This is a genomic window from Streptococcus sp. HMSC10E12 (genome assembly GCF_001807855.1).
GTDB lineage: Bacteria > Bacillota > Bacilli > Lactobacillales > Streptococcaceae > Streptococcus > Streptococcus salivarius.
The window spans coordinates 1-57,671 of sequence record NZ_KV791121.1 but is presented as its reverse complement, the minus strand read 5'-3'; the positions used below and the strand labels follow the sequence as shown (position 1 = coordinate 57,671).

General features: G+C 37.1%; 56 protein-coding genes, 3 tRNA genes and 1 other annotated feature (1 of these 60 running past the window's edge). Of the genes, 31 read left to right on the top strand and 28 right to left on the bottom strand.

Annotated features, from left to right (window positions below; genetic code table 11):
- Positions 1-74, top strand: the end of a protein-coding gene (locus tag HMPREF3112_RS10200) for a hypothetical protein (protein WP_048676480.1). Its footprint begins 1,867 nt before the window's first position; the window shows 74 of its 1,941 coding nt (coding positions 1,868-1,941); its start codon lies off the left edge, out of view; the stop codon is at positions 72-74.
- A gap of 303 nt (positions 75-377) precedes the next feature.
- On the opposite strand, the gene HMPREF3112_RS11815 is transcribed toward HMPREF3112_RS10200, so the two are convergent.
- Positions 378-500: a hypothetical protein gene (locus HMPREF3112_RS11815; protein WP_256262698.1), complete on the bottom strand. Its 123-nt coding sequence runs from the start codon at positions 498-500 to the stop codon at positions 378-380.
- A 206-nt stretch (positions 501-706) separates the two neighbouring features.
- Between HMPREF3112_RS11815 and HMPREF3112_RS10195 the strand changes: the two genes are divergently transcribed.
- Genes HMPREF3112_RS10195 through HMPREF3112_RS10185 form a run of 4 tightly spaced genes read left to right on the top strand, consistent with a single transcriptional unit; the run spans position 707 to position 2,843 of the window.
- On the top strand, positions 707-1,327 hold the full coding sequence (locus HMPREF3112_RS10195; protein WP_223896469.1) for a hypothetical protein: 621 nt from the start codon (positions 707-709) through the stop codon (positions 1,325-1,327).
- 32 nt (positions 1,328-1,359) lie between these two features.
- Positions 1,360-1,638: a hypothetical protein gene (locus HMPREF3112_RS11810; protein WP_223896471.1), complete on the top strand. Its 279-nt coding sequence runs from the start codon at positions 1,360-1,362 to the stop codon at positions 1,636-1,638.
- Between the two features lies 1 nt (position 1,639).
- Positions 1,640-2,431, top strand: coding sequence for a hypothetical protein (locus tag HMPREF3112_RS10190; protein ID WP_038676904.1), 792 nt, complete (start codon positions 1,640-1,642; stop codon positions 2,429-2,431).
- Positions 2,406-2,843: a hypothetical protein gene (locus tag HMPREF3112_RS10185; RefSeq protein WP_239682190.1), complete on the top strand. Its 438-nt coding sequence runs from the start codon at positions 2,406-2,408 to the stop codon at positions 2,841-2,843. Before HMPREF3112_RS10190 ends, HMPREF3112_RS10185 begins: the two co-directional genes overlap by 26 nt.
- Before the next feature lie 297 nt (positions 2,844-3,140).
- On the opposite strand, the gene HMPREF3112_RS10180 is transcribed toward HMPREF3112_RS10185, so the two are convergent.
- On the bottom strand, positions 3,141-3,749 hold the full coding sequence (locus HMPREF3112_RS10180; protein WP_014635184.1) for an NUDIX hydrolase: 609 nt from the start codon (positions 3,747-3,749) through the stop codon (positions 3,141-3,143).
- Positions 3,750-3,911: 162 nt separating this feature from the next.
- Here HMPREF3112_RS10180 and HMPREF3112_RS10175 point away from each other — a divergent pair, with 162 nt between their 5' ends.
- Genes HMPREF3112_RS10175 through HMPREF3112_RS10165 form a run of 3 tightly spaced genes read left to right on the top strand, consistent with a single transcriptional unit; the run spans position 3,912 to position 5,651 of the window.
- Positions 3,912-4,238, top strand: a complete 327-nt coding sequence (locus tag HMPREF3112_RS10175; RefSeq protein ID WP_014632494.1) for a PadR family transcriptional regulator — start codon at positions 3,912-3,914, stop codon at positions 4,236-4,238.
- Entirely contained in the window at positions 4,225-4,809 is a 585-nt protein-coding gene (locus HMPREF3112_RS10170; RefSeq protein WP_014635185.1) for a DUF1700 domain-containing protein, read from the top strand. Before HMPREF3112_RS10175 ends, HMPREF3112_RS10170 begins: the two co-directional genes overlap by 14 nt.
- Positions 4,806-5,651, top strand: coding sequence for a DUF4097 family beta strand repeat-containing protein (locus HMPREF3112_RS10165; protein ID WP_080730939.1), 846 nt, complete (start codon positions 4,806-4,808; stop codon positions 5,649-5,651). The genes HMPREF3112_RS10170 and HMPREF3112_RS10165 overlap by 4 nt, the downstream gene beginning before the upstream one ends.
- A 37-nt stretch (positions 5,652-5,688) precedes the next feature.
- Here HMPREF3112_RS10165 and HMPREF3112_RS10160 read toward each other — a convergent pair whose 3' ends face one another.
- Positions 5,689-8,058, bottom strand: a complete 2,370-nt coding sequence (locus tag HMPREF3112_RS10160; protein ID WP_038676910.1) for a YhgE/Pip domain-containing protein — start codon at positions 8,056-8,058, stop codon at positions 5,689-5,691.
- A gap of 128 nt (positions 8,059-8,186) precedes the next feature.
- Here HMPREF3112_RS10160 and HMPREF3112_RS10155 point away from each other — a divergent pair, with 128 nt between their 5' ends.
- Positions 8,187-8,726 (top strand): TetR/AcrR family transcriptional regulator, encoded by a 540-nt coding sequence (locus tag HMPREF3112_RS10155; protein ID WP_038676912.1) that lies wholly within the window; start codon positions 8,187-8,189, stop codon positions 8,724-8,726.
- 74 nt (positions 8,727-8,800) lie between these two features.
- Here HMPREF3112_RS10155 and HMPREF3112_RS10150 read toward each other — a convergent pair whose 3' ends face one another.
- Entirely contained in the window at positions 8,801-9,163 is a 363-nt protein-coding gene (locus tag HMPREF3112_RS10150; RefSeq protein WP_038676914.1) for a DUF1304 domain-containing protein, read from the bottom strand.
- 115 nt (positions 9,164-9,278) lie between these two features.
- On the opposite strand from HMPREF3112_RS10150, the gene HMPREF3112_RS10145 reads away from it, so the two are divergent.
- The gene (locus HMPREF3112_RS10145) at positions 9,279-9,467 is read left to right on the top strand and encodes a hypothetical protein (RefSeq protein WP_003095232.1); all 189 of its coding nucleotides are present in this window, start codon (positions 9,279-9,281) and stop codon (positions 9,465-9,467) included.
- 223 nt (positions 9,468-9,690) lie between these two features.
- On the opposite strand, the gene rpsD is transcribed toward HMPREF3112_RS10145, so the two are convergent.
- From rpsD to yfmF, 18 genes are all read right to left on the bottom strand, one after another.
- On the bottom strand, positions 9,691-10,302 hold the full coding sequence (rpsD, locus tag HMPREF3112_RS10140; RefSeq protein ID WP_002885833.1) for a 30S ribosomal protein S4: 612 nt from the start codon (positions 10,300-10,302) through the stop codon (positions 9,691-9,693).
- 197 nt (positions 10,303-10,499) lie between these two features.
- Positions 10,500-10,802 carry a Veg family protein gene (locus tag HMPREF3112_RS10135; RefSeq protein ID WP_002885699.1) on the bottom strand — a complete coding sequence of 101 codons (303 nt, stop codon included), beginning with the start codon at positions 10,800-10,802 and terminating at the stop codon, positions 10,500-10,502.
- A 25-nt stretch (positions 10,803-10,827) separates the two neighbouring features.
- Positions 10,828-12,189 (bottom strand): replicative DNA helicase, encoded by a 1,362-nt coding sequence (gene dnaB, locus HMPREF3112_RS10130; RefSeq protein WP_002885809.1) that lies wholly within the window; start codon positions 12,187-12,189, stop codon positions 10,828-10,830.
- Positions 12,190-12,232: 43 nt separating this feature from the next.
- On the bottom strand, positions 12,233-12,691 hold the full coding sequence (gene rplI / locus HMPREF3112_RS10125) for a 50S ribosomal protein L9 (protein ID WP_002885729.1): 459 nt from the start codon (positions 12,689-12,691) through the stop codon (positions 12,233-12,235).
- 1 nt (position 12,692) lies between these two features.
- Positions 12,693-14,657 (bottom strand): DHH family phosphoesterase, encoded by a 1,965-nt coding sequence (locus HMPREF3112_RS10120; protein WP_013991330.1) that lies wholly within the window; start codon positions 14,655-14,657, stop codon positions 12,693-12,695.
- A 73-nt stretch (positions 14,658-14,730) separates the two neighbouring features.
- A complete protein-coding gene (mnmG, locus tag HMPREF3112_RS10115) occupies positions 14,731-16,632 on the bottom strand; it encodes a tRNA uridine-5-carboxymethylaminomethyl(34) synthesis enzyme MnmG (protein ID WP_002885840.1) in 1,902 nt (633 codons plus the stop codon).
- A gap of 180 nt (positions 16,633-16,812) precedes the next feature.
- Positions 16,813-17,424 carry a MarC family protein gene (locus tag HMPREF3112_RS10110; RefSeq protein ID WP_021144748.1) on the bottom strand — a complete coding sequence of 204 codons (612 nt, stop codon included), beginning with the start codon at positions 17,422-17,424 and terminating at the stop codon, positions 16,813-16,815.
- A gap of 27 nt (positions 17,425-17,451) precedes the next feature.
- Entirely contained in the window at positions 17,452-18,573 is a 1,122-nt protein-coding gene (gene mnmA / locus HMPREF3112_RS10105) for a tRNA 2-thiouridine(34) synthase MnmA (protein WP_037611163.1), read from the bottom strand.
- 144 nt (positions 18,574-18,717) lie between these two features.
- On the bottom strand, positions 18,718-20,427 hold the full coding sequence (locus tag HMPREF3112_RS10100) for a glycosyltransferase family protein (protein WP_070439659.1): 1,710 nt from the start codon (positions 20,425-20,427) through the stop codon (positions 18,718-18,720).
- A 107-nt stretch (positions 20,428-20,534) separates the two neighbouring features.
- On the bottom strand, positions 20,535-21,230 hold the full coding sequence (locus HMPREF3112_RS10095) for a transglycosylase SLT domain-containing protein (RefSeq protein ID WP_048676465.1): 696 nt from the start codon (positions 21,228-21,230) through the stop codon (positions 20,535-20,537).
- A gap of 183 nt (positions 21,231-21,413) precedes the next feature.
- Positions 21,414-21,995 (bottom strand): aggregation-promoting factor, encoded by a 582-nt coding sequence (locus tag HMPREF3112_RS10090; RefSeq protein ID WP_002885621.1) that lies wholly within the window; start codon positions 21,993-21,995, stop codon positions 21,414-21,416.
- A 300-nt stretch (positions 21,996-22,295) separates the two neighbouring features.
- Positions 22,296-23,090: an energy-coupling factor transporter transmembrane component T family protein gene (locus HMPREF3112_RS10085; protein WP_022496149.1), complete on the bottom strand. Its 795-nt coding sequence runs from the start codon at positions 23,088-23,090 to the stop codon at positions 22,296-22,298.
- Positions 23,083-23,925, bottom strand: a complete 843-nt coding sequence (locus HMPREF3112_RS10080; protein WP_048676461.1) for an energy-coupling factor transporter ATPase — start codon at positions 23,923-23,925, stop codon at positions 23,083-23,085. Before HMPREF3112_RS10080 ends, HMPREF3112_RS10085 begins: the two co-directional genes overlap by 8 nt.
- Complete coding sequence (locus HMPREF3112_RS10075) at positions 23,901-24,731, bottom strand: energy-coupling factor ABC transporter ATP-binding protein (RefSeq protein WP_002885731.1); 831 nt, start codon at positions 24,729-24,731, stop codon at positions 23,901-23,903. The genes HMPREF3112_RS10080 and HMPREF3112_RS10075 overlap by 25 nt, the downstream gene beginning before the upstream one ends.
- Positions 24,732-24,743: 12 nt before the next feature.
- Entirely contained in the window at positions 24,744-25,286 is a 543-nt protein-coding gene (pgsA, locus tag HMPREF3112_RS10070) for a CDP-diacylglycerol--glycerol-3-phosphate 3-phosphatidyltransferase (RefSeq protein ID WP_048676458.1), read from the bottom strand.
- Positions 25,287-25,298: 12 nt separating this feature from the next.
- Positions 25,299-26,156, bottom strand: a complete 858-nt coding sequence (locus HMPREF3112_RS10065) for a helix-turn-helix domain-containing protein (protein ID WP_048676456.1) — start codon at positions 26,154-26,156, stop codon at positions 25,299-25,301.
- Between the two features lie 58 nt (positions 26,157-26,214).
- Positions 26,215-27,492 (bottom strand): EF-P 5-aminopentanol modification-associated protein YfmH, encoded by a 1,278-nt coding sequence (gene yfmH, locus HMPREF3112_RS10060; RefSeq protein ID WP_048676454.1) that lies wholly within the window; start codon positions 27,490-27,492, stop codon positions 26,215-26,217.
- Position 27,493: 1 nt separating this feature from the next.
- On the bottom strand, positions 27,494-28,744 hold the full coding sequence (yfmF, locus tag HMPREF3112_RS10055) for an EF-P 5-aminopentanol modification-associated protein YfmF (RefSeq protein ID WP_070439657.1): 1,251 nt from the start codon (positions 28,742-28,744) through the stop codon (positions 27,494-27,496).
- A gap of 77 nt (positions 28,745-28,821) precedes the next feature.
- On the opposite strand from yfmF, the gene yaaA reads away from it, so the two are divergent.
- Entirely contained in the window at positions 28,822-29,199 is a 378-nt protein-coding gene (gene yaaA, locus HMPREF3112_RS10050; RefSeq protein WP_038676929.1) for a S4 domain-containing protein YaaA, read from the top strand.
- Between the two features lie 2 nt (positions 29,200-29,201).
- Complete coding sequence (recF, locus tag HMPREF3112_RS10045) at positions 29,202-30,302, top strand: DNA replication/repair protein RecF (RefSeq protein ID WP_048676448.1); 1,101 nt, start codon at positions 29,202-29,204, stop codon at positions 30,300-30,302.
- A gap of 179 nt (positions 30,303-30,481) precedes the next feature.
- Here recF and guaB read toward each other — a convergent pair whose 3' ends face one another.
- Together guaB and trpS are read right to left on the bottom strand one after the other, a co-directional pair.
- Complete coding sequence (guaB, locus tag HMPREF3112_RS10040) at positions 30,482-31,963, bottom strand: IMP dehydrogenase (RefSeq protein WP_048676445.1); 1,482 nt, start codon at positions 31,961-31,963, stop codon at positions 30,482-30,484.
- 178 nt (positions 31,964-32,141) lie between these two features.
- Positions 32,142-33,164 (bottom strand): tryptophan--tRNA ligase, encoded by a 1,023-nt coding sequence (trpS, locus tag HMPREF3112_RS10035; RefSeq protein ID WP_048676442.1) that lies wholly within the window; start codon positions 33,162-33,164, stop codon positions 32,142-32,144.
- Between the two features lie 44 nt (positions 33,165-33,208).
- Positions 33,209-33,448 (bottom strand) — a binding site (T-box leader).
- A gap of 144 nt (positions 33,449-33,592) precedes the next feature.
- On the opposite strand from trpS, the gene HMPREF3112_RS10030 reads away from it, so the two are divergent.
- The 3 genes from HMPREF3112_RS10030 to HMPREF3112_RS10020 all read left to right on the top strand — a co-directional run bounded on the left by HMPREF3112_RS10030 (position 33,593) and on the right by HMPREF3112_RS10020 (position 38,797).
- Complete coding sequence (locus tag HMPREF3112_RS10030) at positions 33,593-34,465, top strand: YitT family protein (RefSeq protein WP_002883963.1); 873 nt, start codon at positions 33,593-33,595, stop codon at positions 34,463-34,465.
- A 66-nt stretch (positions 34,466-34,531) separates the two neighbouring features.
- Positions 34,532-36,154, top strand: a complete 1,623-nt coding sequence (locus tag HMPREF3112_RS10025; protein WP_070439656.1) for an ABC-F family ATP-binding cassette domain-containing protein — start codon at positions 34,532-34,534, stop codon at positions 36,152-36,154.
- Between the two features lie 48 nt (positions 36,155-36,202).
- Positions 36,203-38,797: a YfhO family protein gene (locus HMPREF3112_RS10020; protein ID WP_070439654.1), complete on the top strand. Its 2,595-nt coding sequence runs from the start codon at positions 36,203-36,205 to the stop codon at positions 38,795-38,797.
- Positions 38,798-38,898: 101 nt separating this feature from the next.
- On the opposite strand, the gene HMPREF3112_RS10015 is transcribed toward HMPREF3112_RS10020, so the two are convergent.
- Positions 38,899-38,972, bottom strand: a tRNA-Asn gene (locus HMPREF3112_RS10015).
- Between the two features lie 22 nt (positions 38,973-38,994).
- Positions 38,995-39,066 (bottom strand) — tRNA-Glu (locus HMPREF3112_RS10010).
- Between the two features lie 186 nt (positions 39,067-39,252).
- Here HMPREF3112_RS10010 and HMPREF3112_RS10005 point away from each other — a divergent pair.
- Positions 39,253-39,326, top strand: a tRNA-Arg gene (locus HMPREF3112_RS10005).
- 24 nt (positions 39,327-39,350) lie between these two features.
- Here HMPREF3112_RS10005 and HMPREF3112_RS10000 read toward each other — a convergent pair.
- Together HMPREF3112_RS10000 and rlmH are read right to left on the bottom strand one after the other, a co-directional pair.
- The gene (locus HMPREF3112_RS10000) at positions 39,351-40,034 is read right to left on the bottom strand and encodes a YoaK family protein (protein WP_002883977.1); all 684 of its coding nucleotides are present in this window, start codon (positions 40,032-40,034) and stop codon (positions 39,351-39,353) included.
- Between the two features lie 15 nt (positions 40,035-40,049).
- Complete coding sequence (rlmH, locus tag HMPREF3112_RS09995) at positions 40,050-40,529, bottom strand: 23S rRNA (pseudouridine(1915)-N(3))-methyltransferase RlmH (protein ID WP_014632473.1); 480 nt, start codon at positions 40,527-40,529, stop codon at positions 40,050-40,052.
- Positions 40,530-40,734: 205 nt separating this feature from the next.
- Here rlmH and HMPREF3112_RS09990 point away from each other — a divergent pair, with 205 nt between their 5' ends.
- The 15 genes from HMPREF3112_RS09990 to ftsH all read left to right on the top strand — a co-directional run bounded on the left by HMPREF3112_RS09990 (position 40,735) and on the right by ftsH (position 57,530).
- Positions 40,735-41,970: a S1C family serine protease gene (locus HMPREF3112_RS09990; RefSeq protein WP_070439652.1), complete on the top strand. Its 1,236-nt coding sequence runs from the start codon at positions 40,735-40,737 to the stop codon at positions 41,968-41,970.
- Between the two features lie 65 nt (positions 41,971-42,035).
- Positions 42,036-42,803 carry a ParB/RepB/Spo0J family partition protein gene (locus HMPREF3112_RS09985; protein ID WP_014635206.1) on the top strand — a complete coding sequence of 256 codons (768 nt, stop codon included), beginning with the start codon at positions 42,036-42,038 and terminating at the stop codon, positions 42,801-42,803.
- Between the two features lie 238 nt (positions 42,804-43,041).
- Positions 43,042-44,406 carry a chromosomal replication initiator protein DnaA gene (gene dnaA, locus HMPREF3112_RS09975; RefSeq protein WP_049553505.1) on the top strand — a complete coding sequence of 455 codons (1,365 nt, stop codon included), beginning with the start codon at positions 43,042-43,044 and terminating at the stop codon, positions 44,404-44,406.
- Between the two features lie 154 nt (positions 44,407-44,560).
- On the top strand, positions 44,561-45,697 hold the full coding sequence (gene dnaN, locus HMPREF3112_RS09970) for a DNA polymerase III subunit beta (RefSeq protein WP_002883965.1): 1,137 nt from the start codon (positions 44,561-44,563) through the stop codon (positions 45,695-45,697).
- Between the two features lie 51 nt (positions 45,698-45,748).
- On the top strand, positions 45,749-45,940 hold the full coding sequence (locus tag HMPREF3112_RS09965) for a DUF951 domain-containing protein (RefSeq protein ID WP_002883961.1): 192 nt from the start codon (positions 45,749-45,751) through the stop codon (positions 45,938-45,940).
- 209 nt (positions 45,941-46,149) lie between these two features.
- Complete coding sequence (gene ychF, locus HMPREF3112_RS09960) at positions 46,150-47,265, top strand: redox-regulated ATPase YchF (RefSeq protein WP_002883967.1); 1,116 nt, start codon at positions 46,150-46,152, stop codon at positions 47,263-47,265.
- Positions 47,266-47,337: 72 nt separating this feature from the next.
- Entirely contained in the window at positions 47,338-47,907 is a 570-nt protein-coding gene (gene pth, locus HMPREF3112_RS09955; RefSeq protein WP_002883957.1) for an aminoacyl-tRNA hydrolase, read from the top strand.
- Positions 47,900-51,406, top strand: a complete 3,507-nt coding sequence (gene mfd / locus HMPREF3112_RS09950; RefSeq protein WP_070439650.1) for a transcription-repair coupling factor — start codon at positions 47,900-47,902, stop codon at positions 51,404-51,406. The genes pth and mfd overlap by 8 nt, the downstream gene beginning before the upstream one ends.
- Before the next feature lie 185 nt (positions 51,407-51,591).
- Positions 51,592-51,867, top strand: a complete 276-nt coding sequence (locus tag HMPREF3112_RS09945; RefSeq protein ID WP_002883975.1) for an RNA-binding S4 domain-containing protein — start codon at positions 51,592-51,594, stop codon at positions 51,865-51,867.
- A complete protein-coding gene (locus tag HMPREF3112_RS09940) occupies positions 51,851-52,222 on the top strand; it encodes an FtsB family cell division protein (protein WP_002886276.1) in 372 nt (123 codons plus the stop codon). Before HMPREF3112_RS09945 ends, HMPREF3112_RS09940 begins: the two co-directional genes overlap by 17 nt.
- A complete protein-coding gene (locus tag HMPREF3112_RS09935) occupies positions 52,222-52,353 on the top strand; it encodes an SP_0009 family protein (protein ID WP_002883955.1) in 132 nt (43 codons plus the stop codon). Before HMPREF3112_RS09940 ends, HMPREF3112_RS09935 begins: the two co-directional genes overlap by 1 nt.
- Positions 52,350-53,642 (top strand): serine hydrolase, encoded by a 1,293-nt coding sequence (locus tag HMPREF3112_RS09930; protein WP_048676420.1) that lies wholly within the window; start codon positions 52,350-52,352, stop codon positions 53,640-53,642. Before HMPREF3112_RS09935 ends, HMPREF3112_RS09930 begins: the two co-directional genes overlap by 4 nt.
- On the top strand, positions 53,642-54,907 hold the full coding sequence (tilS, locus tag HMPREF3112_RS09925) for a tRNA lysidine(34) synthetase TilS (protein WP_048676418.1): 1,266 nt from the start codon (positions 53,642-53,644) through the stop codon (positions 54,905-54,907). Before HMPREF3112_RS09930 ends, tilS begins: the two co-directional genes overlap by 1 nt.
- Before the next feature lie 81 nt (positions 54,908-54,988).
- On the top strand, positions 54,989-55,531 hold the full coding sequence (gene hpt, locus HMPREF3112_RS09920; protein WP_002883962.1) for a hypoxanthine phosphoribosyltransferase: 543 nt from the start codon (positions 54,989-54,991) through the stop codon (positions 55,529-55,531).
- Positions 55,532-55,550: 19 nt separating this feature from the next.
- Positions 55,551-57,530: an ATP-dependent zinc metalloprotease FtsH gene (gene ftsH, locus HMPREF3112_RS09915; protein WP_048676416.1), complete on the top strand. Its 1,980-nt coding sequence runs from the start codon at positions 55,551-55,553 to the stop codon at positions 57,528-57,530.
- Positions 57,531-57,671 lie beyond the last annotated feature (141 nt).

Sequence of the window (57,671 nt, the reverse complement as noted above, 5' to 3'; positions counted from 1 at the left end):
CGAAAAAACTATTTGGTCGGACATATTCCCCAGGATTGTATAAAGTATCAGATATTCTTGCTGGAAAAGGGTAAGTTTTCTAGCTTTATCAAGCATAAGTCTTGATATTTCAAATAAAATATTCTATTATAACAAAAAATATGTAGAAGGAGGCGGAGTTTGTGACTTCGCCTCTTGTGGTGCTCAAAAGACTTTCTTGAACATTGGAGAGGAAGCTAAGATAAGTCCGTTTGAATTATCTGCTCTACTCATCACACAAAGCGAGGTCCTTAAAAGATACAATCCACGTTCCACACACTCAACACTAGCATAGAAAAATCTCATATCTACAAAAGCAATATCAGATTTTGGTTCTCGTGAACAATCAAAATAGCCCTTTATCTATCTCTTTTATAGTTGTTTTCCCAATATTCCCTTTCACCTTTTCCTATGCCTTCTGGTAGTTGCTTCAAACATTGTCCCATACTTTGATATTTAACAATTTCAGTTATTTCAGCCAAAGAAAGTCTATGGGATGCTCTGCTAAAGTCCGTATCGAAGTAATCAACCTCTTCTATTTCAACTAAAATCTCATAATTTTGACCAAGATAATATTTAATTTCAGACGGTACTAACTTCTCTGATTCTTACTGAGGTAAAATAATTGAATTAAAAACCATGAAAATCTTATTTTCATGGTTTTTCTATTACTCAAAGAGGATCTCCTATGACAAAAATAGAAACATTTAGATGGCGTATGTGGCATGTTTATCTCCTTATTTTTATAACCATTCTACTTACAGGTACATTCGTTCGCTATGGTTATAGAATTCAGGCCGCTTATTCCTTAGACGATAGACTTTACGACTATACTAACAAAAAAGTTACTGTAACATCCTTTCAAAACGTCAAAATTGGAAACTTTAACGTTTTAGGTGTTAAGTTTGGAAATGAAAAAGCACTTGAGAGAAGTCAATTAGCCGTCGGTCGCTCCTATCTAGCCTTCCAAGAATCTAGGTATAAAGCATCTAAACACAAGAAGTACCCTAAAAATTATGATATTATCCACTATTATCAGCTTGGTAAAGATACTGGAAAAGGACACACTATTGATGTACTAGACCTTGCTAAGAAACTAGGATACGATGATCCCGGTTCTATGGATAATACCATGTACTCCGATGGTAGGGATGAGTTTGTGAAATTTTCATCCTATGACAACGAAAAAGTATTCTATGTCAATTTACGCACCCATAAGGCAACAAAACCAAACCAGCAAAAGTCAGTCAATACTACGAATTTGCTAAACCTTACCGCTATCTCCTTTCAAAGGATAATTTTTCTATAGGTCATAAAGATGATCCCCTCACTATCAACTCCATGCCCCTTATCTGGACCAAAGAAAGAAATTTTGCTGATTACAAAGATCAAGACGATAACGAATACAGTGACCAATCGCTCAAAAAAAGAGTCAGCCTAATTATCGTAACAACTGATTCACTTAATTTGGATGATGCCATTAAACTCCAAAAAGAGTTAACACCAGATAAGGAGGATATCTATTGGTATTTTACAAGTACTGATACAACGACTGGACACCTCGAGGAAGTTAAAAGTCAAAAAGATTACAACCTACTAGTTAAGGAGAGTCATAACTAATATGGTAAAAAATAACTTAAAATACCTTAAAATTACTATGCCCTTGATTTTATTATTGACCATGATTGCTATCTTTTTCTATTACAATGCTCAAGAAAATATTAAAGGGTTTTATAAAACTCGTGGATTTCAAGGAAAGGTGCAAATAACTGGTATCGGATGGGCAGATAAAATTACTTATTGTATGAATAAAGAAGATGAGGTTAAACATTACTTGATTTTCCATATTGATTATCAAGAAACCATTAATAACAAAAAAGAACATGTAAAGACTCAACTGCCTCTCCATATTCAAGATTTACTCTATCCTTACATTGCCAGTCCAACGGAAAGCGACTCAGATTTTAATCGCCAAAATAGTGAATATAAGATTTTACCTGATGAAAGAGAATATGGGGACGACTTTGTTAAAAAGTCTATTAAAATCAACCCTAGAAATCAAAAATTTATCAATGATATCTCTAAAGCTCTAAGATCCGAGAAAGATTTAAAAAATATTATTGTTCAGATAGAACCTGTACCATACACGACACTCTATACTTATGAGAGGGGACATTCTAAAGCGCTAGGTGGCTATTATGATTTTTCACTTAAAGATGCTCTACGAAACAAACAACTTACTGTCCAATTGAGTTTTCCTTCTGGTTCCACGACTAAAGAAATTGACTTACATTCTCAATTAGAACAGATACTTAAAAACTCTGAACTACCAGATGGATGGTATATCTTAAATCAAAATAACGACTTTCCAAAAGAGGTACATATTGATGACAATCAAATTAGAATTAACTGAAGAAAGAACTCAGAGAGAATTATCTAAGGAAGAATGGGCTTTTCCTATTTGGAGATGGGCGGCTTTCTCACTATTTGACACCCTAATCCTAGTTAGTCCCCTGACAAGAGAATTGATTTATCCTGGGGGGAGTGATTCTCGTTTTTACCTAGGTAAATCATTGGGTAACTTGATGCTAGATGATACACAACGCTTCATCTTTATTATTATCATTCTAACTCTGTTGCTACCTGCTTTTGCCTTAATCGTAGAAAGCCTATTATTTTCAAAAGGACATCCTCTACTTTCAATGATATGTAGCTGTCTAATTTTGTTAGTGCAACGGTCCTATTTGTCTATAGTCTCAGTATTGTCCCAGATTTTTGGAGCTTTACAATTTATAGTTATATGCTTTACCTTCTCTTCAACATAGGTAACTCCCTCAGAAAAATCAATAGAATCATCAATCTTAGGCAGAATAACACCAAAGCATAACAGCCTCTATCTACATAATACTCCCCTTTTAGTATAGGAATGACACAAATGAAACAAAAAAATCTTGTCTACTCTGAAGTTGACCACCTAGCTAAAAGCTTCCATATTAATTTTGAAAATCATTTTAGGAATACTCTAGACCCCTGTCTCAGAAATAAATTTCACTCCTTTTGTAGCAAATAAACAATTTAATTAATAGTAAAAAAATCAACATATTACCGTTGATCTTTTATTTTTACTCTAAATCTTTCAGAATATCTGTAAATCTGTGTGTAAACATAGCTGTCATCCCCCATATATTTTCTGTCAAGTTTCTGTAAAAAGGAATATGACGTTCACTATACCCAAAATTGTATTTTTCTCTGTTTTTTACCAAGAAAAATGGGAAATCTTTCGCATCACTCAAGGTAGAAATCACTTTATAATAAATCGGATTCTCTGTCAACAACGTGTCAACATAGATTGTAAACAACCGTTTCACCTCTTCATTTGGATGAATATCCTCCCAATTTTCTATATTTATCTTTCCAACAAAGCAATGGATGGTTCTCCCCTGATGAATCAGATAATCAATCTCTCCCCAAATGTCAATTTGATCAGGAAATAAGTTTAATTCCTCACAAGTTTCTCGTATAGCAGCTTCTTGAAAAGTCTCACCTTCTTCGACACGGCCACCAGGAAAAGAAACCTCACCTGGTTGAGAAATATGCTCACTTCGTACTTGGTAAAGGATTTGATACTTATCAGTTTTTACATCATATATCAAGGGTAAAAGCACTGCATAGCGTCCTTTCTCCCCTAGTGGCTTTGGCTCGTAATGAGCTAGTTTATCTTTAATAGTCATAAGAACTCCTTGACTTCATATTATCATAAAAAAGAAGTTATCCCTATTATATAAATTTTTTATATATAAAATATTGACATATCTTTCTAAAAGAGATACACTCAATGTGTAAAATAATTATATATAATTTTTATACATATCCTAAAAGCAAAGGAGCACATTATGTATTTTCCAACATCGTCAATCCTGATAGAGTTCCTAATACTAGCTATTATAGATAGAGAAGACTCTTATGGCTATGAAATTAGTCAAACCATTAAGCTTGTGGCTAATATCAAGGAGTCAACACTTTATCCTATTCTAAAAAAGCTTGAAAAAGCAGGCTATATGACCACTTATAGCCAAGCATATCAAGGGCGTAAACGTAAATATTACAGTATTACCCAAGAGGGAAAAAATCATCTTCAATTTCTTAATGAAGAATGGTTAACCTATAAAGAAACCCTCGATGGTATTGTAGAAGGGAGATTAAGACATGACAAGGACTGAATATATAGCCAAATTAACAAAATATCTACGAAAATTACCACAAAAGGACTATGAAGAGGCTCTCGAATATTTCATGGAATATTTTGAAGAGGCTGGACCTGAAAATGAAGCTCAGGTTATTGCAGAATTGGGTACACCTAAGGAAGCAGCACATGAAGTCATTAGTCGTCTTCTAGACGAAAAGATTATTGAGGAAAAGAGTAGCTTACGTAATAAAACAACTATCCTCTGGATTGCGATTCTAGCTGTTTTAGCCAGTCCAGTCGCCTTACCAATTCTACTATTCTTCCTAGCTATGCTATTGACACTTCTTGTGGTTATTTTTGCAGTTATAGTGACTGCCTTAGCTCTTACTTTTGCCTTACTCATTAGTGGTATTTACACTTTCTTTACAAGCTTCTCTCTCTTAAATGTTTCACTAGCTTCAACACTGTTTGGAGTGGGTCTAGGTCTATTGATGTTTGGAGGAGCACTCTTACTGCTTTTGATTTCATTTGAAATCTGTAAACTTATTGTAAAGCTAATTACCCTATTGATTAAATGGCTCATCAAGAAAGGAAGAAAATCATGAAAACTTGGAAAAAGATTGTCCTCGGAGTGTCTCTTATCTCTCTATTTTTAGGAGGAGGATTAGTAGCTTGGGGTTATAGCCAAGGTGGCTTAACAGATTTACAAAATAAAACTATAAGTGAGCAAGATTATGTCAAGAAAGAAGTTAAGGACTTCAATAAAATTGATATTAAAAGTAGTAGCTACAATGTGCTTATAAAAAATGGTGAAGTTGACAAAGCAACGCTTTCTTACTACCAAAAAACAAAAAATCCAATTGACACATCTGTAAAGGATGGTCAATTGACTATCAATGATAACAACTCTGAATTAGATTCGACTTCTAACAAACATATTAACTTTTTCGGATTAAAAGATTTAGTAAGGCTTTCTACTCTCAACAAGGAAGTCAGAAATAAAACCATTGTCATTACACTCCCTAAAAAACAAACGATTGATTTTTTAAAGGTTGATTTAGCAACTGGAAATCTAGATTTAAGTAATAGCACCATCAAACAAGCAGACATCAATCTAAATGTAGGGGACCTAACTTTTACTAAAATGATTGTCAGCAACCTAAAAGCTAATCTTGATGTTGGTAGTGTTGATAGTGATCATACACTTTTTACTAACTCAGATTTATCTATTGCAATGGGAGATTACTCTGGAGATAACCTGATTTTCAATGGTCACAATAAACTTGATGTTACATCCGGTGATATTGAAATAGCTCTTAAAGATTACACGCTCAATGTTCAAGCCGATAGTCATTCAGGAGAGGTGTACATCACAAATAACCTTAAGATTTCAAAGGATAACACACTAACTATTACCTCAGACCTTGGTGATATAACTGTTGAATAACATAAAAAGCCAGCTCACATTAGAGCTGGCCTTTAGTTTATTCATTTTCAGACTTTGGTCTATAAATAATAATACCTACAACTACAAAAATAAGTAAGAAAATGAATAACATACGTACTTGATCTGAGATCTGTCCTGTCATTGAAATAGTTTGACGAAGACCTGATACGGAGTAGGACATTGGTAAGAATGGTTGGACGACCTTAAAGAACTTAGGACTAAGTTCAATTGGATAAGTCCCTGCACTAGAACCTAGCTGCAAAAGGAGCATAATCATAGAAGCAAATGCACCATATCTATCATCCCAACCCACAAGGGCTGTAACGAGCGCCATTAAAGTCCATGCTGCAAGGAGAATCATACCAAATGTAGCTAATGGATGATTTGGTTCAACTCCCACAAATCGAATGGCAATATAAAGGGCAATTGCAGACATAGTCGTAATGATACCATTGATAAAGAACTTATTCTTAGCCCAATCAAAACGGCTCGTAAAGTTTCTTCCCGTCAAGCTCTTAGCAAAGATAACATTAGTTGAAAGAGCGACAACCATAAGAGAAACAGAAATCATATATGGAGCCATCCCCACACCATTAGTGTCAACCTTATCCTTATCAGTTTTCTTCTCTTTAAGCGGAGCACTAACCATTTTTGCATTGTCTGAGTTTACAGAAACAAGAGATAATTGCTGATTAGCCTTATTTAATGAATCAGACAATGTAGAAAGGTTAGTTGACAAACTTGTCAATCCATTTGTTAAGGTATTTCCGCCCGTTGCTAATTGTTGAGCACCTGTATTGAGAGCACTTGTACCACTCTGAAGAGTAGCAAAACCAGTCATTAAACTACTACTGTTAGCATCTAGAGTTTGAGCACCACTGGCAATCGTTGACACTGCACCAGTATAAGTTGACAAACCAGTTGAAAGTGCACTTGCACCTGTTGCTAGAGTATTTTGAGCGGTTGATACACCTGAAGCCACTTGAGTTGCTCCTGGTGATAATTGATTGACAAGTACTGAATTGACATTAGCAATATTAGCTTGCATTGATGATACCGTTGATGAAGCTACAGGGAGAAGAGCATTCGCCGAACTTGCAATGCCTGAAATAGACGTTTGTAGAGAAGCCAAACTACCTGAATCTCCGCTACTAGTTGTTGTCGTACCTGTCAAGCTAGATAAAGCAGTTGACATACTTGACACATCAGATGCAATAGTTGAAGCATAACTACTAGCTGTAGAGCCTGCATTACTAATTGCCGATGTAATCTCCGCTTGTTGATCTGCCGTCAAGCTTTGATAAGCAGCTGTTCCTTGTACCGCAGCCAAATCATTTGCTTTATCAGTTGCACTAGCTGTAGCTATAGAGCTAGCTGCAGAAGAAATATTTGAAAGATAAGTCGCTATTGAACTTGTATCTACTGATGTTGTTGATGTTCCACTTGGTAATGATGTGTTACTTACCGCTGTATTAAGATTTTGAATTGCTGTATTTAAATCAGTTAAATTAGTTGACAGGGTTGACAACTGTGCTTGCTGTTCTTCAGATAAACTTGTTGCTGTAGCCATTTGACTGAGCGCTGTTGACAACGAATCTGCACCTGTAACTAAGGTATTCATGGCCTCTGCTCCTGATACAAATTGACCTGCAGCAGAATTAACAGCCTCAGAGTTCGCATTTAACTGTGACAAAGCGCCTGACAAAGTTGCCACACCTGAAGTATAGGCAGACGCGCCTGAACTCAAGGTATCAACACCTGTAGCCAATGTTTGTGTAGATCCAGCAAGAGTTCCTAAGCCATTTGATAAGGTCTGACTCCCAGACTGAAGTGCGCCTGCACCTGCATATAATTGACTAGCCCCATTCGCTGCAGTTCCCATACCACCCTGAAGTTGAGACATACTCCTAAAGACAGCTCCAACATAAGTTGACGTAATATTTTTAGAAACGGTATCCTTTAACTTAGACATGGCAGAATCGCTCATTTTTGAAGAAACGAAGCTATGCCCTGCTGTTGTCTGATAAGAAATTTCAAGTTTCTTAGGATCATTTGTCAAAAGACTTGCTGCATTACTTGAGAGATTTTCTGGAAAAGTGATTACCATATAGTAGTCACCATCATCAATTCCTTTTTTGGCTTCATTTTCAGTCACAAAATGATAGTCTAGATTTTTATTTTTAGACATATTGTCTACCATATCATGACCAATATTTAGAGTTTTATTCTGGAAACTAGCACTCTTATCTTTGTTCACTACGGCTACTGGCAGATGCTTTACATTTCCATAAGGATCCCACATAGAAGATAAAAAGATTAGATTATATAAAGCGGGTATCAATGAGACACCAATAATAGTTATCCAGAGCTTTGGACTTTTAAGAAGCGCCTTTAATTCTGCTAACATATTTCTCCTTTTTAGACATTGTGTTTATTTTTATGATATAATCAATTATAAACTCATTTACATGAAAATCAATGTTAAATAATTAGTTTTTGGACACATAGTCTAAAAGTGTATAAAAGGAGATTTGTATGTCAAAAGATCAAAGGCGAGCTCAAACTAAAAAAGCTCTTTTAGATGCTTTAGTAATATGCTTAAAAGACCAAGATTTCAATGATATTACTACCATTCGTCTGGTTCAAACAGCTGGGATTAGCCGTTCGAGTTTTTATACCCACTACAAAGATAAGTATGAAATGATTGATAGTTATCAGAAAGAGCTTTTCCATAAACTAGAGTATATCTTCGATAAATACGAAGGAAAGAAAGAGGGAGCCTTCCTCGAAATCTTTGAATTTCTTACTCGTGAAAAACTCCTATCAGCTCTATTGTCTACCAATGGATCAAAAGAAATTCAAGATTTTCTGATACATAAACTTCAGCGTATGATAGCTGAGGACTTCATTGTCCCTACTGCTGAAGAAAAATCTCTAAAAGGATTTGAGAAAGACTATGCCAGTATTTATTTTGCACACGCTATTTTTGGTGCTTGTCAAGCCTGGATAAATAAAGGAAAAAAAGAATCCCCCCGAGAAATGACAGATTTTCTTCTACGATTTATTCCACAATAAAACAACTTCAAAAGCATAAAAAGCTGCAAACCATTTCAACAGTTAAAGCAGCTTTTTCTTTTACAATAAAATCTTTAAAATAAGGAAATGATAAGTGAAAGTAAGGTCAAGATTGCGGGTCCACCTTGAGTTAAAATAATTTTCTTATTTGCAGTTATAGCACCATAAACAGCAGCAAAGAAAACATTGAGTACAAAAACAGTTACAAGTAGCTGACTACTTGTGAAAATCCCATACAAGAGGAATACAGCAATCAAACCATTGTAAATCCCTTGATTTTTAAATAAGTTTGTAACAGAATCACGTTGAAGTTCTTCTTTACTCATATTGAAAACACGACTAGTCGTGTCTGAATGTGTCGCAAAAGTTTCCAAATACATGATATAGAGATGCTCCAAAGCAACAATCCCAGCTAAGATTAGTGTAATAATAGACATAGTAGCCTCCTTCTTAAATAACTTTGACAGTATATCAAAAGTAAATTTTTAAAACAACATATATGATTCATACAATTTGAAATATGGTAAAATAAAGAATGAAAGAGAGGTTCTTATGACAAAGACAGAAGTAATCCAACGTCTCCAAAAAGATTTGGGAATTCCTAGATTTCAGGCTTATATAGAGGATAAAGATTACTCCGAAGAGGAGTACGACCAACTAAAAAAAGATTTTGAAAGCTACTTCACCAACTACGTTTCAAACGTTTCAGCAGATTTTGAAGGCGGATTGGATAATAAATAATTTATACCTCAAAATCATCTATCATCATGTTACGAATCCCTTAGTCACTTGTATCAGACTAGGGGTCTTTTTAATATTCGAAAACAAAAAGCCGTCTCATTCTATGAAATGGCTCTAAAATCTATATAAAAGTAAGCAAAAAGGTAAGCAAATTGCTGAAACAGTCTTTTAAAACAAAGAAAAAGCCCATAACAACGGGCTTTTCGATACAATAATCTTAAAATTAAAGCATTTTGTTGTAGAATTCAACGACAAGTGCTTCGTTGATTTCTGGGTTGATTTCATCACGTTCTGGAAGACGTGTCAATGAACCTTCAAGTTTTTCAGCATCGAATGATACAAATGCTGGACGTCCGATAGTAGCTTCTACTGCTTCAAGGATAGCAGGAACTTTAGCTGATTTTTCACGAACTGAGATTACTTGACCAACTTCAACGCGGTATGAAGGGATATCAACACGTTTACCGTCAACAAGGATGTGACCGTGGTTTACGAATTGGCGTGCTTGACGACGAGTAGTTGCAAGACCAAGACGGTAAACAACATTGTCAAGACGACGTTCCAAAAGAACCATAAAGTTGAAACCAAGTGTTCCACCTTTAACTTTAGTAGCTTGTACGAACAAGTTACGGAATTGTTTTTCACCCAAACCGTATGAGAAACGAAGTTTTTGTTTCTCAGCCAATTGCAAACCGTATTCTGAAAGTTTTGAACGGTTGTTTGGACCGTGTTGACCTGGTACGTAGTTACGACGTGCCAATTCTTTACCTGTGCCTGTAAGTGAGAAACCAAGGCGACGTGATTGTTTCCATGATGGACCTGTATAACGTGACATTAATAATGTCCTCCTATAAAAAATATTTTTAGGAAATAACGTTTTAGATAAACCTGATTCGTTCAGAAAGACTTCGCCCAAACAGCAAAGGTTACTTTTCTAGCCGACTTCCTGTTGACGAGCTTCATTTTATCCTGCTATTATTTCACATACTTTAATAGTTTACCACGAAAAAAGGCCCAAGTAAAGGCTTTTTCTTATTTATTTTCGATTTCTGCTTGTTCCTCAGGACTCAAATAACGAATGAGAGTCTTCTCAGTCAAAATATCTGAATAAGTGTAAGATTCAACATAACTATTATTAATAGCTCCTGCTTGGGAACTGAAGTCTTGATATTCAACAATAAACAATGATGGATAAACTTCTGTCAATCGACCAATTTTATTCTTTTCACGTTTACGCCCATTCTCTAGGGTCAATTCTACTAGCTGACCTTCATGCGACTTAATGGCTTCCTTGATGTTTTTCATCTTAGCAACATCTGCAAATGCATCACTCATATATATATCTCCTTAAATCTGAAAATTATGATTCCTCAAACTGAGCAATCGATGAAAATTTATTGTATTCTTTTTGGAATAGTAACTTGACTGTTCCACGCGCACCAGCACGGTTTTTTTCTAGGATAACTTCGATGGTATTATCTTCAATCGCATTTTCTGGTTCTTCACCCTCTTTTCGGTAGTAATCATCACGATACAAGAAGGCGACAATATCGGCATCCTGCTCGATAGATCCTGACTCACGGATATCAGATAAGACTGGACGTTTGTCCTGACGTTGTTCAACCCCACGAGATAACTGACTCAAGGCAATTACAGGAACTTTGAGCTCCTTGGCCAGGATTTTTAACTGTCTTGAAATATCTGAAACCTCTTGTTGGCGATTTTCTGGTCGCGTACCTGTAATCAACTGCAAGTAGTCAATCACAATAAGACCGAGACCACCCTCTACTTCTTGTGACAATTTACGGGACCGTGCACGAATCTCAGTAATCTTTATACCAGGGGTATCATCTATATAAATAGGTGCCTCAGCCAATGCCCCTTGAGCAATCATCACATTATTCCAATCTTGCTCTGTCAATTGACCTGTACGTAAAGCATGGGAATCAATCATCCCTTCAGCTGCCAACATACGATCAACCAAGCTTTCTGCACCCATCTCTAGAGAAAAGACTGCAACAGCTTTATTTTGCTTGGTACCAACATTCTGAGCAATATTCAGCACAAAGGCTGTTTTACCAACTGCGGGACGAGCTGCTAAAATAATTAATTGATCAGGGTGTAAACCTGTTGTAATCTTGTCAAGGTCACGGAAACCTGTCGGTAATCCAGTAACATCTGATGTTTGCTGTGAACGCATCTCCAAAGTATTAAAATTGACATCAAGAACTTCTGATATTTTGCGGAAACCACTACGATTGCTATGCTCTGATACATCAACTAAGGCTTTCTCAGCATTCGCAATAATTTCATCAGATTCAGTAGCGCCCTCATATGCTTGGTTGACAGTCTCTGTCAATCTATTTATAATACGGCGAAGCATGGCTTTCTCAGCCACAATCTTAGCATAGTACTCAGCATTTGCGGATGTTGGGACACTATTGACCAAATCTACAAGATAAGAAATACCCCCTATATTTTGGAGGTCATCTTGGTCATCTAGAATGGTACGTACTGTCGTGGCATCAATGGCATCATTTCGATCCGACAGTGTTACCATTGCTTTAAAAATGACACGATGGGAATACTTGTAAAAGTCGTCTGCTTCGATAAATTCTCGAACTGTAATCAACTTTTCCGGGTTAATGAAAATAGCCCCCAGAACAGACTGTTCCGCTACTAAATCATGAGGTTGCACTCGTAATTCTTGAGCTTCTGCCACAATTATTCCCTCCTTTACAAGATTTACTTATAGTGTCAACGAATTACTCAGCACTATTTTTGATGTTAAGTTTAATTTGTGCACTCACTTCTTTATGAAGCTTTACAGGAACCTCAATTAGACCAATCGCACGAATAGGATGTTCAAGTTCAATATGGCGTTTATCAACTTTAATACCAAATTGTTTTTGAAGTCCTTCTGCAATCTTTTTGGCTGTAATTGAACCAAAAGTACGTCCGTCTGGTCCGACCTTCTCAGTAAATTGAAGTCGATTTTCTTCTTTTTCAAGTTGCTCTTTAACTTGCTTCGCTTCAGCCAACAACTCTGCTGCATGTTTTTCTTCAGATTTTTGCTTACCTTTCAACTCACCGATAGCTTGGTTTGTCGCTTCCTTGGCAAGATTCTTTTTAATTAAGAAGTTTTGAGCGTAACCTGATGGTACTTCTTTAATTTCACCTTTTTTACCTTTACCTTTAACGTCTTGTAAGAAAATAACTTTCATTTTAGTCCTCCTTGGGAGCCAATTCTCCCATAATAGTTTCAATCAATTTATTTTTTGCTTGAGCAACACTACAGTCTCGCAATTGACAGGCCGCTAAGTTGAAATGGCCTCCACCACCCATTTTCTCCATAATACGTTGTACATTAATCGTTTTATGGCTTCGAGCAGATATATTCACAGTAGAATCACTGGTCCTAGCGACAACAAAAGTTGCTTCGATACCTGCCATGGCAAGCATCGTATCTGCCGCCTTAGAAATCACAACATTATTATAACATTTAGGATTATCACCTGAGGCAACAATGATATCATCTGTAATACGCTCACCTGCTAGAATTAGCTCATTGATACGTCGATACTCTTCAAAATCAGTGGCAGAAATCGTTTGGATTTCTCCACTATCACTTCCTAAACTACGCAGATAAGAGGCGACATCAAAGGTTCGACTAGTCACACGAGTTGAGAAATTTTTAGTATCCAACATGATACCTGCCATAAGGATAGAGGCTTGGATTTTACTTAAACGTTCTGGGGCACCTTGGAATTGCAATAACTCCGTAACCAATTCACAGGCTGAACTCGCCCCGCTTTCAATAAAGGTCAAAACAGCATTTTCAGGAAAATCATCATCTCGACGGTGATGGTCTACGACAATAACTTCATTAAATCGATCATAAAAATCCTTAGATAGGGTTAAATTGATCTTAGAATGGTCAACCATAATTAGCAACGAATGTTGGTTTACCAGCTCTTCAGCCTCTGAAAGTGTAATAAGAGGTGACTGACCATCTTCTTTTAACCGTTCGACTGCACGCTCAATATCTGCATTCATAGCCGTATCATCGTAAACAGCATAGCTTTTTCGAACAATTTGACTGGCAAAATGAGCCATACCGACCGTTGCCCCTAGAGCATCCATATCGAGATTCTTATGTCCGACAACAAACACTTTTTCGACTGTTTTCAACTTATCAGAGATTGCAGTCATCATAGCCCTTGTTCTTGTACGAGAACGTTTTACTGTTGAAACAGAACCTCCTCCAAAATAAAGAAGTTCCTTGTGATCATCGTTTTCCTTAACAACAGCTTGATCTCCACCGCGAACTAGTGCGATGTTCAGATTCTGCAAAGCAACCTGACCGATTTGATCATGCTTAAGCGTACCAAATGAAATTCCCATGCTCAAAGTCAGTGGTAAACCACGCTCCTGAGCCTGCTGACGGAAGTCATCCAAGACAGAAAACTTTTGATCCATGAATTCTGTCAAAACACTGTAGTTGGTGAAGAAGTAAAAACGATCACCTTCAATACGTCGATAATGAATATGCTTGGCCTTAGCAAACTCAGAAATAAACCCTGCCACAAATGTGTTGATTTTTGAAACATCGGCATCAGGTAAACTTCCTGTCACATCGTCATAGTTATCAACTGAAATAATCCCGATAACAGGACGAGTCATATTTGGATCAGCATTTTCATCTTGATCATAAACATTGTCAATAAAATATGTCAACTTATTGTCAAAATCCACAAAAGCGGCATATTTATTATCACCAACGGTTATCACATTCGAAGGTGAACCCTTTCGTTTCTGGGAAATAAAATCCGCAATCAACTGCTTATTGAAATTTCCATTTTCATCCGAAAGTACTAGCTTCGCATAGGGGTTGAACCATTCAATATGATCGTTCTCATCAAAAGTAATAACCCCAACAGGCATCTTTCCGAGAAGGGTCTTCAGAGAATCTTCAACATCCTGATTCAGTTCATCTAATTGCTCTATTTCTAAGGACTCATATGTTGTCTTTTGGTAATGCAATAAGGCAACAACTACTACCATAATAATAAAAAGCGCAAAAATGAGTGCAGACTCCGATTTTAGTACGCGAACAAAAATAGTAGCAATTCCAAAAAGAATTAGCCCAATCATTACAAGATGAATCGTTGCAAAGTGAAATCTTTTCATATAAAACCTCTTAATCTAACAATTATAACATAAAAAAGCCTTAATTAAAAGGCTTTTAAACGTGTTAGCACCGTTAGTCTACTTTCCTGCGGGCCTTATTATTACCTTCAAGATAAACCATCAAAATTGAGATATCTGCTGGGTTGACCCCTGAAATACGACTCGCTTGACCAATGGTCTCAGGATTGATTTTCTTAAATTTTTGACGAGCTTCGGTAGCAATGGAATCAATAGCATCCCAATCAATATTTTTCGGAATCCTCTTTTCTTCCATACGCTTCATCTTAGCTACTTGATCCAAAGCTTTATTGATATAACCTTCGTACTTGATTTCGGTCTCAAGCAACTCTATAATCTTAGCGTCCAAATCTTCTGCAGCTGGGCCCACAAACTGAGTAGCTGTGGCGTAATCAATCTCTGGTCTACGCATAAACTCTTTAGCTGTCATGGCATCTGTCAATGGCTTAAAGCCTAGAGCTTGAATTTTTTCATTCGTTTCTTTAATAGGTTTTAATTTTTCTTTTGACAGACGTGTCAACTCGCTGTCAAACTGATTTTTCTTAATTTCAAAGATACTCCAACGTTCATCGTCAACCAAACCAACTTCTCGACCAATAGGTGTCAAGCGCATGTCAGCATTATCATGACGTAATATGAGACGATACTCTGCGCGTGATGTCAATAAACGATATGGCTCCAAAGTTCCTTTCGTGACAAGATCGTCAATCATTACACCAATATAGGCATCACTACGTTTGAGAATAAGCTCAGGTTTACCTTGAACTTTAAGAGCCGCATTGATACCAGCAACTAGACCTTGACCTGCTGCCTCCTCGTATCCAGAAGTTCCGTTGGTCTGTCCTGCTGTAAAGAGACCTGAAATCAACTTCGTTTCAAGTGTTGCACGTAGTTGATGAGGGAGCACGATATCATATTCAATCGCATAACCAGTTCGCATCATCTCTGCCTTTTCGAGGCCTTTAATTGAGTGAATCAACTCTTTTTGAACATCTTCTGGCAGACTAGTCGACAGGCCTTGCACATAGACTTCTTCAGTCTCTCTTCCTTCAGGTTCAAGGAAAAGTTGATGGCGATTCTTATCGGCAAATCGGACAATTTTATCTTCAATTGATGGACAATAACGAGGTCCTACACCCTTGACAATACCTGAAAACATTGGGGCACGGTGCAAATTATTATTGATAATATCGTGGCTCTCTTGATTCGTATAAGTTAGCCAACAAGGAATTTGATCCTGAAGATAATCTTCATCCTTCGACAAGAATGAAAAATGATTCGGCTTTTCGTCACCTGGTTGAATTTCAGTTTCTTCGTAATTAATTGATGATGCCTTGACACGAGGAGGGGTCCCTGTTTTAAATCTTCCTATCTCAAGGCCAAGATCCCTCAAGTTATCTGCCAATGTAACAGATGCAAGACTGTTATTAGGACCTGAAGAATATTTGAGCTCACCTAGGATAATTTCACCGCGCAAAGCCGTTCCTGTTGTTACAACAACCGCTTTAGCTCCATATTTTTGATTTGTGGCTGTTCTTACACCAACTACCTTACCATCTTCAACAAGAATTTCATCAACCATGGACTGACGGAGAGTCAGGTTTTCCTGACGCTCAACTGTATGCTTCATTGTCATAGCATACAAGGCTTTATCGGCTTGTGCACGTAAAGCTCTGACAGCAGGTCCCTTACCGGTATTCAACATTTTCATCTGAATATAAGTTTTATCAATATTTTTACCCATCTCTCCACCAAGGGCATCAATCTCACGGACAACAATCCCCTTGGCAGATCCCCCAATAGAAGGATTACATGGCATAAAAGCCAACATCTCTAGGTTAATAGTCGCTAATAAAACCTTACATCCCATGCGGGCTGCAGCTAAGCTAGCTTCCACACCAGCGTGACCAGCACCAACAACAATTACATCAAAATTTTCATCAAACTCGTAAGACATTTTTTAGATTTATGCAGTGATTTACAATCAACTGCCCATCCTTTCCTTGTTTTTTCCTACAAAAATAGCCAAAACTCCAGAAAACTGTACGCAAAAACGCACAATTCTCATGAGCTTTGACCATCATGACTATTGTTAAAGTTATTTTATCAAATCAAATCGTTTTGTCAATGAAAATCACTATTTAATCAAGGTCTGAACACTGACGATAATCATCTGTATACCTATGGAGAATAGTAAAAGTCCCATCATTTTCGTTATAATTTTCATCAAATTTTCTCCCAAGAAGCCTGCAATTTGCTTTGCACTTCTTAACAGGAGATAAGTGATGACACATAGTAGAGCAAAAGCAACTACGGTTATCAGTTGATTCTGCAAACCTCCATTAGCCAGACTTAAAGCAGTTGTAATTGTACCTGGTCCTGCAAAAAGTGGCATTGCAAGAGGAGAAATAGCAATAGACATTGGGTCTGAATTTACTGCTTGCTGCTCCATTCCTTTATAGCTAGGTGAATGATTACCATTAATCATATGATAACCGATAACAGCCACTAATATTCCGCCAGCAATTCTGAAAGAAACAATTGTAATTCCAAATACTTTAAAAATGAAATCTCCTGAAAAGATAAAAACAGTTATAATAACAAAGGCAATCAAAAGACTCCTAAAAGCAATTTTTCGTGAAATTTTTTGACTATCATCTGCTACTAAAGCCATGTAAGCAGGAAGATTTGAAATTGGGTTCATTATAGCGAAAAATGCCATAAATGCATAAAAAAATTGAGAACTCATCGTTTTTACTTAACTCCTTAACTCCAGTTAGATATACTGACAAACTTTTCCGTCTTTATACGCTTGGTCAATAATACCGCCGCCCAAACATTCCTGACCATCATAGAAAACAACGGCTTGACCAGGTGTAATAGCACGCTGAGGTTCAGCAAAAATAACCTCTGCTTTATCACCCTTAACCTTTACAGTAACTTTACTATCAGGTTGACGATAACGGAATTTTGCTGTGCATTCCATTTCAAATTCTTCTGACATATCTCGAGTAAAGTGAATCATTGAAGCGTCAAGTGAAGTTGACATCAATGACTCATGGTGGAAACCTTGACCTACGTAAAGAATATTTTTAGAAAGATCTTTCCCTACTACAAACCAAGGAGCATTATCTCCGCCTTTTTGGCCACCAATACCCATACCACCACGTTGACCAATGGTATAATACATGAGTCCGTTGTGTTCACCCATATCACGACCATCTACAGTCATCATACGACCTTTTTGAGCTGGTAAGTATTGACTAAGAAACTCTTTAAAGTTTTTTTCACCAATAAAACAAATGCCTGTTGAATCTTTTTTCTTGGCTGTTGCAAGACCTGCACGTTCAGCAATCTCACGAACTTCTGGCTTTTGTAGATGTCCTAAAGGAAACATCGTTTTCTGCAACTGCTCTTGCGAAAGTTGACTAAGGAAGTAGGTTTGATCTTTATTGTTATCTGCACCACGCAACATATGGACAATGCCGTCTTCATCGCGAACAACTTGAGCGTAATGTCCTGTAGCCACATAATCCGCTCCCAATGTCATCGCATAATCTAAGAAAGCCTTAAACTTGATTTCCTTATTACACATAACGTCTGGATTAGGGGTACGGCCTGCACGGTACTCTGCTAAGAAATACTCAAATACACGATCCCAGTACTCTTTTTCAAAGTTGACAGAGTAATAGGGGATACCAATCTGATCAGCTACTGCTGCTACATCTTTATAATCTTCGGTTGCTGTACACACACCAAATTCATCTGTGTCATCCCAGTTTTTCATGAAAACACCGATTACATCATAACCTTGCTCTTTTAAAAGTAAGGCTGTTACTGATGAATCAACGCCACCACTCATACCGACAACAACACGTGTTTTTGAATTATCAGTCATAGATAACTCCTCCCATCAAATAAAAATTAACATAGACTTGAAGGGTCTAGTTATTCAAATATCGATTTGAAGGTCGATTTTGAAGCGTAAAAGCACGCAAGCTTAATTATATCATGATTAAAGAATAATGCAAAAAGGTTACCACTAGGCAACCTTTTTGATACTTATTTTTGTGTAAAGCCACTGTAAACCTATTACTACCAAGACTATTATTGGAATCAATAACGCTACAAATAGCCATCCTGGCTCCTTATAACTTAATAAAAGTTTATTTTGTCCTTCTTGTGAGGAAACGGTCGGTGTACCAATCGTTGACAAGTCATAGTCATCCTTGTCTAGTTCTTTACCATTTAGTGTCAAGATAGAATCTTTATAGACAACTATCGGTAGATTCAGTTCCTCCCCATCAGCAGCCTGCCAAGTTAATACAAGATAACCATCTTCGAGTAGCTTTTCTGCCTTCTGATTCGTAACGATATTTTCGTAATAAAGATCATAAGTGTTCTGCTTACCTATTGTCCCATAAATAGGTACGTAATCTGGTGTGGGTTTGACAACTAAATTTAAAAACTGTGACAAGTCACTGTCATTCATGGTAAGACTTATCGTCTGATAATCTCCTTCAACGTAAGTATGTTTAACAATGGAAATAAGTTCACCATCTTGTGCCGCCGTTTTTACACGATCGGTAGTATCCATCATGTTCTGAATAAGACCAACACCCGCAAAGGCAAAGAGTAAAACAGCAATACTTTTTCGCCAGTTTACAAATCGCGTGACCGTTAACCCCGTAATTGCTAAAAGTAAAATAGTGGCAGGAACAAAGAATCTAAATGGAAATTGAATCAGTTCAGCAAATGTATTTCCATTTTCTACTAGATACTGCCACGGAAAAAGACCTGTCGACAAGAAGAAGAAGACAAAATAAATAAAATGTAGTATTTTTTTCCATCTAGCAAATTTCTTCCAATTCAAAACAGCGTAAAGAAACTGTAAAATGAGTAACACCATTAAAGAAATTGGAGTATATAGCCAGTATCTTGCTGTTCCATCTATCCCATTCTTACCTATTTCTCTATTTATAAATGGATCTAAGAGATGATTAGTCCCTCTCAAATATAGGAGTACTAACCAGACATTGACAGTCAGTAAGAGGAACAAAATGACTGCTATAAGGACTTGTACGAAGGTTTCCTTTTTCTTAGCTATAGGAGACTTTACAAAAGTGTAAAGATAAAAAGGAAGATACATCATCACTAATATCAAAGCACTGAGTACGTGAACCTGAAAAATCAATGCCATAGATAAGGCAAGTCTAATTGGTTCTACTTTTTGATAAAAGACATAGTGAATTGCCGGAATAAAACAAAAAGGTAGTAATGCTGCTCCCCAACTAGAGAAACCCTGACGCATCGTCCAGTATTGGATAGAGAATGTTGTCGCATAGAGTAAACCTAGTGACAAGGCAATGTTTGTCTTAACTTTACACTGCTTGAGCAAGGCATACATTGAGGACTCAGCTAGTATATGTAGTAATACCCTTGACACAATCTGATAACGAAACCAAGTGCGACTTATTAAAATAAGCCCTCCTTGTAAATAGGCAAAAAAAGGACCGTAAAGAGCATTGACAATGCGGCCTGACTGTTGGAATCCATATAAAGATAAAAAGTAAGAAAAGTTACCATTTTTTAGTTGCATAGCAGCTTCATAGAACCTGTTATAGTGAAAGATGGAATCTGAACCTAAAATGACTTTTCTTGTAAATAGTTGTGGTGTAACCAATAACACAGCAAAAGCTATAATAATAAGAGAAACCCACAACTTTTCTCTTAATTTAAAAATTTGTTTCATTGCTATACCTTTCATTCCTATTATAACAAAAAGCTCTATAAAACATATTACCTACATCCAAATTAAAAAGCTGAGAGTATGCTCCCAACTTCTATTAATATTTAATATTAGTAATTCCAAGCTGACAAACCTTGTGCGTTATAGGCATTCAAGGCTGATTGAATTTGATCCTCAACTGTTGCAGTAGAGCCCCATCCAGGCATTGTTTGAAAAAGACCTGATGCACCTGAACCATTTGCTGCAGTATGATCACCATTTGACTCACGCGCAATAATTGACTCCCAAGTTGACTGAGGAACACCAGTAGCTGCTGCCATCTGTGCCGCTGCATAAGAACCAACTTCTCCTGCAGTGTTACCATTTGAGAGAACAACTGACCCGCTACCAGTTGCAGCAACCGAAGGAGCTGTTCCAGTATTTTGAGTCGACGTAGTATCAGTATTCGTTGAAACAGCGCTTGTAGTAGTATCTAACTGAGACTTTTCAGCTGCTTCTACCGATTCTCCTGTTGTTTCTGACTGAGGCTTACTTTCTTCAACCTTTTCTTTGTTAGCTTTATTCTCTTTGCTTGAGCTAATTTCTGTTGATTTAACTAAATCTGCTGTCGATTCTGACGTTGTTGATGCTGTTGAAGGTGCTGGGGTAACAGAATCTGAAAATGCATTAACCAACCCTTTATTAATTAGTGTAGAAAGTGATACTGCCAAAATGACAATAAAACTTGTTACAATTGCTACTGGTACCGCCAATGATTTCTTCGCTGCTAATTTGATACGGCGTCCCTTATAACTTTTTTTTAACATAAATCCCTCCTAGTTAATTCTAGTTACATTCATCATAACTTAGTAATATTACTGCCGATTATTTGTATTATGTCTAATGTTACAATGATTTATCATTTTAATAAAAAAATGCCAAGAATCTGGCATTTTCCCCTTATTTGTATGAGGTTTTACAAGTTTTCCTCATAAGGCAGTAATAATGATTTAGTACCAACCATTAGCATTCCAGAAAGCAAGAGCTGCTGTCCATGAACCATAACGGCTTGCTACATAATTATCTGCTACCTTTTCTTGATTTTCAGGAGACAAGTCTCCGTTCAAATATGATGATGCTAATTGGTAACGTCCATAATATTGCCCATTTTGAGCTGTATAGCTACCGCTTGACTCACGTTGTGCGATTTCTTCTTTGGCAGCTGCCTCTGAAGAAGAAAGATTTGTATTGGTTGCTTGAGTATCTTCACTTTGTGTAGACTCTGTTGATTGTGTTGATTCAGCAGCTGCTTCTGTTGTAGCTGTTGTAGCTGAAGGTTCTGTAGTCTCTTCAGTTGTTTCATTAATTGTTAAGTTTTGACCAATAGAAATCTTATTGGCGTCTTGAATACCGTTTTTTGAAACGATTTCATCTACGGTCGTACCATTTTTCTTAGCAATAGCTGAAAGTGTATCGCCTTTTTGAACTGTGTAAGTTTCTGCATTAGCTAAAGCTGTTGCCCCAAGTGTTGCTACTGTAACAAGTCCAAAAAGACCTAATTTTTTAGTGTTAGATGTATTCTTTTTTTGCATGATGATGCTCCTTTATCTATTTATAGTCCAATCCATATTAGTCAAAGATTTTAAGTTATTTTATTGTTTATGACTAATAGGTAAATCAACTGGCTTACTCTATACAGGGATTTCTCAATCCAGATTAAGCTGAAGAACTATAACCATGTATCTATGATACCTTGGAAATATAACATCCCCTTGTTAGGGATATTAAAAATATTACAAGTAGGTTGGGATTAGACGAAAAAAGAACGCCTACGTGGGCGTCCATCTATAACTTCTAGGTCTTAAGACCTAGTTTTTATTTATCTCAACGAGTTAACTCTTAAGATAAAAAAGCATTAATCCTAAAGCTAAAATAGCAATAATTGATAAGGTATCTCGACCATTCCATGAAAGTCGACGATATTTTGTTCGTCCTTCACCACCTTGATAGCCTCGTGCTTCCATAGCAATCGCCAGAGCATCTGCTCGTTTAAAGCTTGATGCAAACAAAGGAATTAAAATAGGTATTATTGACCGTACCTTTTGAATAATATTTCCTTCACCAAAGTCAACACCACGCGCCTTTTGAGCATTCATAATACGAGTCGTATCATCCATCAAAGTTGGTACAAAACGTAGACTCAAAGATAGCATTAAACCAATTTCATGTGCTGGCACTCTGAAAACAGTAAGAGGTTTTAAAAGTGATTCAACTGCATCAGATAAACTTAAAGGTGTTGTCGTTAGAGTAAGTAGGGTGGAAAAACTAATAATGAGGATAAATCTAAGGAATATCATCCAACCTTGATTTAAACCGACTTCCGTAATCTTTAAAAAGCCGATAGACCAAAGCACACTCCCTTTTGTATTGAAGAAAACTTGAAATAGGGTAGAAAATAAAATAATCCAAATCATTGGTTTGATTCCACCTAAAAAGAAACCAAGTTTTATTTTAGACAAGAAAACCAAGAAAAGTGTAAATAAAGTTATTACAGCATAAGTTAAAGGATTATTAGCCCAAAAGATAATAACAATATAAATCAACATGGCTAATAATTTACTTCTAGGATCTAATCGGTGTATAAAAGAGTCCCCAACAATATAACGTCCAATAATTAACTTATCCATGCGACACCACCTCTACGAATTCCTCGATTGTAATAGGGAGACTTTCAAATTGATAACCTTTTTCTTGTAGCTGTAGCGCAAACTCTGTGATTTTAGGAACACCTAACTGCTTTTCTTTAAGAAAAGTAACCTTTTGAAAAACATCTTTAGGAGCTCCTGACAACACTAGTTGCCCTTTTTCCATAACATTCACAGCTGTCGCATAATCGGCAACATCATCCATCAAGTGGGTTACTAAAACAATCGTCATTCCAGAAAGATGTAACTCCTTAAAGAGAGACATCAATTCCTTCCGGCCCTGTGGATCTAGACCGGCAGTTGGTTCATCCAGCACTAGAATATCTGGTTGCATAGCTAGAATCCCTGCGATGGCAACACGTCGCATTTGTCCCCCTGATAAATCAAAAGGATTCTGTCCATGAAACTCTTCCGGGAGTCCAACTAATTTTAGACTTTCAATAGCACGTTGTTCTGCTTCTTCCTTAGAAACTCCGAAATTTTGAGGTCCAAAGGCAACATCTTCTAAAACAGTTTCTGCAAATAACTGACTTTCTGGAAATTGGAAAACTAAACCTACCTTCTTACGAACTGGTTTTATGTCCTTATTCTTTGATTGACTGGTTATGATCGTATCATCAACTTGAACCTGACCACTAGTGGGTAAATAAAGGCCATTCAAGAGCTGCATAATAGTAGATTTACCACTTCCTGTATGTCCAATAAAGGCCGTATATGAACCATCTTTTATCGTCGTCGTCATATCAAAAAGGGCACGCCCCTCAAAAGGAGTACCCGCTTGATAGATATAACTTACATTTTTGAGAGAGATTCCCATAGTTGTTCTACCAATTCCTTTTCTGTCAGATAGTCTTCACAATCTATCAGACCTTTATTTCTTAGCTTTTGAGTTAATAATGCACTAAAAGGGATATCTAAACCTAAGTCAACTAACTCTGAGCCTCTACTAAATAGTTCACGAGGACTTGAAACAGACTCCACTTTACCTTTTTTCAAAACCAAAACACGGTCACTCAAAGCGACCTCATCGAGATCATGAGTAATTGATAAAACAGTCATTCCGTATTCTTTACGAATAGCTTTAATAGATTGAATCAATTCCTGGCGACCTTCCGGGTCAAGCATGCTAGTTGCCTCATCCAAAATCAAAATAGATGGTCTCATAGCTACAATACCTGCGATAGCCACACGTTGTTTTTGGCCTCCAGATAATCTAGCTGGCTCTCTATCCTTAAATTCTGACATTCCCACAAATTCCAGAGCCTCTTGAACTCTTGAAGCCATTTCTTCATAGGGAACACCTTTATTTTCAAGACCAAAAGCAACATCATCTTCAACAGTTGCCCCAACAAATTGATTATCTGGATTTTGAAAGACCATACCAATCTTATCACGGATATCCCAGACATTGTCTTCTGTTAATTCTTGACCATCAACAATAATCTGCCCAGACTCTGCCACTAATAGTCCGTCAATAAGACGTGCTGTCGTGGATTTTCCAGAACCATTATGCCCTACAATGGATAACCATTCCCCACGTTTCACGTGAAACGATACATCATCAAGAATATAGGATGGTTGATCTTGATGATATTTAAACTTTAAATTTTTTATTTCAATCATTGATTTATCGTACTATTTGAAAGTATCCTTAAATAAGAAACCTGCACCTTTGAAATAATCATAGCCTGAGTAAATTGTAAAGAACAAAGCAATATAAAGCATAATTGTTCCTACAAAATGCAGATGACACAATAATAGAATAATAGATAACATCTGGGTCACTGTCTTAATCTTACCAGGCATAGCTGCAGCGAGAACTGTACCACCGTTCTCCACTAATAAAAGACGAAGACCTGTGACTGCAAGCTCACGACAGATAATAACTGAAACCACCCAGGCTGGCGCTTGATTAATACCGACTAACATAATAAATGCTGACATCACTAGCATCTTATCTGCCAATGGATCTGCAAATTTCCCAAAATTAGTAACAACATGCCATTTTCGTGCCAAATAGCCATCTAAATAATCTGTAATACTGGCAATAGCGAAGACAACCGCCGCAGCAATATGCATGACATTACTTGACGCAAGTGATGTCATCAGTAAAAAGATAGGAATCAAAATAATTCTAGCAAGTGTCAATAAATTAGGTAAATTTTCTTTTTTAAACATTTCTTCTCGATTCTATTGGATTCTTAATGTGAGGTAGCTAGGGGTATTTTTATCTAATTGAGATAAATCAAGTGACTCCCCATTTACCTTTAGAGTTACTTTTGAAGATTGAGCAATAATAATTTGAGTTGGTTTAGTTTTATCAGAAAAATCTAAAGAGTATTTTGAATTTTTCGTTTTTGAAAGGAGGTAACTCTCTGAAGTATCTGAGTTATCTACTGAAAACCATGTGTCATCACTATCTTTTGATAACTCCACATCTAAAACTACTGAAGAATTTACATTGGAGAAATCAACCATTAGTTGATTTCCTTGAGTTGTCGTTGTTACATTTGCCCCTGAAACGGTAACCTCAGAAATGCTTCGTGACGATTTAGCCTTACTAGCCGTTGATAGATGATTAACTGTAGAGATAGTATTCGGTTTTATCACATGAGGTTGATTAGAAAGATGTCTAATAATAATATAACCTACTGAACAAATGATAAGTAACGAAACCGCACTAAGAATTAGTAAAGGTAGATAGTTAGACTTTCTTTTTTCTTCACGTTTATGCTTTAAAAAGCGTGACATAGGAGCTTTGGTAGCTAAGCTTTCTTCCTTACGTTCAACTGTTTTCTTTTCTTTTTTTAGTTTTTGCTCGTTCTGTCTCTGCTCCTCAAACAGACGCTTTCCATCTAAACCAACCGAAGTGGCATACTTTTCAAGCGCTTCTTTCTGAATGTCCTCTGGCAAAGCTTTAAGTTGATCCATTTCCATAGCCAGAAGAAACTGAGCTTCTACTCCAGAAATTTTTTCTACATCATATAAACTTAATTCTTTCTTTATACGTGCTGCACGTAATTGCTCACCTAGAGAGTGTAACTTCATTTTTCCCCTTTCTAATATTCTTCTTTGTTTTCGTGTCTCTATTATAGCAAATAATCACTTATTTAGGGAAGACAACAAAATCGGTAATCTCTATATTTGAGAGATAGTGATTCAAAAAATCCTTCAAATCCTTGGAAGTAATGCTCATCAGTTCCTGACCAAAATCAAAGTATGTTTTATCATTCTCAAAATAAGCTAAATACTGACTTCCTAAATTCTGGATATTATCTAGACTACGTAAAAATTCACCATACAAAGCTTTCTTTTGCAAATCCAATGCTTCTTCCGTCAACAATCGTTTTTTATCTGCCGATGTCATCACCTGACGAATTAAACTTGACATACGAATCGGTTCTGCAGTGTCCATAGTCATAATGACAAATGAATATCGATTAGATACCTCGTATTCAATTGACACAGACTCGTCTATTTTTCCTTCAGCATACCAATTTTGATAATAAGGAGACGTCCAGCCAAACAGTAAATTGAACAATAACTGTACCAGTATGTTTTCTCTCATACGATTATCAGTAAAAGGAACACTCTTAAAACCAATGGCTAGTTTTGAGATGAATATCTCCATTTGGAGACTATCTAATTTTTGGATATCTGACTCAATGAGGTGCTTTTCTTTCTCGACTATTCTCTCAGGTGGTGTAAACTTACTTTGTTTTTCATTGACAAAAGTGTAAATATTTTCAACATCAAAATCGCCCACTAAGACGAGATGACAGCTTGCTGGTCTGTAAAAGCAATCAAAATTATCTTTTAAATCCTTTACAGTAATTTCTTCAATGCTATCAACACTTCCAGCAATGTCTTTATCTAATATAGTATTAGGATACAAACTTTGTAAACAACCTAGATAAGCTCTGTAGTCAGGATCATCCTGATACATATTTATTTCTTGTTCAATAATTCTTTTTTCATGGTTGACAGCATCTTCAGAACTTGTAAAGCTCGATGTAAACTTTAATAAAAGCTCTAAAGACTCCTCAAAGTGGTCAAGGGTAGAAAAATAATATGTTGTCTTCTCCAAGGTTGTAAAAGCATTGACATCAGCTCCAAGCTTGACAAAATCCAATGTCACATCCCTTCCCTGCTCATCCTCAAATAGCTTGTGTTCAAGAAAATGAGCAATACCTGCAGGGTAAGATTGTGACTCACCATCAATATAAAAGTGATTATCTAGCGCTCCAAAATTTGTTGACAAAAAGGCGGCTTTTTCTACAAATCCTTTTTTCTTAATGATTGATAAAGACATACCATTATCTAAAATTGCTGAATAAACTTCTTCATCAATTTTTTGATAATAACGTTTCTTCAAAGCAGCCATTCTAAGACACTCCTTCTAAAAAGAACAAACTCTGTAGCTTAACTTGACGTGCTACACGGCAAACATCTTTTTTAGTAACCTTCTCAATCTCATCTAACCAATTCTCCAATGAAAGACTTTTATCACCAAAAATCACCTTATTAAAACGTTGTTCCACTAATGTTAAGGCATGATCTTCAGAGAGTAGGGCATTCATTCGTATGATTTTTTTGGTTTGATTCAGGAGAGAACTTGAAAAACGTCCTAATTTAATGTAATTCAATTCTCTACTAATTCCTCGCATAGCCTGATTTCTATTAGATTTTTCAATTCCAGCGTAAACTTCCAGTAAACCTGTAAAGATATCAAATTGACTACTAATTGAATAAGCCAACCCTTCCTTTTCTCGAAGTGTTGTAAACAAGGCTGAATGGGCAAATTCACCGAACATGGCATTGAATACAATTAAAGCAAAGTAATCTTTATCTCCATATTGACACGGAAATTGGTACCCTAGCTGTAAAATAGATTGACTACTCTGTCTAGGATCTATCTTTTCTTTCACAACGTTGACATAAGGTTGACTATAGCTAAACTGTAAATCAACTTGACGTCCCTCCAAAGGAAAACGATGTAACGCTTGGAGTACTTGATAATCATCAAATTCTCCAACGATAAAGATATCAATACGATCTCTTGTCAACATGCTTTGAAATTCTTGATAAGCTGTAAACGAGGTCTCTACTTCAACAAGTTCTGCTTGACCATATTTGGGAACTTTCAATCCCTCGTTTACAAAATAAAGCTCTCTTCCTTTAACTTCACTGTAATAGTAATTATTCTCTGTATCAACGTCCAGGTAGGTCATTAAATTTTGTTTTTCTATGTCAAATACTTTATTTTGGTATTGAGCTACTCTTGACAGTGGCTTGTAAAGACACTCTTTCAAAAATCCTAGCACTTCCCAAAATAATCCTTCATTCGTAGGGATAAAAGCATCTTTCAGATATGTCAACTCGATGTCAACGCTATGTGTCAATCCTTTAGTTGACACTCTAGTTGACAACTGTGTTCCATAAAGAGAAGCTAGTCTCTCTTTAAAAGACTGTACTGTTGGATACGTCTGATTGGCTGTAGCCAACATTTGTGAAACTAGGGCTCGTTTAGCAATTGTTTGTTTATTCAAAGAACCTGTCATTCGAAAAACAATACGATTAGTTTTATATTTTTGTGTTGGAATGAAGTGTACATAGACACCATCAGCAATTTTCATTGATAACCTCTAAAAAGTTTATGCTTCCAATTATACCATTTTTATGCTATCTTATCTCAAGAGAAAGTTGAGGTACTATGGAATATAAATTATTTGATGAATACATCACACTGCAGGCACTTTTAAAAGAATTAAGTATCATTCATAGTGGCGGAGCTATAAAAGGTTTCTTGGCTAATAATACCGTTTTATTCAACGGTGAGGATGAAAAACGTCGTGGAAAAAAACTTCGTTATGGAGATGTTATTACCATTCCGTCTGAGGAACTTGAAATAACGATTGTAGCTCCAACGACAAATGAAATTGAAGAACATCAAAAAGAAGTCGCTGAAAAAGCACGTGTTGCTGCCATTGTTAAAAAAATGAATCAGGATAATAAAAAGAAACAAAAAGCACATCCGTCAAAAGAAAGCAATAAAACTAAACGACAACCCGTTCGTTTCCCAGGAACCTAACTATGTGGCTCGAAAAAATTGATATTCAACACTTTAGAAATTATACTGAAGCCTCTGTGAGCTTCTCACCTCATCTCAATATTTTTCTTGGTCGCAATGCCCAAGGAAAAACAAATATTCTTGAGGCCATCTATTTTCTAGCATTGACACGTAGTCATCGGACCCGTTCAGATAAAGAACTGATTCAATTTCAACAAAATACTCTCAAACTGAACGGCATCGTGCATCGTCATAGTGGGAAGCTACCTCTGGAAATCAGTTTATCTAATAAAGGACGCATAACAAAGGTTAACCACCTCAAACAAGCTAAATTATCCGATTATATCGGTCACATGACTGTGGTGCTATTTGCTCCTGAGGATTTACAACTTGTAAAAGGATCTCCAAGCCTGAGACGTAAATTTATAGATATTGATTTAGGACAGATTAAGCCTGTTTATCTCTCAGACTTATCAAGTTATAATCATGTACTCAAACAACGTAATGCCTATCTCAAATCTACTGACAATGTAGACATTAATTTCCTCTCAGTGTTAGATGAACAGCTTTCCGATTTTGGAGCACGAGTTATCGAACATAGACTAGAATTTATCAAGCAATTAGAGGAGGAGGCAGATAGACATCATAGTAACCTCTCAAATCAGATAGAGCGCCTTAAAATCTCCTACGAATCTAATATCCCACTGGAAAATAACAAAGTTATTCGCGAATCATTTTTAACCACGTTAAAGCAAAATCACAAAAGAGATATCTTCAAAAAGAACACTGGTGTTGGTCCACATAGGGATGATTTGACATTTTACATCAATGACATGAACGCATCTTTCGGCAGTCAGGGGCAGCAACGTAGCCTCATTCTTTCTTTAAAAATGGCTGAGATTGCTCTGATAAAAAAAGTAACAGGTGAATTTCCTATTCTTCTCCTCGATGATGTCATGAGTGAGCTTGACAATCACCGTCAACTTAAACTGTTAGAAAGTATTGACGAAGAGGTTCAAACCTTCATGACGACAACTTCACTTGATCATCTGAGTAACCTACCACCTGATTTAAAGACCTTCTTAGTTAAGAATGGTGATATTTATGAAAAACAAGTCGATTAAACGACTTGTTTTTCTATTTTTCGTGATTGACACATGTGACAATCGTCGCCCAATAAGTTGTCAACTTTTTTTCGTCCAACCCTCTACTGACGGTTTTAACCACGTAAACGTGATGTAAACTTATCGTAAACATCACTGTAAACAAAAAGTACTTACCTGAGATAAGTACTTTTTGTTTATTAATGAGCTGAGTAGTTAGGCGCCTCGTTGGTAATTTGAACATCATGAGGGTGACTTTCAATAAGCCCTGCACCTGACATTTCAACAAACTGAGCTTTGTCATGTAAAGCCTGGATATCTTCTGCACCTGTATAACCCATACCTGCACGGATACCGCCAATCAATTGGAATACGATATCAGCAGCAGAACCTTTATAAGCTACACGGCCTTCAATTCCTTCTGGAACAAGTTTATTCGCTTCGTTAACTGCACCTTGGAAGTAACGATCGCTTGATCCCTTCTTCATAGCTGCAATTGATCCCATACCACGGTAAGACTTGTATTTACGACCTTGAAAAATCTCAGTTTCACCTGGTGCTTCATCAGTACCAGCAAACATAGAACCAAGCATTACAGCATTACCACCTGCTGCAAGAGCTTTTACAATATCACCTGAGTATTTGATACCACCATCAGCAATAATTGTTTTTCCGTATTCACGCGCAACACTTGCAGCATCGTAAATAGCAGTGACTTGAGGAACACCTACACCCGCAACCACACGTGTTGTACAAATAGAACCTGGTCCGATACCTACTTTAACGACATCAACACCTGCTTCATAAAGTGCACGCGCACCTTCAGCTGTTGCAATATTTCCTGCAATCAAAGTACGATCTGGGAAGTGGGCACGAATTTCAGCAATTTTACGAAGAACACCTGCTGAATGACCATGTGCAGTATCAATGACAATAGCATCTGCGCCTGCTCCAAATAGAGCTTCTGCACGTTCAAAGGTATCAGAAGTAACCCCTACAGCACCTGCGACCAAAAGACGACCGAATTCATCCTTAGCTGCATTAGGAAACTCGATAACTTTTTCGATATCCTTAATAGTAATGAGTCCTGACAAACGACCTTCTTCATCAACTAGAGGTAGCTTTTCAATACGATGCTCATGAAGAATACTTTCAGCTGTTTCAAGATCTGTTCCAACTGGCGCAGTGACCAATTTTTCAGAAGTCATGTGTTCTGAAATTGGAGTATCGTAATTAGAGATAAAACGCATATCACGGTTTGTGATAATACCAACCAATTTACGATTTTCAAGTGTCTCAACAATTGGAACCCCTGAAATACGGTAACGTTGCATCAACTCTTCAGCTTCAGCAACTTTATTTTCAGGCGTTAAGAAGAATGGATCAATGATGACACCATTTTCAGAGCGCTTTACTTTTCGAACTTCTTCAGCTTGTTCCGCAATAGACATATTTTTGTGAATGACACCCAAACCACCTGCACGAGCAATTGAGATAGCCATCTTACTATCTGTTACCGTATCCATGGCTGCAGTGATAATTGGGATATTTAATGTCAAATTTTTAGCCAATTTCGTCTTCAAGTTGACGTTGTTTGGTAGAACATGACTTTCCGCAGGAATAAGCAATACGTCATCAAAAGTGTAACCTTTTTTCAAGAATTTAGTGTCCCAATTTGACATTATAATCGTCCTCTTTTCTCAAAGTTTTGAGGTACAGAAACCCCAGTCTATTTTTTAATTGATAATATCATATCATGCTAAAATGATTTGTCAACAGATTTCGCATAAGATTCTAAGAAAACCTTTTTCCAAATAAAAATAGGGCCCCAGATTATCTTGAGTCCCTACTTTCTATTTCTTAGAAATAATTAATTCCCATTGCTTCTTTTACTTCTGCCAATGTTTGTCCAGCAACTTCACGCGCTGCTTGACTACCTTTTTCAAGCATACGGAAAACTTCTCCCATATCCTTGGCATATTCTAAACGACGTTCACGAATTGGAGCTAACTCACGTTCTAAGATTTCTAGAAGATAACGTTTTGTCTTCACATCTCCTAAACCACCTCGTTGATAATGTTCTTTCATTTCAGCAATTGTAGTAGCATCCTCTTCGCGACCAAAGATATCAAGATAATGGAAAACCATATTACCTTCAATTTGGCCTGGATCTTCCACACGAATATGATTTGGATCCGTATACATGCTCATGACTTTTTTACGAACAGTGTCCTCATCATCTGAAAGGAAGATACCATTACCCAAGGATTTAGACATCTTAGCATTACCGTCTAGACCTGGAAGGCGTCCTGCAGCTTCATTTTCAGGGTAGATTCCCTCTGGCTCAACCAAAATATCACAATTATAAGTATGATTGAAGCTACGTGCAATTTCACGTGTCTGCTCAATCATTGGCTTTTGGTCATTACCTACAGGAACATAATTTGCTTTAAAGGCCGTGATATCAGCTGCCTGAGAAATTGGATAAACTAGAAAGCCTGTTGGAATCGATTCTCCGAAACCTTTTTGAGCAATTTCCGTCTTAACCGTTGGGTTACGCTCTAAACGTGCCAATGAAACTAGGTTCATATAATACATAGTCAACTCAGCCAACTCAGGAATCTGACTTTGAATGAAAATAGTTGACTTCGCTGGATCCAAACCTACAGAGAGATAATCTAAAGCAACATTCCTAATTGATTCTTTGATGATCTCTGACTCTTTTGCGTGATCCGTAAGAGCTTGCTGATCAGCCAAGAAGACAAACATGTTATATTTATCTTCGTTTTGTAAAAGGACACGATTTTTTAAACTACCAACATAGTGTCCTAGATGAAGTTTCCCTGTTGGACGGTCTCCCGTCAAAATAATAGGTTTCGTCATATAATTACCTCTCTAATACAAAAAAATCCCCACGCAAAAACATGCGTGAGGGCGTTAATCACTTTTGATACGCGGTACCACCTCAGTTGATAACTCTTTCTGAAGTTATCATCTCAAACCTTCTCAACAAAGAAGTTGCACGATAAGGGGTGCCAAACCTAACGTTTATGTGTTCACGTTAATTGTCAATTCTCTTCAGCCCATTCATCCCACCTTCATACTGGTTTTCAGCAACCACCAGCTCTCTATAAAAAAGGATAGAATTACTCTTCTGATGACTATTATTCTACATTGTTTTATCTATTTTTGTCAAGATTATGTTTCTAGTTTCACGTGAAACACAACCTCAGATACAACCAAAATAGTCATTACTTGACGGAAACTTAAAAAGACTTGATAATAAGAATATCATTTCTAGGAGATAATATATGAAACGTCGAATAATAGATATACTTTTAGTTACACTCGGTTCTTTTATTGCTGCGGTTGGCTATAACTCACTTTTAGTTAAGAATAATATTGCTTCAGGTGGTGTCGGAGGGCTAGCCATTAGTTTAAACGCCCTTTTTGGTTGGAATAATGCTAACTTCGTCTTAGCAACAACCATCCCTTTGTTAATTTTATGTTGGTTCTTTCTTGGTCGCGAAGTTCTCCTAAAAACCTTCTATGGGTCTCTTGTCTTCCCAACTTTTATTAAATTAACTGAGGGCTTACCTACACTCACCAAACAACCTTTGTTGGCTGCTATTTTTGGTGGGATTGTATTAGGTCTAGGACTAGGAATAGTCTTTTATGGAAATTCCTCAACTGGAGGAACTGGAATTATCACACAAATTCTCAACAAATATACGCCACTCCCACTAGGAATGGTACTACTTATTGTCGATGGAATCATTGTCGCAATCAGTGCTATTGCCTTTCCTCCTGATACTGTTATGTATTCCATTCTCTCACTTGGAGTTGTTTCTCTTACAATTGATAAAATGATGGTCGGACTCAATTCATCACGAAATCTTCTAATCATTTCGCAAAATAGTGAACAAATCCTAAACTACATCACTAGAGTGGCTGATCGAGGAGCAACAAAAATCCCAGTTCTTGGTGGACATACCGGACATGCACAAAATATGATTATGACTACCTTGTCAACTCATGAGGTTCCAAAAGTCCAAGAAGAAATCCAAAAAATAGATGAAACTGCCTTTATCGTCATTGTTCCTGCTTCTACAGTTATGGGACGTGGATTTAGCCTCCAAAAAGATTATCAAAGAGTTCCAAACGACTTTATTAATCCCTTATAAAATCAATTGAAATAAAGTCTAATTTCTCGTAAAATAGTAATTAAGAATAAAAATAAAGGATATTATATGCTTACTGTATCGGATGTATCGCTTCGCTTTAGCGATCGTAAACTTTTTGATGATGTTAATATTGCTTTCACACCTGGCAATACTTACGGTCTTATCGGTGCCAATGGTGCTGGTAAATCAACCTTTTTAAAAATTTTAGCTGGTGATATTGAACCAACTACTGGACACATCTCTCTTGGACCTGATGAACGTCTTTCTGTCCTTCGTCAGAACCACTTTGACTATGAAGAAGAACGTGTCATTGATGTTGTTATCATGGGGAATGAGCGCCTCTACGATATCATGAAAGAAAAAGATGCCATCTACATGAAAGAAGATTTTTCAGATGAAGATGGTGTTCGTGCTGCCGAATTAGAAGGTCTCTTTGCTGAATTAGGCGGTTGGGAAGCTGAAAGTGAGGCCTCTCAATTACTTCAAAATCTAAATATCTCAGAAGACCTCCACTATCAAAACATGAGTGAATTAGCTAATGGTGACAAGGTGAAAGTCCTCCTAGCAAAAGCACTCTTTGGTAAACCTGATGTACTTCTTCTTGACGAACCTACCAACGGTCTTGATATTCAGTCAATCTCTTGGCTTGAAGATTTCTTGATTGATTTTGAAAATACTGTTATTGTCGTATCCCATGACCGTCACTTCTTGAACAAGGTATGTACGCATATGGCCGACCTTGACTTTGGTAAAATCAAACTCTATGTTGGTAACTATGACTTCTGGAAACAATCTTCAGAATTAGCTGCTCGCTTGCAGGCTGACCGTAATGCCAAAGCAGAAGAAAAAATCAAAGAACTTCAAGAGTTCGTTGCACGTTTCTCTGCCAACGCTTCAAAATCTAAACAAGCGACTTCTCGTAAGAAAATGCTCGATAAAATTGAGCTAGAAGAAATCGTCCCATCAAGTCGTAAATATCCATTCATCAATTTCAAAGCAGAGCGTGAAATCGGTAATGACCTTTTAACAGTTGAAAATCTCACTGTTAAGATGGATGGTGAGACTATTCTTGACAACATTAGTTTCATCTTACGACCAGGAGATAAAACTGCCATCATCGGTCAAAACGATATTCAAACAACTGCATTGATTCGTGCTCTTGCCGGTGATATTGACTACGAAGGTACAATCAAATGGGGTGTTACTACTAGCCGTTCTTACCTTCCAAAAGATAATTCTAAGGAATTTGCCTCTGGTGAATCTATCCTTGAATGGCTTCGTCAATTCGCAGAAAAAGGTGAAGATGATGATACCTTCTTGCGTGGATTTCTTGGACGTATGCTCTTCTCAGGAGATGAGGTTAATAAATCAGTTAGTGTCCTCTCAGGGGGAGAAAAAGTACGTGTCATGCTTTCAAAACTCATGCTTTTGAAATCTAACGTCCTTCTTCTAGATGATCCTACTAATCACTTGGATTTGGAATCAATTTCAAGTCTAAATGATGGTGTCCGTGACTTCAAAGAGTCTGTTATCTTTGCCAGTCATGACCACGAGTTTATACAAACAATAGCGAACCACATCGTTGTCGTTTCAAAAAATGGGGTTATTGACCGTATTGATGAAACTTATGACGAATTCCTTGAAAATGAAGAAGTTCAAGCTAAAGTCAAAGATCTATGGGCTGATTAACTATAAAAAGACACAGGTTGGGATATCCCAACCTGTCTTAGTATCATTATGACAAATAAAAAATACCAAACGACCTCATTATTTTATCTGGCTGCTTTTTTCATACCTGTAATAATCATGATAGGTGTCCTTTTCAGCCAAAAAATCTATCCAGGTAGTGAAAGAACTATTTTAACAAGTGATGGTTTTCATCAATATGTGATATTTGCGACTGAACTTAGGAATATACTTCATGGAGATGGGAGCCTCTTTTACACCTTCACAAGTGGTCTAGGGCTTAATTTCTATGCTCTAACAAGCTATTACCTAGGTTCCTTCTTGTCTCCACTTTACTATTTCTTTACTGTCAACCAAATGGCCGATGCTTTTTATTATATAACACTCCTTAAATTCGGCCTTATTGGGTTATCAGGAGCTTTTAGTTTTAAGCGGCTCTTTACAAAAGTGTCAAGAAGTTTCATCCTATGTCTTTCTACAGGATTTTCTTTGATGAGCTTCGCTACCAGTCAGTTAGAAATTAATACCTGGCTAGATGCCTTTATTCTAGCACCTCTAATCATATTAGGTTTACACCTCTTACTAAGATTCAATAAACGGGGCTTATACTTTTTTAGCCTAACCTGTCTTTTTATCCAAAATTACTATTTTGGTTATATGATGGCTATTTTCCTAACCCTTTACACCATAGTACAATTGATAACTATCAAGGGATGGAAGAGTAAGATTCTTCATTTCATAGACTTTGGAATTGTTTCTATACTTGCTGGTTTAAGTAGTGCTGTCATGTTACTGCCTACACTACTTGACTTGACCACACATGGTGAAAAGTTTACAGGTGCGTCAAGTTTGTTGACAGAGTCCACCTATTATTTTGACTTCTTTGCGAAAAATCTCGTTGGAGTTTACGATACTACTAAATTTGGGTCAATCCCTATGATTTATGTGGGAATCTTACCTTTGATTCTTTTTCTACTTTTCTTTATTAGTAGGGAAGTCAAGCTATCATTACGTCTAGGTTATCTCTTATTAGTAGCTTTCTTTATCGCTAGCTTCTACTTACAGCCTCTTGATTTGTTTTGGCAAGGAATGCATGCACCCAACATGTTTCTCCATCGCTATTCTTGGCTCCTATCTCTCCTAATTGTTCTTTTGGCAGGAGAAACACTCAACCGAATTAAAAACTTTTCTTTTAAAAGACTCCTCCTATCTTTCTTAGGATTGTGTACCGCTTACTTACTAACTTGGATTTTCCAATCTCACTATAGCTTCATTGAATCAGTCTCCTGGCTATTAAGCCTAGCATTTCTTCTAGCCTATGCCATTCTATTTATTAGCTATTTTAGACAGCAAATTCCTGGGAGTGTTTTTCGCTGTTTCACCTTCTTATTCTGCATTTTTGAGCTTGCATTAAGTACTTACTATGTTGTTGGAGCTCTGGGAAATGAGTGGGTATTCCCAACTCGTGAAGGCTACCTACGAAATATGTCTGCCATTACAAAACTAGTTTCAGATACTAAGCAAGCAAATAAGACTTTTTACCGTACTGAAAGGTTAGAGGCTCAAACTGGTAACGACAGTATGAAATTCAACTATAATGGTATCTCTCAGTTCTCATCCATTCGAAATACTGCTTCAAGCTCAACACTCGATAGGTTAGGCTTCAAATCTGAAGGGACTAATTTAAACCTACGTTACCAAAATAACACCATTATCGCTGATAGTCTCTTCGGAATAAAATATAATTTATCGAACTTTGACCTTAATAAGTATGGTTTTAATCACGTAACTTCTGAAAAAACAATAGGGCTTTATCAAAATAATAATGCAAGCCAGCTTGCTATCTTAACTGATGGCATTTACAAGAATATTGACTTCACTGTCAATACGCTTGACAATCAAACTAGCTTGCTAAATGCTCTATCTGGACTCAACTTAAACTATTTTAAACGAGCTCCATCTCAACTATTTGATAAAGATGCTAAGTCTTTGAATCAGCGCGTGGCTAAAAACGTTAGCAACTCGAATATAGATTTTGTTACAATAACCTATCGAGTCATCGCTCCACCACATAGTCAACTCTATGTTAGTATTCCTAATATTTCTTGGTCCGATGACAATAACCACTCTCTGTCAATTACTGTAAATGGTGTGACAAGGAATCAAGTTACTGATAATACCTTTGATTTCTTCGATCTTGGCTACTTTGAAACAGAATCAATGGTTACCATCAAACTTAGTTTTCCTGGCAATAAAGCAATATCCTTTGATAATCCTAGTTTTTATGCCCTTGATACTCAAAACTATCAGATAGCTATGGATACTATTAATGAACGTGATAGTAAGGTTACGACGTCAAATAATAAAGTGTTCGTTGATTATAGTAGTAAAACGAATGCCTCACTATTCTTCACCATTCCATACGATAAGGGGTGGACAGCGACCATAAACCATAAAAAAGTTAAGATTCAACGAGCCCAAAAGGGGTTCATGAAAGTTGATGTCCCTAGTGGGAAAGGTGAAGTTGTTCTAACCTTCATTCCCTATGGTCTTAAGACAGGTTTATTGATTAGTCTATTGGCAAGTATCATATTTTGTTGCTACGCTTATTTCATCAGAAAAATAACCGTTATTCAAAACTGCTGATTATCTTAAATAAAATTAAATAGGTTTGGAACAATTGTTCCAGACCTATTTATCTTTGGGTACAAAAAAACTCAAGCTATACAACTTGAGGTGTCTTATCACTCCGCCAGTAGGACTCGAACCTACGACATCATGATTAACAGTCATGCGCTACTACCAACTGAGCTATGGCGGATAAAACTGCTAAGTAGCAAAAATAGTCCGTACGGGATTCGAACCCGTGTTACCGCCGTGAAAAGGCGGTGTCTTAACCCCTTGACCAACGGACCAAGTTCTGAGATTTTTATCTCGTTAATACTCTTATTATTATATCAGAGTATTCGATTTTGTCTATACTTTTTTTCAAAAAAAATATTAAATTTTGCTAAATTTATTCGAATTTTACGTTAGTTTTTATCTTGCTTTTACAAAGTATTGACATGTTGCTATATATTTTGTAAACTAATAGAGTTATTGGTCCCATAGCTCAGCTGGATAGAGCATTCGCCTTCTAAGCGAACGGTCGCAGGTTCGAATCCTGCTGGGATCAGATAAAAAACGCAATCTAGAATCTCTAGTTGCGTTTTTCTTTTGCCTCGATAAATAGGAAATAGTTTAAAACAAGCAAGGGAAGCAAAGTCGTATATAGGCTGTATTCATGTAAATATTGAGCAAACCAAGTTGAGGCTGCAACTCCTACCATAAATGTAAAGATGATAATAGTAGTGTAAGAAGCTTGTTTAAGCACTTTGGGATCCCCCTCGTCAATAGCCCTGGCAACGGTTAAAGAGGTATTCGTAATATTACCAGTCATCATGAAGGAAGCATAATTTACCCCTCTGACGCGCTTAAAAATCCCTACCTGAAGAGAGGCAAAAAATGCCAGGCCTGCAATCGTAATAGTAGAATCAACGTAAGGTGTAATAATGGCGAGAATAGTCATCAAGAGAAAGGCAAGTCTAATCGCTTGCAAATGCCATCCCCATTTATGGTTAATGAGCCACTTCTTAACAAAAAAAACAAAAAACTGACCTAAAACAAAGAAAAAAATAGGTATCACATAGCTGAAAGCTCTTGCAATATGCCCCTCAACAAGATGAATAACCAAATAAAGGAGATTACCTGTCTGAATACTTGCAAATCGTCCGTCTTGAGTATTGTAAGTATAGGCATCAATGAAGCCCCCTATATAACTTACTAGAGTTGCTACCCGTAATCCTTCAAAAACACGATAGGAGCGTTTTTTCATTCTGAACATGTCTGTTTCCTTCTTCTACTTATGGTAAGGACTTCCCTGCTGAATCATGAATGCGCGATAAATTTGTTCTACTAATACAAGGCGCATAAGCTGATGAGGGAACGTTAAGAGACCAAAACTCATTAATTGATTAGCCCTCTTTTTCACTGTAGGAGAGAGTCCCAAACTTCCCCCTATAATAAAAGTAATATCTGAATAGCCTCTAAGAGTCGCTTGCTCTAACTCTTTAGCAAATTGTTCTGAGGGAAATTGTTTTCCTTCAATAGCTAAGGCAATGACATAATCACGATCACCTACTTTAGCCAAGATACGCTGTCCCTCTTTGTCTAGGATAGCTTTATTTTCAGCTTCGCTTGCATTATCTGGCGTCTTTTCATCCGTTAATTCTATAGACTCAAATTTTGTAAAGCGTCCTAGTCGTTTGACATACTCCGCAATGCCATCTTTCAAATATTTTTCTTTCAATTTTCCAACGGTAATCAATTTAACTTTCATAGGCTTATTATAGCACATATCCACAATCTTTTAACACCTTATCCACACCTTTTTACTGTTAAGAATCTTTAGTTATCCCTATAAAATAGCTTCTTATCTACACTTTTTGAAACTTATCCACAGACTGTTGATAACTGTTTTTTAAAATCACTTTATGATATAATTAAGCTTACTTTGATATGTTTATCAAAAAGGAGGACTAAACGTGAAAAAATTTAACTGGAAAAAAATAGTAGCGCCAATTGCAATGCTTGTTATTGGCTTACTAGGTGGTTTACTAGGTGCCTTTATCCTACTAACAGCAGCAGGGGTATCTTTTACCAATTCAACCGATACAGGTGTTAAAACAGCTAAGACCGTATACAGTAATACAACAGATACAACTAAAGCTGTTAAGAAAGTACAAAATGCCGTTGTTTCTGTCATCAATTACCAAGAAGGGTCATCTTCAGATTCTCTAAATGAACTTTATGGCCGTATCTTTGGTGGAGATGATAGTTCTGATTCTAGCCAAGACAAATCAAAAGATTCTGATGGGTTGCAAGTCGCTGGTGAAGGTTCCGGTGTCATCTATAAAAAGGATGGTAAAGAGGCTTATATCGTAACCAACAACCACGTTGTCGATGGCGCTAAAAAACTTGAAATCATGCTTTCAGATGGATCAAAAATTACTGGTGAACTCGTTGGTAAAGATACTTACTCTGACCTAGCAGTTGTCAAAGTTTCTTCAGATAAAATTAAAACCGTAGCAGAATTTGCAGACTCAAACTCTCTCACAGTCGGTGAGAAGGCAATTGCTATCGGTAGCCCACTTGGTACCGAATATGCCAACTCAGTAACAGAGGGAATCGTTTCTAGCCTTAGCCGTACCGTAACTATGCAAAACGACAATGGTGAAACTGTTTCAACAAATGCTATCCAAACAGATGCTGCCATTAACCCTGGTAACTCAGGTGGTGCCTTAGTCAATATCGAAGGTCAAGTTATCGGTATTAACTCAAGTAAAATTTCATCAACGTCAGCAGTCGCTGGTAGCGCCGTTGAAGGTATGGGATTTGCCATTCCATCAAACGATGTTGTCGAAATCATCAATCAATTGGAAAAAGACGGTAAAGTTACACGACCAGCCCTAGGAATCTCAATGGCCGATCTTAATAGCCTTTCTAGCAGTGCAACTTCTAAATTAGATTTACCAGATGATGTGAAAGCTGGAGTTGTAGTCGGCAGCGTTCAAAAAGGTATGCCAGCTGACGGTAAACTTCAAGAAAATGATGTTATCACTGAAATTGACGGTAAGGAAATCAGCTCAAAAACTGATATTCAAACCAATCTTTACAGCCATAGTATTGGAGATACAATCAAGGTAACCTTCTATCGTGGTAAAGAGAAGAAAACTGAAGAACTTAAATTAACAAAATCTACAGAAGACTTGTCTGACTAAGTCATTGACAAATCTGTCAAAAGACCTTTACAATAATGTAAAGGTCTTTTTTGGAAAGGAATAACATGCAAGAACAACTCAAAGCTTTACCTATTAGTGACATCTATCCCAATCCTTTTCAACCTCGTATAGAGTTCTCTGATGAAGAATTAGCGGAGCTAAGCCAATCGATTGCAGAAAATGGACTAATACAGCCAATCATTGTCCGAAAATCGGATATTATTGGTTATGAACTAATTGCTGGGGAAAGACGTTTACGTGCCTGTAAACGTCTAGGAATGACAGAAATCCCTGCAGTTGTAAAGGAAGTTACAGATCAAGAGAGTCGTAAACAAGCTATTATTGAAAATTTACAACGATCGAATCTCAATCCCATTGAAGAAGCAAAGGCCTATCGTAGTTTAATTAATGAGCTAGCTTATAGTCACGAGGAACTGGCGAAAGCTATGGGGAAATCCAGACCTTATATCAGTAACGCTCTCAGACTCCTCCAACTTCCCCAAGAGATACAGACGAGTATCGAAAATGGCAAACTGAGTCAAGGACATGCTAGAGCACTTTTAGCTGTTGAGGATACAAAAAAGCAATTAACTATCTATCATCAGGTCCTTACTGAAAAATGGTCAGTTCGTACCCTGGAAAAAAGACTTCAAGAACTTCCAAAAAAACAAAAATCAAAAAAAGATATTCATATAAAAGATAAAGAAAAAGAACTGGAAAAATCACTTGGTCTCCCCGTTACTCTTCGTTATCACAAAAATCACTCTGGAACTATTCAGATCCACTTTTCGACGGAAGAAGATTTTAACAGAATTATCAACAAGCTTATTTGACCTGTGAATTGAGGAGAAAAAAGAAACAAACTTATCCACATCATAAAATGGTTGCCCTCCCTTTATTTGAGAGGGTTTCTTTTTTTATTCACAACTTGTGGATAACTCTTGTGCACAATGTGAATTGTCTTTTTTTCCTTGTGGATAACTTAGGGAACTTTTATCTTCGGACCTGTGGAAAACTTTTTTGTTTTATGATAGAATCAGAGAACAAGAATAAAGAAGGAGAATTGATGGAATGACCGAAAAAGAGCATTTTTTTTGGAATAAGCTCTTAGAGCTGGCCAAAGAGGAACTAACACAAGCCACTTTTGATTATTATGTCCTAGATACCAAGCTCATCAAAGTTCAAGATAACGTTGCTACAATTCTGCTTGAGGAAGTCAAAAAGCTATTCTGGGAAAAGAATATGCAATCTTTCATTTTGATGGCTGGTTTTGAAGCCTATAATAGTGAAATCAAAGTTGAGTACGTCTTTGACGAAGCACTCTTAAACGAGGCAAATTCAACTGTAACAAACAATGACTTTGGCAATAAAAAGGAACAGCAAACACCTGCTCTTCCTACATTGGACTCTGACTTGAATAGTAAGTACACCTTTGATAATTTTATTCAGGGGGATGAAAACCGTTGGTCAGTTGCTGCATCTTTAGCTGTAGCTGATTCACCAGGAGCTACGTATAACCCTCTATTTATTTATGGAGGACCTGGTCTCGGAAAAACTCACTTACTCAATGCCATTGGTAACAAGGTCTTACATGATAATCCTCAAGCACGTATCAAATACATTACTGCAGAGAATTTCATTAATGAATTTGTTGTCCATATCCGTTTAGATAAAATGGATGAACTAAAACTTAAATACCGTCATCTGGACGTTCTCTTAATTGATGATATTCAATCTTTGGCTAAAAAATCAACGCAAGCCACTCAAGAGGAATTTTTCAATACTTTCAATGTCCTTCACAATAATAATAAACAAATTGTCCTGACCAGCGACCGTAATCCAGATCAATTGAACGAAATGGAAGAGCGTCTTGTCACGCGCTTCAAATGGGGGTTAACCGTCAATATCACACCACCTGACTTTGAAACGCGAGTGGCCATTCTTACTAATAAGATTATGGACTATGATTATCATTTTCCTCCTGAAACAATTGAGTATTTAGCTGGCCAATTTGATTCAAATGTCCGTGACTTAGAAGGAGCCTTAAAAGATATTAGCTTAGTTGCCAATGTTCGCCAGTTAGATACTATCACAGTTGAAGTAGCTGCTGAAGCCATTCGCGCACGTAAAATGGATGGTCCTAAGTTAACTCTTATTCCGATTGAGGATATCCAAACTGAGGTAGGAAAATTTTATAATGTCACTGTAAAAGAGATCAAGGCAACTAAACGAACACAAAATATTGTCTTGGCACGTCAGGTAGCCATGTATCTTGCGCGTGAAATGACTGATAACTCTCTTCCGAAAATTGGAAAAGAATTTGGAGGAAGAGACCACTCAACTGTCTTACATGCATACAATAAAATCAAAAATATGATTGCTCAAGATGACAGTTTACGCATTGAAATTGATACCATCAAAAACAAGATAAAATGATACTTGTGGATAACTATTAAAAATTATCCAAACTTTTCCACAGGCTGTGCACAAGTTTAAAGCATTGATAAAACTATGTTTTGTAGACTTATGCACAGTGTCCACAAGACCTACTACTACTACTAAAATAATACTAATAAAATAAAGGAGCATCATGATTCAATTTGCTATTAATAAAGCTTATTTCTTACAAGCACTTCATACGACTCGCCGTGCTATTTCTTCTAAAAATGCTATCCCAATTCTATCAACGATTAAAATCGAAGTTACCAGTGATGGTATCTATTTGACAGGATCAAATGGGCAAATCTCAATTGAAAATAGTATCTCAGTTTCAGAAGAAAATGCAGGCCTATTAATTACACAGCCAGGTAGTATCCTTTTGGAAGCCAACTTTTTCATTAATGTTGTCTCAAGCTTGCCTGATGTTACCCTTACTTTTGAAGAAATCGAACAATACCAAGTTTTACTGAAGAGTGGTAAATCAGAAATTACCTTAAAAGGGAAAGATGTTGAACAATATCCCCGTATTCAGGAAGTTGATAGTTTGACACCATTACTCATGGACACAAAAGTGTTAAAATCTATCATTGCTGAAACTTCATTCGCAGCAAGCACACAAGAAAGTCGTCCAATTTTAACCGGTGTTCACTTCGTTCTTTCAAATCATAAAGATCTCAAAGCTGTAGCAACGGACTCTCACCGTATGAGCCAACGCCAACTTGTTTTGGAGCATTCTGCAGATAACTTTGATGTTGTAATCCCAAGTCGCTCACTTAAAGAATTATCGGCAGTCTTTAGCGATGATATTGAAAACTTAGAGGTTTTCTTCTCAGCAAATCAAATTCTATTCCGTAGTGAAACAATTTCTTTCTATACACGTCTACTTGAAGGAAATTATCCAGACACAAATCGTCTCTTGTCTGATTCATTTGAAACAGAAGTTGTTTTCGAGACAGCTAGCCTTCGTTCTGCTATGGAACGTTCATATTTGATTTCTAATGCTAGTCAAAGTGGTACCGTCAAACTCGAAATCATCAATGGCAGTGTCAGTGCCCATGTTAATTCACCAGAAGTCGGAAAGGTGAATGAGGATATTGACGTGCAAGATGTTTCAGGTAGTGATTTGGTCATTAGTTTCAACCCAACCTACCTAATAGATGCTTTGAAAGCTCTTAAGAGTGAGACTGTCCGTGTACGTTTCATTTCACCAGTGCGCCCATTTACTTTGACGCCAGCAGATGACAGTGAGAATTTTATTCAATTGATTACACCTGTAAGAACAAACTAAAATCGAAAAAGTTATCCACTGTGGATAACTTTTTTACTAGAGAGGAAGTCTATGTATCAAATTGGAAGTTTAGTTGAAATGAAAAAACCACATGCTTGTACCATCAAAGCAACAGGAAAAAAAGCTAATGAATGGGAAGTGACCCGTCTTGGAGCTGACATTAAGATCCGTTGTACGAATTGTGATCATGTGGTTATGATGAGTCGTCATGATTTCGAAAAGAAACTTAAGAAGATTTTATAACAGACATTGAGGAGTCTAGATAAGGAGATTCTTATGTTAAGGAAATTAGTTTACTAGCAATATAAAAACTTTCTAGAGTCCCCAATTATCTTCTTTATAGCATTCTTTGCCTTGCTTCCCTTTTTCTGATTCTCAAAGGGAAGTTGCCTAATTTTAACAATTTTTGTGTTATAATTAACTGAATTACTTTTTTATGGAGAAATAAATTAATGGCTTTAACAGCAGGTATCGTTGGTTTGCCAAACGTTGGTAAATCAACTCTTTTCAATGCAATTACAAAAGCGGGTGCGGAAGCTGCTAACTATCCTTTCGCGACAATTGATCCAAACGTCGGAATGGTTGAGGTACCAGACGAGCGTTTGACGAAACTGACTGAACTTATTACCCCTAAAAAGACAGTTCCAACCACATTTGAGTTCACAGATATTGCGGGTATCGTAAAAGGAGCATCAAAGGGTGAAGGTCTTGGAAATAAGTTCTTGGCGAACATTCGTGAAGTAGATGCGATTGTCCATGTGGTTCGTGCTTTCGATGATGAAAATGTTATGCGTGAACAAGGGCGTGAGGATGCCTTTGTAGATCCGATGGCTGATATCGATACAATCAACCTAGAATTGATTTTGGCTGACCTTGAATCAATTAACAAACGTTATGCGCGTGTCGAAAAAATTGCGCGTACACAAAAAGATAAAGATTCTGTGGCAGAGTTTAATATTCTTCAAAAGATTAAACCTGTTCTAGAAGATGGTAAGTCTGCACGTACGATTGATTTTACTGAGGAAGAGCAAAAAATTGTTAAGGGACTCTTCCTCTTGACAACAAAACCAGTACTTTATGTGGCTAACGTTGATGAAGACCAAGTCGCAAATCCTGATGATATTGATTATGTCAAACAAATTCGTGAGTTTGCAGCGACTGAAAATGCAGAAGTAGTTGTTATCTCGGCACGTGTTGAGGAAGAAATTTCTGAATTGGATGATGAAGACAAAGAAATGTTCTTGGAAGACCTTGGTTTGACAGAATCAGGAGTTGATAAACTGACACGCGCAGCCTATCACTTGCTTGGTCTTGGAACTTACTTTACTGCTGGTGAGAAAGAAGTACGTGCTTGGACCTTTAAACGAGGCATCAAGGCTCCACAAGCAGCAGGAATTATCCACTCTGACTTCGAGAAAGGATTTATCCGTGCTGTAACCATGTCTTACGATGATCTCATTAAATATGGTTCTGAGAAAGCTGTTAAGGAAGCTGGTCGCCTTCGTGAAGAAGGAAAAGAATATGTTGTCCAAGATGGCGATATTATGGAATTCCGTTTCAACGTTTAGAAAATAAAAAATAGTGCACAAGGCTGAAAAGTATTTTTCAGTCCTTTTGCTGTTTATCGAAGAGGAGAAATAATGACAAAATTAGTAGTTGGCTTGGGAAATCCTGGTTCAAAATACCATGAGACACGTCACAATGTTGGTTTTATGGCCATTGACCTAATGGCTAAGGAACTGGGATTAACCTTTTCTGAGGAAAAGACCTTTAAGGCTGAAGTGGCTTCGACCTTTTTAAATGGTGAGAAGGTTTATTTTGTGAAACCAACAACCTTTATGAATCTATCAGGTCTAGCTGTTAGAGCATTACTAGCTTATTACAATATTCCTGTAGAGGATTTTATCGTCATTTACGATGACTTAGATATGGAAGTTGGGAAATTGCGCTTTCGTCAAAAAGGTTCAGCAGGTGGTCATAATGGGATTAAATCTATCATTGCTGAAACTGGCACTCAAGAATTTGACCGTATAAAAATTGGTATTGGTCGCCCACAGAAAGGAATGACGGTCGTTAATCATGTCCTTGGAAAATTTAGTGAAGATGATTATGCCACAATTTTACTGACTTTAGACAAGGTAGAGACGGCTCTCAATCATTACCTTAAAACCAATGATTTCGAAGACACTATGAGGCGTTATAATGGCTAATACCCTATTAGATCTTTTTGAGAAGAATCATCAATTGCTTGAGTGGCGTGATAAAGTAACCTTATTGAGTAGGCAGTTGGTCATGGGATTTTCTGGTTCCAGCAAGGCAGTTGTCATGGCATCTGCCCTTTCTGAGCAGGTTCCTAAGATTCTAATCGTTACTTCAACACAAAATGAAGCTGAGCAACTAACAGGAGATTTATCAGCTATCTTAGGAGAGGATAAGGTTTATTCTTTTTTTGCAGATGATGTAGTAGCTGCAGAGTTTATCTTCGCTTCTCCAGAAAAGACCCATTCTCGTCTCGAAAGTCTTAATTTTTTAATAGATAAAGAGGCCAGTGGGGTTTTGGTTACGAGTTTAGTTGGTACTAAGTTACATTTGCCTAATCCTGAGGTTTATAAAGACTCTCGCATTGACTTAACACTAGGGGAGGAACATGATTTAGAGGCTCTCAGTAAGCATCTGACTCATATTGGATACCAAAGAGTAGAGCAGGTTCTCTCCCCTGGTGAGTTCAGTCGTAGGGGCGATATTTTAGATATTTATGAACTGACTGCAGAACTCCCTTACCGTTTAGAATTTTTTGGAGATGAGATTGATGGTATTCGTCAGTTTGATAGCGATAGTCAGAAATCTTTAGACAATTTAGAGCATATTATCGTATCTCCGGCAGATGATATTATCTTAACAAGAGAAGATTACCAACGTGCTGAGAAGACTTTGGAAAGTGCGGTCTCAAAGGCAGAAGGTCCTCATAAGGCTTACCTTGAGGATGTTCTTTCGGTTACGATTGATGGTTACCGTCATAAAGATTTACGTAAGTTTTTGTCTCTCTTTTATGATAAAGCTTACACCTTATTTGACTACCTTCCAAAGGGAGCTCCTGTATTCATTGATGATTTTCAAAAGATAGTGGACCGCCATGGACGTCTTGAGTTGGAAGTGGCTAATCTTTTAACTGAAGATCTTCATCAGGGCAAGTCTCTGAGTCATCTAAATTACTTAGTGGATTCATTTAAGACTTTACGTAACTATCAGCCAGCTAGTTTCTTTTCGAATTTTCATAAGGGATTGGGAAATCTTAAATTTGATAAGTTGTATCAATTCACGCAATACCCTATGCAAGAGTTCTTTAACCAGTTCCCACTTCTAGTTGATGAAATACATCGCTATACCAAGAATAAGGCAACAGTTATTTTACAAGTGGGGTCTGAGAAGCAGCTCAAATCTTTGAAGGAAACCTTGGAAGAATATGATTTAGATTTACCCCTTAGTAGCTTTGGAGATTTGATACCTCATAAGCCTCAGTTAGTCTTAGGAAACTTATCCAATGGTTTTTACTTTGCGGATGAAAAGCTTGTTCTTGTCACTGAACGTGAGATTTTTCATAAAAAAGTAAAACGTCGTGCGCGTGCCAGTCACGTTTCCAATGCTAAGCGTCTCAAAGATTACAATGAACTTGAAAAAGGTGATTATGTTGTACACCAGACTCATGGTACCGGTCAATTTAAAGGTATTGAGACTATTGAGATTAAAGGGGTGCATCGTGACTACTTGACCATCCAATATCAGGATGCTGCAACAATTTCTCTACCTGTTGAGCAGATTGAGAGTCTCTCTAAGTATGTATCAGCGGACGGAAAAGAGCCTAAAATTAATAAACTCAATGATGGGCGTTTCCAAAAGACTAAACAAAAAGTAAGCAAGCAAGTAGAGGATATTGCCGATGATCTCTTAAAACTTTATGCTGAGCGTAGTCAACTTAAAGGTTTTGCTTTTTCACCAGATGATGATAACCAAAGGGATTTCGAAGATGATTTTGCCTATGCTGAGACAGAGGATCAATTGCGTTCTATCAAGGAAATTAAGGCAGACATGGAGTCAGACAAACCCATGGATCGTCTCTTGGTGGGTGATGTTGGTTTTGGTAAGACAGAGGTAGCTATGCGTGCTGCCTTCAAGGCAGTCAATGATGGAAAGCAAGTTGCTATCCTAGTTCCTACAACAGTTCTTGCCCATCAGCATTATTTGAATTTTAAAGAACGTTTTGAAAATCATGCTGTTGAAGTAGATGAACTCAGTCGTTTTAGAAGTAAAAAAGAGCAAAATGAGACTATTGAAAATCTAGCTAAAGGGCGTATTGATATTATTATCGGTACCCACCGCCTGCTGTCTAAAGATGTTAAGTTCTCTGACTTAGGCTTGCTAGTAATTGATGAAGAACAACGTTTTGGCGTGAAGCATAAAGAAAAACTTAAGGAGTTGAAAGCTAAGGTTGATGTCCTTACGCTAACTGCGACACCTATTCCTCGTACGCTTCATATGTCTATGTTAGGTATTCGTGATTTGTCGATTATTGAGACAGCACCTACCAACCGTTATCCAGTTCAAACTTATGTTATGGAAACCAATCCTGGTCTTATTCGAGAAGCGATATTAAGAGAGATGGACCGAGGCGGCCAGATTTTTTATGTTTATAATCGTGTTGAAACCATTGATCAAAAAGTTTCTGAACTACATGAGCTGGTCCCTGAAGCACGTATCGGATTTGTTCATGGTCAGATGAGTGAGGTTATGTTGGAGAATACCCTCTTGGATTTCTTGAATGGTGATTACGATGTTTTGGTAGCAACGACAATTATCGAGACAGGGATTGATATCTCTAACGTTAATACGCTCTTTATTGAGAATGCAGATCATATGGGCTTATCTACTCTTTATCAGTTGAGAGGTCGTGTGGGACGTAGTAATCGAATTGCTTATGCCTATCTCATGTATCGTCCTGATAAAGTGTTGACGGAAGTCTCTGAGAAGCGATTGGATGCTATTAAGGGCTTTACAGAACTGGGATCAGGTTTCAAAATTGCCATGCGTGATTTATCAATTCGTGGTGCCGGTAACATTCTTGGTGCTTCTCAAAGTGGTTTCATTGACTCAGTCGGATTCGAAATGTACTCGCAACTCTTGGAAGAGGCTATCAATAAACGTCAAGGTAAAACTCAAGTTCGCCGTAAAGGAAATGCAGAGTTCAATCTTCAGATTGATGCTTACCTCCCTTCCGACTATATTTCTGACGAGCGCCAAAAAATTGAAATTTATAAGCGTATTCGAGAAATTGAGAATCAGAAAGACTATCAAGACCTTCAAGATGAGCTTATTGACCGCTTTGGAGAATATCCAGACCAAGTTGCCTATCTCATTGAGATTGGTCTGGTTAAGGCCTATTTAGATGCTGCCTTTGCAGAATTAGTCGAGCGTAAGAACGATACTATTATTGTTCGTTTCGAAAAAGCCTCTCTTAAATTCTTCTTGACTCAAGACTATTTCGAAGCCATCTCTAAAACGCATTTAAAAGCAAAAATCAGTGATAACCAAGGGAAAGTAGAGATTACTTTTGATGTTCGTAACAAGAAAGACTATGAGATTCTTGAAGAATTAAAGATTTTTGGACAGACATTTATGGAAATCAAAGAACGTAAAGAAAAAAAAGAAGCTTAAGGAAAGTTTAAGTAAGTCTCTCTATAATATAAAACATCCTAAAACTTTTCTTTTTCATAAATCTCCTGAGAGGGTCGACTAGTGTCGATTCTCTTATTTTTGTACTTGAAAAGGCTTTAGTCCCCTATTTTCTCAAAAAAATGCTATCATAGAAGAGATATCCTAACGAAAAGGAAACAGTAACATTGAGATTAGACAAATATTTAAAAGTATCACGAATTATCAAACGCCGTCCAGTTGCTAAAGAAGTGGCTGATAAAGGACGTATAAAAGTAAATGGAGTACTCGCTAAGTCATCTACAGATTTAAAAATTGGTGACCAAGTGGAAGTTCGTTTTGGAAATAAACTTTTAACTGTCCGTGTTTTAGAAATGAAAGACAGTACTAAAAAAGAAGATGCGGCAAAAATGTACGAGATTATAAGTGAAACAAGGATTGAAGCAGATGAGCAAGAAGCCTAATATTGTACAGCTTACGAACGATTACATTGATAATGCCAATCAAGAGCAACGATTAGAGCGTGCCGAACACGAACAAAGGAATCGCTTTATGGGGTGGATTCTCTTTGTGGTTGTTTTACTCTTTATCTTGCCAACCTACAATCTGGTTGAGACCTATATGAATATCAAACAGCAAGAGAAGGAAGTCTTGTCGCTTCAGAAAGACTATGATAAATTGTCAGATCAGACAAAGGAACGAAAGGATTTGGCTAAGAAACTTAAGGATGATGCTTTCGCCGAGAAATATGCGCGTGCTAAGTACTATTATTCACGTGAAGGAGAGTCAATCTATCCTGTACCAAGCTTATTACCCTAATGAAAGATTTACTAAAAACTGTAGAAACTTTTTTAACCTATTCAGAAGCCAAGTTAGAGGAACTATCAGAAAAAAATCAGCAACTTAAAACGGAATTACCGAGGAAAGAGGAGGTGAAGAAGCAAGCATGAAAAAGCTCTTACTAGCTGCAACTGTTGTGCTTGTATCTTCTAGCCCCCTGGTCTTACTTCCTATGGAGAAGGAGCTAACTCTGACCCCAAAACAGGTCCAAAAATTGACTCAAAATACTACAGCTAGCTTGACTCAATTTAAACAGATTCCTAAAAATCCAAGAACGATAACAACTATCCTAACTTACAAGAACAAGGATTTAACAGAATTTAAAACCAGTATCCAAGCGGATACCAAACTATCGATTTCTGCTATTTTTTGGAATGCTAAAGGTGAGCCTGTTTTCCAACTTCAAGATGGTGATTATGTAGCCGCTAGTCAGAAATCAATTGTAGACGACAGTATCTATAATCAAAAACCAGTAGATATGACCTTCTGGACTAAAGATGGTTTAACGGTATACAAAGAACCTTACGTTTTAGGAACTGAAAAAGCTGACTCCAAACTCGCTAGTTTTAAACCCATTAAGGTTAGCCAAGCAGCTCAGACGCATGCAGGAATCTACTATTTGGTAGACGGAGAGGGGTGGATTAACGCTTCTGATTTATCAATGACTGACAATCGCATCGAGGCTGTTCAAAAAGTCCTTAATGAGAAGTATAACAATCAAGAGCGCATCTCAGTTTATGTTAAACAGCTAGATACGGACCGAGTAGCTGCTATCAATGACGAAAAAAGCATGTATGCAGCAAGCGTAGCCAAGCTTGGAGTACTCTATTATGCACAGGAACGTCTGTCTCAAAAGAAATTATCATTATCAGATGAGTATCAATATACCTCAGCTGTAAATGGTTTTCCAGGTGCCTATGATTCAGATGGTTCTGGAAAGATTAGTAAGATGCCTGATGATAAGAATTATAGTTTGGAAAATCTGTTAAAGGCTGTAGCCCAAAACTCAGATAATGTAGCGACAAATATATTAGGTTATTATGTAACTAATCAGTATGACAAGGCCTTCCAAAAATCAGTAGATAAAGCCGCAGCGACTTCGTGGAATATGGATAAAAAGGAGTTGACTGCTAGAGCCGCAGGTACTTTGATGGAGGCTGTTTATAGACAAAATGGAGATATTATCACTTATCTTTCAAGTACGGACTATGATGGCGAACGTATTTCCAAAAACATTGATGTTCCCGTCGCTCATAAAATTGGTGATGCCTACGACTTTAAACATGACGTCGCTATTGTTTATGCAGATTCTCCCTTTATTCTATCGATTTTTACGGATAAAGAGGGCTATGACAAAATCACCTCAATTGCAGATGATGTTTATGGAATTTTAAAATAATGACACAAAAATTGTTGCAAATGATGCAAGCCAAGGGTTATTTTAACCAGCACAAGAAAATTTTAGTAGCAGTATCAGGTGGAGCAGACTCTATGAGTTTGCTGCACTTTTTGTATAACCATCAAAAAGATTTGGATATTCAGTTGGGGATTGCTCACGTTAACCATAAACAACGACAAGAGTCGGAGCATGAAGAAGCGTATTTACGTCATTGGGCAAAGGAACATAAGGTCCCTTTTCACTATAGTGCCTTCTCAGGAAAGTTTTCAGAAAATGCTGCCCGTACCTTTCGCTATGAGTTTTTTAAGCGGGTCATGAAAGATTATGATTACTCTGCTCTTGTAACAGCCCATCATGCAGATGATCAAGCAGAGACGATTTTTATGAGACTGTTGAGAGGAAGTCGTTTAAGACACCTGACAGGAATATCAGCGATCAGACCATTTGGCACTGGTCAGATTATTCGTCCCTTTTTGCATCTTACGAAAGATCAACTTCCCGTAACTTTCCATTTTGAAGATCGGAGTAATACGTCACTAGCCTATCTTCGAAATCGCATCAGACTGACCTATCTTCCTACCTTATCTCAGGAAAATCCTAAATTTAAGGAGCACCTTTGTCTTTTAGCCGAGGAGATTGGTCTTTTGAAGCAAGCTTTAGGGGAGTTAACAAAGGATATTACTATCACTGATTTATCTGTTTTTCAGCAACAGTCAGATTCTGTCCAGCTCTTTCTTCTTCAGAACTATTTAGATACCTTTCCTGATTTACAGCTTTCTAAAGGCCAATTTAATCAATTGATAAGTTATCTAAGAAAAAATGGTTCAGGGAAGATACCACTAAAAAATGGTTACGAACTAGTAAAAACACAGACTTCTTTCCTAGTAAGGAAAGAAGAGGCTATCTCTTTATCCCCTCCTTGTCTCTTAGAATTTGGAAAATCTGTTGAGTTTGAGGATTATACCTTGAGTTTTTCAGAATTCAATGACGTTTCTAACTCAGATACTATTAGTATTTGGTCAGATTCCCCAATAGTGATTCGTCATAGAAAAGAAGGCGATAAGATTGACCTTGGTAGTCACCATAAAAAGTTAAGACGACTATTTATAGACAAAAAGATTTTAGAGAAGGATCGTCAAAAAGCCATTATAGGAGAACAAGATGATCAGATTATTTTTCTTTATGTTGCTGGGCGTCTCTATTTGAAAAAAAGACCTGAAAATGCTATACTTTATGGCACTGTAGTCATTTATAAGAATTTCTAATCAAATACCATGTTCAAATAACGATGATTGAAGTAAAAGTGGTATAATAACAGAATATTGACTTCGAGAAAGGGAACCCAAATGTTAGAAAAAGACATTAAAAAAGTCCTCTTTTCCCAAGAGGATATCGTAGCTAAAACTAAAGAACTAGGACAACAATTGACAGAGGATTATGCGGGGAAAAATCCTTTACTAGTCTGTGTTTTGAAAGGTGCTGTTCCATTTATGGCAGAACTTATCAAACATATCGACACCCATATTGAGATGGACTTTATGGTCGTTTCTAGTTATGGTGGCGGAACTGTCAGCAGCGGTGAAGTAAAGATTCTTAAAGATGTTGACACTAATGTTGAAGGACGAGACATCATCTTTATTGAAGATATCATTGACACAGGTCGTACGCTCCTTTATCTTCGAGATATGTTCAAGTATCGTAAAGCCAATTCAGTCAAAATCGCAACTCTTTTTGATAAACCAGAAGGTCGTGTTGTTGATATTGAGGCAGATTACGTATGTTACGATGTTCCTAATGAATTTATCGTTGGTTTCGGACTAGACTATGATGAAAAATACCGTAACCTCCCTTATGTCGGTGTCCTAAAAGAAGAAATTTATACAAAATAAGTAAAGGTCTAATTAATTTATGAATAATAAAAATAATAATGGCTTCTTACGGAACGCTTTTCTCTACATCATAGTTATTATTGCGGTTGTAACCGGAGTACAATACTTTGCAGGAGGAAGCCAAAGCCCAAGTCAACAATTGTCTTACACACAGTTGGTTAAGAAAATTGAAGATGGTAAGGTAAAATCTATCACTTATCAGCCAGACGGTAGTATCATTGAAGTTAAAGGTAGCTACAAAAAGGCCGAAAAGGTTGATACTGATCTTAGTCTACCATTTTTAGGTAGTGCATCATCAGAGACACGTAGCTTTACATCGACTGTGCTGCAGAATGAAACAACCATGCAGAAATTGCAGTCAGCATCAGAAGCAGCTGATGTTAATGTTAAAATGATACGTGAAAGTTCAAGTGGTGCTTGGATTTCATATCTTTTTAGTTACCTACCTTTGATTGGGATTGCTATTTTCTTCCTTTTCATGATGAATCAAGGTGGTAACCGCGGTGCAATGAATTTTGGCCGCAACCGTGCTAAGACTCAATCAAAAGAGAATATTAAAGTTCGTTTCACAGATGTGGCTGGTGCGGAAGAAGAAAAAGAAGAACTTGTAGAAGTCGTAGATTTCCTCAAAAATCCACGTAAATATAAAGCACTTGGTGCACGTATCCCTAAGGGGGTTCTCCTTGAAGGCCCTCCAGGGACAGGTAAAACTCTGCTTGCTAAAGCTGTTGCTGGTGAAGCAGATGTTCCTTTCTTTAGTATCTCAGGTTCTGATTTCGTAGAGATGTTTGTCGGTGTCGGAGCAAGTCGTGTTCGTAGTCTTTTTGAAGACGCTAAGAAGGCCGAACGTGCTATTATCTTTATTGATGAAATCGATGCGGTTGGCCGTCGTCGTGGTACTGGAATGGGCGGCGGTAACGACGAACGTGAACAAACCCTTAACCAACTGTTGATAGAAATGGATGGTTTTGATGGAAATGAGAATATCATTGTCATTGCTGCAACCAACCGCAGTGATGTTCTTGATCCAGCCCTCCTACGTCCAGGACGTTTTGACCGTAAAGTTCTTGTTGGTCGCCCAGATGTAAAAGGCCGAGAAGCTATCTTGAAAGTCCATGCCAAGAATAAACCATTGGCTGAAGATGTTGACCTTAAAGTTGTTGCTCAACAAACTCCAGGTTTTGTTGGAGCTGACTTAGAGAATGTCTTGAATGAAGCAGCCCTAGTTGCTGCACGACGTAGTAAGACTAGAATTGATGCTAGTGATATCGACGAAGCAGAGGATCGTGTTATTGCTGGACCATCTAAGAAAGACCGCCAAGTTTCAGAACACGAACGTAAAGTTGTGGCTTACCATGAAGCAGGTCATACAATTGTTGGTTTAACACTTTCTAGCGCTCGTGATGTTCACAAGGTTACTATTGTTCCACGAGGTCGCGCAGGTGGTTATATGATTTCTCTACCAAAAGAGGATCAGATGTTGTCATCTAAAGATGAGCTAAAAGAACAATTGGCAGGTCTTATGGGTGGACGTGTTGCAGAAGAAATTATTTTCAACGTTCAAACATCAGGTGCTTCAAATGACTTTGAGCAAGCAACACAGTTAGCACGTGCAATGGTTACTGAATATGGTATGAGCGAAAAACTTGGACCAGTTCAATATGAGGGTAATCATGCGATGAATCCAGGACAATTTACGACAGATAAGTCTTACTCAACTCATACAGCTCAACTTATTGACGAAGAAATTCGATCACTTTTAGTTGAGGCACATGACAAAGCAGCTGAAATTATCAATGCCAACCGAGAAACACATGCTCTCATTGCAGAAGCTTTGCTTAAGTATGAAACACTTGATGCTGGACAAATCAAGTCAATTTATGAGACTGGTAAGATGCCGGAGGATTCTCTTGGAGATTCAGAAGAAGATAATCATGCCCTATCTTACGATGAAGTCAAAGAAAGAATTGAAAATAAAAATAAAGATGAAGAAGAGTAAGGAGTTTTACTCTTCTTTTTTTAGATAAATCGAGAGAAGAAATACTATTAAAAAGTATTATAAAAAAAAGAAAATTAAAATCAATACAAGTTATTGACAAGACAAGATAGAGATGATATTATAAATAAGCTGTTTCGGGAG

Coding starts and splice junctions, on each gene's coding strand:
- HMPREF3112_RS10080 (WP_048676461.1), bottom strand. CDS start 23,925: ATGGGAATCTCTCTCAAAAATGTAAGTTATATCTATCAAGCGGGTACT.
- yfmH (WP_048676454.1), bottom strand. CDS start 27,492: ATGGCTGCTTTGAAGAAACGTTATTATCAAAAAATTGATGAAGAAGTT.
- tilS (WP_048676418.1), top strand. CDS start 53,642: ATGACACAAAAATTGTTGCAAATGATGCAAGCCAAGGGTTATTTTAAC.
- HMPREF3112_RS11810 (WP_223896471.1), top strand. CDS start 1,360: ATGCCCCTTATCTGGACCAAAGAAAGAAATTTTGCTGATTACAAAGAT.
- hpt (WP_002883962.1), top strand. CDS start 54,989: ATGTTAGAAAAAGACATTAAAAAAGTCCTCTTTTCCCAAGAGGATATC.
- HMPREF3112_RS10135 (WP_002885699.1), bottom strand. CDS start 10,802: ATGAGTGATGCATTTGCAGATGTTGCTAAGATGAAAAACATCAAGGAA.
- mnmG (WP_002885840.1), bottom strand. CDS start 16,632: ATGTCTTACGAGTTTGATGAAAATTTTGATGTAATTGTTGTTGGTGCT.
- guaB (WP_048676445.1), bottom strand. CDS start 31,963: ATGTCAAATTGGGACACTAAATTCTTGAAAAAAGGTTACACTTTTGAT.
- HMPREF3112_RS10065 (WP_048676456.1), bottom strand. CDS start 26,156: ATGAAGTTACACTCTCTAGGTGAGCAATTACGTGCAGCACGTATAAAG.
- HMPREF3112_RS10100 (WP_070439659.1), bottom strand. CDS start 20,427: ATGAAACAAATTTTTAAATTAAGAGAAAAGTTGTGGGTTTCTCTTATT.
- HMPREF3112_RS10175 (WP_014632494.1), top strand. CDS start 3,912: ATGTATTTTCCAACATCGTCAATCCTGATAGAGTTCCTAATACTAGCT.
- HMPREF3112_RS10020 (WP_070439654.1), top strand. CDS start 36,203: ATGACAAATAAAAAATACCAAACGACCTCATTATTTTATCTGGCTGCT.
- pgsA (WP_048676458.1), bottom strand. CDS start 25,286: ATGTTTAAAAAAGAAAATTTACCTAATTTATTGACACTTGCTAGAATT.
- HMPREF3112_RS10030 (WP_002883963.1), top strand. CDS start 33,593: ATGAAACGTCGAATAATAGATATACTTTTAGTTACACTCGGTTCTTTT.
- HMPREF3112_RS10180 (WP_014635184.1), bottom strand. CDS start 3,749: ATGACTATTAAAGATAAACTAGCTCATTACGAGCCAAAGCCACTAGGG.
- HMPREF3112_RS10090 (WP_002885621.1), bottom strand. CDS start 21,995: ATGCAAAAAAAGAATACATCTAACACTAAAAAATTAGGTCTTTTTGGA.
- HMPREF3112_RS09965 (WP_002883961.1), top strand. CDS start 45,749: ATGTATCAAATTGGAAGTTTAGTTGAAATGAAAAAACCACATGCTTGT.
- HMPREF3112_RS09935 (WP_002883955.1), top strand. CDS start 52,222: ATGAAAGATTTACTAAAAACTGTAGAAACTTTTTTAACCTATTCAGAA.
- mfd (WP_070439650.1), top strand. CDS start 47,900: ATGGCTAATACCCTATTAGATCTTTTTGAGAAGAATCATCAATTGCTT.
- dnaN (WP_002883965.1), top strand. CDS start 44,561: ATGATTCAATTTGCTATTAATAAAGCTTATTTCTTACAAGCACTTCAT.
- HMPREF3112_RS10170 (WP_014635185.1), top strand. CDS start 4,225: ATGACAAGGACTGAATATATAGCCAAATTAACAAAATATCTACGAAAA.
- HMPREF3112_RS10000 (WP_002883977.1), bottom strand. CDS start 40,034: ATGTTCAGAATGAAAAAACGCTCCTATCGTGTTTTTGAAGGATTACGG.
- HMPREF3112_RS10025 (WP_070439656.1), top strand. CDS start 34,532: ATGCTTACTGTATCGGATGTATCGCTTCGCTTTAGCGATCGTAAACTT.
- HMPREF3112_RS10160 (WP_038676910.1), bottom strand. CDS start 8,058: ATGTTAGCAGAATTAAAGGCGCTTCTTAAAAGTCCAAAGCTCTGGATA.
- HMPREF3112_RS10185 (WP_239682190.1), top strand. CDS start 2,406: ATGACAATCAAATTAGAATTAACTGAAGAAAGAACTCAGAGAGAATTA.
- HMPREF3112_RS10190 (WP_038676904.1), top strand. CDS start 1,640: ATGGTAAAAAATAACTTAAAATACCTTAAAATTACTATGCCCTTGATT.
- pth (WP_002883957.1), top strand. CDS start 47,338: ATGACAAAATTAGTAGTTGGCTTGGGAAATCCTGGTTCAAAATACCAT.
- trpS (WP_048676442.1), bottom strand. CDS start 33,164: ATGACGAAACCTATTATTTTGACGGGAGACCGTCCAACAGGGAAACTT.
- yaaA (WP_038676929.1), top strand. CDS start 28,822: ATGGAATATAAATTATTTGATGAATACATCACACTGCAGGCACTTTTA.
- ychF (WP_002883967.1), top strand. CDS start 46,150: ATGGCTTTAACAGCAGGTATCGTTGGTTTGCCAAACGTTGGTAAATCA.
- HMPREF3112_RS09930 (WP_048676420.1), top strand. CDS start 52,350: ATGAAAAAGCTCTTACTAGCTGCAACTGTTGTGCTTGTATCTTCTAGC.
- mnmA (WP_037611163.1), bottom strand. CDS start 18,573: ATGACTGATAATTCAAAAACACGTGTTGTTGTCGGTATGAGTGGTGGC.
- HMPREF3112_RS10075 (WP_002885731.1), bottom strand. CDS start 24,731: ATGATTGAAATAAAAAATTTAAAGTTTAAATATCATCAAGATCAACCA.
- HMPREF3112_RS10145 (WP_003095232.1), top strand. CDS start 9,279: ATGACAAAGACAGAAGTAATCCAACGTCTCCAAAAAGATTTGGGAATT.
- rplI (WP_002885729.1), bottom strand. CDS start 12,691: ATGAAAGTTATTTTCTTACAAGACGTTAAAGGTAAAGGTAAAAAAGGT.
- rpsD (WP_002885833.1), bottom strand. CDS start 10,302: ATGTCACGTTATACAGGTCCATCATGGAAACAATCACGTCGCCTTGGT.
- yfmF (WP_070439657.1), bottom strand. CDS start 28,744: ATGAAAATTGCTGATGGTGTCTATGTACACTTCATTCCAACACAAAAA.
- HMPREF3112_RS10110 (WP_021144748.1), bottom strand. CDS start 17,424: ATGAGTTCTCAATTTTTTTATGCATTTATGGCATTTTTCGCTATAATG.
- HMPREF3112_RS10120 (WP_013991330.1), bottom strand. CDS start 14,657: ATGAAAAGATTTCACTTTGCAACGATTCATCTTGTAATGATTGGGCTA.
- HMPREF3112_RS10150 (WP_038676914.1), bottom strand. CDS start 9,163: ATGTCTATTATTACACTAATCTTAGCTGGGATTGTTGCTTTGGAGCAT.
- HMPREF3112_RS09940 (WP_002886276.1), top strand. CDS start 51,851: ATGAGCAAGAAGCCTAATATTGTACAGCTTACGAACGATTACATTGAT.
- HMPREF3112_RS09985 (WP_014635206.1), top strand. CDS start 42,036: ATGCAAGAACAACTCAAAGCTTTACCTATTAGTGACATCTATCCCAAT.
- HMPREF3112_RS10165 (WP_080730939.1), top strand. CDS start 4,806: ATGAAAACTTGGAAAAAGATTGTCCTCGGAGTGTCTCTTATCTCTCTA.
- HMPREF3112_RS10195 (WP_223896469.1), top strand. CDS start 707: ATGACAAAAATAGAAACATTTAGATGGCGTATGTGGCATGTTTATCTC.
- ftsH (WP_048676416.1), top strand. CDS start 55,551: ATGAATAATAAAAATAATAATGGCTTCTTACGGAACGCTTTTCTCTAC.
- HMPREF3112_RS10095 (WP_048676465.1), bottom strand. CDS start 21,230: ATGTTAAAAAAAAGTTATAAGGGACGCCGTATCAAATTAGCAGCGAAG.
- HMPREF3112_RS10085 (WP_022496149.1), bottom strand. CDS start 23,090: ATGGATAAGTTAATTATTGGACGTTATATTGTTGGGGACTCTTTTATA.
- HMPREF3112_RS10155 (WP_038676912.1), top strand. CDS start 8,187: ATGTCAAAAGATCAAAGGCGAGCTCAAACTAAAAAAGCTCTTTTAGAT.
- recF (WP_048676448.1), top strand. CDS start 29,202: ATGTGGCTCGAAAAAATTGATATTCAACACTTTAGAAATTATACTGAA.
- dnaA (WP_049553505.1), top strand. CDS start 43,042: ATGACCGAAAAAGAGCATTTTTTTTGGAATAAGCTCTTAGAGCTGGCC.
- rlmH (WP_014632473.1), bottom strand. CDS start 40,529: ATGAAAGTTAAATTGATTACCGTTGGAAAATTGAAAGAAAAATATTTG.